The following is a 57,671-nucleotide window of genomic DNA, read 5'->3' on the forward strand; positions in this document are numbered from 1 at the left end:
GGCCGGTGTGGCTGGGCCTCGTCAACGATCCCGACGCGATCGAGGACGTCATCGGCTGGGTGCACGCGGGCGGCCCGGGCGCCGCCCCCATGCCGGACATCCTCGACCTCTACACCTTCACCCCACCCCGCCTGGCCGGCACGGCATCCCGAGACGGTCGCCGCGTCGGTCCGTGACCTCGCGCGGGGCTGCGCGGCACGGGGGGGTCGGGCCCGCGCCGGTCCCTGGGCCGCGCCGGTTCTGAGCAGCGGAAACACGCGAGCCGCGCCAGTCGCTGAGCCGGACGGGCACCGGAACGTGCGCAGGCCGCGAGCCGCGGAGGCACGCGAGCCATATCGTCCCCGCCCGCACCGGTCCCTGAGCCGCACGGGCACCGGAGCCCGCCTAGCCCCGTTCCGCAGAGGCAGCGAGCCGCGCAGGCCGGGGGCCGCGTGGACAGCCGAGCCGCACGGCCCCCGGCCCGCATCGGCACCGGAGCCCGCGCAGGCCCCGAGTCGCGCAGGCGGCCGAGCCGCACCGGCGTTGTCCGCCCGCACCGGCGCTCTCCGCCCGCACCGGCCCCCGCCGCACCGGCGGCCCTCACCCCGTACCGCCACCCGATCCGGCACCGATCCGGCCCCTGACTCGGCTCCCTGGGGCGACCTCCATGCCCGAAGGTTCCGCACGTGCCGCGTGGGGCACCCGTCGTGGTGGCCATCCGTGGCCGTGGGTGTCGTGGTGCCGCCGACCATGGCCACGACCGTCGAGCGGGCCCCGAGCAGTCGGTCCGTCCACCGTCTCGTCCGCCGACGAGTGCCCCACGCCCGCCCGAGGAGGCACCGGCACACGGAGCGGCGCGGGACGCGACGAGGTCCCCCACGCCCGCCCGGCACGCGCCGGCGAGGCGTCCCGCGGCCCCCACGGAACAGGGCCTCCGGCCACCACCGGCGCGGACGCCCCCCGATGCCCTTCCGGGATGCGATCGTGGGAAGTGGGCAGGTGGTCCGACGGGTGACGAACGCGAGGAGGTACCTCATGCGGAACGACGGAACGGACCAGGTCGACTGGCGCGGGTTCGCCGAGCAGATGGCGACCATGGCGCGTGACCTGCTGGCGCAGGATTCGGTGACCCGGACCCTGGACCGGATCACCGCTTCCGCCGTCGAACTCGTCCCCGGCTGTGACGCGTCCGGCATCCTCATTCTGCACAGCAAGGGCGCGAAGACCCTCGCCCCGACCGAGCAGCTCGTCGTCGACAGCGACCGGATCCAGACGGACCTGCGGGAAGGCCCCTGCTACGACGTGGCGAGCCGGGAGAACCCGGAGCGGGTCTTCCGCATCGAGGACTTCCGCGAGGAGCACCCCCGCTGGCCCGCCTACGTCTCCCAGGCCCGCGAACTGGGCGTGCGCAGCATGATGGGCTTCCTGCTCTTCACCGAGGACGAGGACCTGGGCGCCCTGAACCTGTACTCCCGCAGCCCGGGGGTGTTCGACGAGGCCGGAGAGACGGCCGGCTGGCTGCTCGCCTCGCACGCCGCCGTGGCCTTCTCCAGTGCCCGCACGCACGCCCAGCTGGAGCAGGCCGTCGAGACCCGGCACCTCATCGGTGAGGCCATGGGCATCCTCATGGGCTCCCACGACCTCACCGAGGACCAGGCCTTCGACGTGCTGCGCCGCTACTCCCAGGAGAACAACGTCAAGCTCCGGGAGGTGGCCCGCCGGGTCTGCGAGCACGGCGCCCCGGGCTGAGCGGCCCCCTCGGACCGGCCCCCTCGGACCGGGCGCTCCGGGATCAGGCGTCCGCCGGGGGAGCCGTACGCCCCTCGAACGCCTCCAGAATGCGTTCCGCCGCCAGGGTGGCGGTCAACCGGCCCTCCCTGACCTGCCGTTCCAGCTCCGGCGCCGCCTCGCGCACCGCCGGGTCGGCGTGCAGCCGGCCCAGCACCTCGTCGCGGACCATCGACCAGGTCCAGCCGACCTGCTGCTCCCGCCGTTTGGCGGCGAGCCGCCCGGTGGAGTCCAGCAGGGTGCGGTGCTGTTCGAGGCGCTCCCAGACGGTGTCGAGGCCGGCCGACTCCCGCGCGCTGCAGTGCAGCACCGGCGGAGCCCAGAAGGCGTCCTTGCCGTGCATCAGGCGCAGCGCGCCCGCCAGCTCCCGTGCGGCCGCGCGGGCGTCGCGCTCGTGCGGGCCGTCGGCCTTGTTGACGGTGATCACGTCGGCCAGTTCCAGGACGCCCTTCTTGATGCCCTGGAGCTGGTCGCCGGTGCGCGCGAGCGTCAGCAGCAGGAAGGAGTCGACCATGTCGGCGACCGCGGTCTCGGACTGCCCGACGCCGACGGTCTCCACGAGGATCACGTCGTAGCCGGCCGCCTCCATGACCACCATCGACTCCCGGGTGGCCTTCGCGACCCCGCCCAGCGTGCCCGCGCTGGGGGAGGGCCGCACGAAGGCGTCCGGGTCCACCGCGAGCCGTTCCATCCGGGTCTTGTCGCCCAGGATGGAACCGCCGGTGCGGGTGGACGACGGATCCACGGCGAGCACCGCGACCCGGTGGCCCAGCGAGGTCAGCATGGTGCCGAACGCGTCGATGAAAGTCGATTTGCCGACACCCGGGACGCCGCTCACGCCGATCCGCCGCGCCCGGCCGCTGTGCGGCAGCAGCTCGGTGAGGAGCCGCTGCGCCAGCGCCCGGTGCGCGGGCCGGGTGGACTCGACGAGGGTGATGGCGCGGGCCACCAGGGCCCGCTTCCCGTCGAGCACACCCTTCACGTACGTGTCGAGCTCGATCGCTGCCATCGGGCTCTACAGATCGTGGCCGAGGTCGGCCGACAGCCGCTTCACCAGGTCGTACGCCGCGTCCGGGATCACCGTCCCGGGCGGGAACACGGCCGTGGCACCCATCTCCAGCAGGGTCGGCACGTCCTGCGGCGGGATCACCCCACCGACCACGATCATGATGTCCTCCCGGCCCTCCTCGGCGAGCGCCTCGCGCAGCGCCGGGACCAGGGTGAGGTGACCGGCGGCCAGCGAGGACACGCCCACCACGTGGACGTCCGCCTCGACGGCCTGCCGGGCGACCTCCTCCGGGGTCTGGAACAGCGGGCCGACGTCCACGTCGAAGCCGAGGTCGGCGAAGCCGGTGGCGATCACCTTCTGGCCGCGGTCGTGGCCGTCCTGGCCCATCTTGGCGACCAGGATGCGCGGCCGGCGCCCCTCGGCCTCGTCGAAGGCGTCGACCAGGGCACGGGTGCGGTCCACGGACGGGGACTCCCCTGTTTCGCTGCGGTACACGCCGGAGATCGTACGAATCTGGCTCTGGTGACGGCCGTACACCTTCTCCAGGGCGTCGGAGATCTCGCCCACGGTCGCCTTGGCGCGGGCCGCGTGGACGGCCAGCTCCAGCAGATTGCCCTCGCCGTCGGCGGCCCGGGTCAGCGCGTCCAGCGCGTCCCGGCAGGCCTGCTCGTCCCGCTCCGCACGCAGCCGCCGCAGCTTCTCGATCTGCTGGGCCCGCACCGAGGAGTTGTCGACCTTGAGGACCTCGATCTGCTCGTCGCTGTCCACGCGGTACTTGTTGACGCCGATCACCGGCTGACGCCCGGAGTCGATGCGGGCCTGGGTGCGGGCCGCCGCCTCCTCCACGCGCAGCTTGGGGATGCCGGCGTCGATGGCCTGCGCCATGCCGCCCGCCCCCTCGACCTCCTGGATGTGCGCCCAGGCCTTGCGCGCGAGGTCGTACGTCAGCCGCTCCACGTAGGCGCTGCCGCCCCAGGGGTCGATGACCCGGGTGGTGCCCGACTCCTGCTGGATGAGCAGCTGGGTGTTGCGGGCGATGCGCGCGGAGAAGTCCGTGGGCAGGGCCAGGGCCTCGTCGAGCGCGTTGGTGTGCAGCGACTGGGTGTGGCCCTGGGTCGCGGCCATCGCCTCCACACAGGTGCGCGTGACGTTGTTGAACACGTCCTGGGCGGTCAGCGACCAGCCCGAGGTCTGCGAATGGGTGCGCAGAGAGAGGGACTTGCTGTTCTTCGGCTCGAACTGCGAGACCAGCTTGGCCCACAGCAGCCGCGCCGCGCGCAGCTTGGCGACCTCCATGAAGAAGTTCATGCCGATCGCCCAGAAGAACGACAGCCGGGGCGCGAACGCGTCCACGTCCAGACCGGCCTCGCGTCCGGCGCGGAGGTACTCGACGCCGTCCGCGAGGGTGTACGCCAGCTCCAGGTCGGCCGTGGCCCCGGCCTCCTGGATGTGGTAGCCCGAGATGGAGATGGAGTTGTAGCGGGGCATCCGCTGCGAGGTGTACGCGAAGATGTCGGAGATGATCCGCATCGACGGCTTCGGCGGATAGATGTAGGTGTTGCGGACCATGAACTCCTTCAGAATGTCGTTCTGAATGGTTCCGGCCAGCTTCTCGGGCGGTACGCCCTGCTCCTCCGCCGCCACGATGTACAGCGCCAGCACCGGCAGCACGGCGCCGTTCATCGTCATCGACACGGTCATCCTGTCCAACGGGATGCCGTCGAACAGCTGCCGCATGTCGTAGATCGAGTCGATCGCCACGCCCGCCATGCCGACGTCGCCGGTGACGCGCGGGTGGTCGCTGTCGTAACCCCGGTGCGTGGGCAGGTCGAAGGCGACGGACAGGCCCTTCTGGCCCGCCGCCAGGTTGCGCCGGTAGAAGGCGTTGGACTCCTCGGCGGTGGAGAAGCCCGCGTACTGGCGGATCGTCCAGGGCTGGTTGACGTACATCGTCGGGTACGGTCCGCGCAGGTACGGCGCCATGCCGGGGAACGTGTCGAGGAAGTCCAGGCCCTCCAGGTCGCGCCCGGTGTACAGCGGCTTGACCCCGATGCCCTCCGGGGTCTCCCACAGCGGTTCCTCACCGCCGGTCGCCCGCTTGACGGCGGCACGCCACTCCTCGGCACTGCCGTCGGCGACCGGGGTCCCCAGCTCGATGCCGGAGAAGTCGGGGATTCCCATCAGGACACTCCCATGCGGTCCAGGGTCGCGGACAGGACGTCGATGGCGTCGCAGCCCGCGAAGACGTACGAGTCGACGCCCGTGTACTCGGCCGGGCGGCCCGCGAGGAACACGTGCCGGGCACCCGCCGCGCGCAGGGACCGTGCGGTCTGCTCGGCCTGTTCGGCGTAGAGCGCGTCGCTGGAGCAGAGCACGGCCTCGGTGGCGCCGCTGTCCTCGAAGCGGCCCTCGGTGACCGGCTCGATGCCGCCCGCCTGGAAGAGGTTGGCCGCGAAGGTCGAGCGCGCGGTGTACTCGGCGGCCGAGCCCAGCGCGGCGAGGAAGACGCGCGGGCGGGCGCCGGTCGCCGCGAGGTGCGCGTCCGAGCGGGCGCGCAGCTCCTCGTACGCCTCGTCCCGGCGGACCCGCGGCAGACCGCCGGACGGCTGCTCGGGCGCGGGCGCGCGCTCCACCGGCTTCTCGGCGAGGAACGGGAACTCGCTGACACCGGTGATGGGTTCGCGCCGCTTGGCGAGCTTCTTGGACCGCTCCGCCCATGTCGTCGCCAGGTCCGTACGCAGCCGGCCGGAGCGCAGTACGGCGGCCTGTCCCGCGTCGCGCTCGATCGACCGGAAGAACTCCCAGGCGGCGCCCGCGAGTTCGTCCGTCAGCCGCTCGACGTAATAGGAGCCGCCCGCCGGGTCGACGACCCGGGCCAGGTGGGACTCCTCGATCAGGATGGTGGAGGTGTTGCGGGCGATGCGGCGGGCGAAGGCGTCGGGCAGGCCCAGCGCGTGGTCGAACGGCAGCACGGTCACCGAGTCCGCGCCGCCGACCCCGGCGGCCAGCGTCGCCACCGTCGTGCGCAGCATGTTCACCCACGGGTCGCGGCGGGACATCATCACCGGCGAGGTCACCGCGTGCTGCACCTGCGCGCCGGCGCCCGGTGCCCCGGACACCTCGGCGACACGCGCCCACAGCCGGCGCGCCGCGCGCAGCTTGGCGATGGTCAGGAACTGGTCTGCGGTGGCCGCGTAGCGGAACTCCAGCTGGGCAGCGGCCTGTTCGACGCCGAGTCCGGCCTCCGTCAGCTCCCGCAGGTAGGCGACAGCGGTGGCGAGCGAGGCGCCCAGCTCCTGCGCGGCCGAGCCGCCCGCCTCGTGGTACGGCAGCGCGTCCACGGTCAGCGCGCGCAGCCCCGGGTACGTCTCGGCGCAGCGTGCGGCCAGGGCGGCGAACGGTGCGAACTCCAGGGCCTCGCCGGTCCGTGCCTCGTGGCCGAGCGGGTCGGCGCCCAGGGTGCCGCGGACGGCCTTGGGGTCGACGCCCTGCTCCTCGTACAGCCGCAGCAGCGCCGCGGCGGCGGCCGCGGTGTCACGGCCCGCGTCCAGCGCGACGGGCGCCAGGTCGAGATAGACACCGTCGAGCGCGCGGCCCAGCTCCGGGACCGGGATACCGCCCTCGCCCAGCACCAGCCACAGCGAGGAGACGCCGTTCTCCAGATCGGCCAGCACGGCGCTCGCCGAGCGGTCGGTGAGCACGGCGTGCCGCTGACGCACGTCCCAGCCGCCCGTGACACCGCCCTCGGCGCGGCCGCCCCGTACGAAGGGGGCGAAGCCCGGCAGGCCGGGGTCGGGCGCGGCGTCGCGCGCGGTGTAGAGGGGCCGGGTGCGCAGCCCGTCCTCCAGCGTCGTGGACAGGGCGTCCTCAGCTGCCGCGCCCGAGACTTCCTTGCCCGACTTGCGCAGCACACCCTCGACCAGGCGTTGCCACTGCTCGTGTGTCGCGTCAGGGAACTCGGCGGCCAGTGGGAGCCCGTCGTCAGGCAGGACCGTCATGCTCGGATGCTAGGGCAGGCCGCTCAACCGAGTGCAGCGCGGGGGCTGTGAGCTTTCTCCCCTTGCGGTTGTGACCTGCGCCTCCCCGGGCCGTCACGGCCGGCTCGCGGGCCGGTCCGCCCCCTGCTCCAGGTCGGGTACGAGCGCGCACATGGCCGCGCGCTGGTCGGGGCCGACGGAGTCGGAGAGGGCCTGCCGCACGGTGCCGGCCAGCAGCGACGACGTCTCGCGCAGCCGGTCGCGCGCCTTCTCGGTGAGGGCGACCTGCACGCCGCGCTTGTCGCCGCACACGGACGTGCGGCTGACGAGGCCCGCGTGCTGGAGGCAGGCGATCTGGTAGGTGAGCCGTGTCTTGGGGCGGCCGAGGAGATCGGCCACCTGGGTCATGCGCAGTCCGTCGCGGGGCTGTCCGGCGAGCAGGCACAGGATCAGGAACTCGTCGTGGGAGACGTCGAGGGTCTCCTTCACGACCGTCCGCAGGCGCTGCTCCACGGCGCCGGTCGCGGCGAGCAGGACCATCCAGGCGCGCAACTCGTCCGGGAGCAGCCCGTCGCCACCGCCGGCGGACGGGCATCCGGGCTGGTCGGTGGGGTGGGTGTCGGCGGAGGACATGGCTTGAGTCTACCTGTGGTCCACTTTTGGACGACCAGGTTGTTCAATTTTGGATCAGGGGCTAGCGTGAAGTCATCCAAAATTGGACCACTGCTGAGGAGCACACCATGACCGTCACCGTCGAGACCGGTCCGTGGCGGCTGGACCCCACCGCCTCCACGGTGGCGCTGCGCCACCGGACGATGTGGGGTCTCGTCACCGTGAAGGGCGCGTTCGCGGAGATCGGCGGCAGGGGCGAGGTGCGGCCGGACGGCTCGGCCGACGGCACCGTGACCCTGGGCGCCGCCTCCCTGGACACCGGGAACACCAGGCGGGACACCCACCTGCGCTCGGCGGACTTCTTCGACGCCGGCAACCACCCGGAGATCACCTTCGCCGTGCGGGCCGCCGACCGCCTCGACGCGGACGGCGTCCGTGTCACCGGCAGCCTGACCGTACGCGGCGTCACCGAGCCGCAGACCCTCACCGCGCGCCTGCTCCCGGCCGACGCCGACGCGCTCACCCTGGAGACCGAGTTCGACGTGGACCGCGCCCGGTTCGGCATGGGCTGGAACCTGCTCGGCATGGTGCGCGGCCTGACCACGGTGACGGCGAGCCTCCGCTTCACGCGCGCGGGGGGCTGACGGGACGGGCATCCACGCGCGCGGGCCTGACTCCGCTCGGTCCTTCACGCGGTCGGGGGCCGACCGCTCGGTCGTTCACGCGAGGGGCGACCGCCCGGGCTCAGCCCCCGACGCCCAGCTCGGCCCGCCGTACGTCCCGCGTGGAGAGCGTCTGCGGGGTCCCCGTGAAGGCGCGCAGCCGCAGCCGGGTGCTCGGCTTGGCGGGCACCGCGAACCGGCCCCCGGGCGCCCACAGTTCCACCGTCGCCGTGCCGTGCGCGGGAATCGACGCAGGGCCGCGCACGAGCGACCAGTAACGGCTCATGCCCTGGCCGGTGGTGAGCATGTAGTGCGGGGTCAGCGCGACATCACCGGTGTTGGCGACCCTCAGGGTCAGCGCGGACAGCGACCGCGCCGGGCCGCGCCGCACCGCCGCGACGTCCATCCGCAGCGGCGGCCGCCCCGACGCCGCCAGGGCGGCGCTCACCAGCGCGGGCGCCACCAGCAGCGCGGCGGCCGCGGCCAGGGCGGCCCGGCGGCGCGGGCCGGTCGCCCACCGGGGCCGCGGCTGCCACGCGCGCGAGAACTCCGGCAGCGGCACGGTGACCGCAGCCGCGAGCCACAATGGCGTCATCATCAGGTAGTAGCCGTCCTGCGAGCGGGTCGCCAGGTAGAAGGCGCACCAGGGCAGCACCGTCGCGGCCGGGCCGAGCCGCCGGACGAACAGCACGAACACCGCCAGCAGCGCCGCCACCAGCAGCACGCTGGCCCTGCCGTACCAGTCCAGCCGGTCGCTGCCCTGGGTGAAGTACAGCGAGACGTCCACCAGGCCCTGGCCGTGCAGCACCGCACCCTGCGTCAGCGGCAGGAAGATGCCCCGGAGCCAGGGGCCGGGCTCGCTCACCACGAAGTACGTGTCGAGCAGCAGCCAGGTCAGGGCCGCGATCCCGGTGATCCGCAGCACCACGCGTACGGCGGCCCGCGCGCCCAGCTCGCCGCGGCGCACCGCGTACCACCCGGCCAGCAGGAACGGCGCGACGAACCAAGGGAGTTGCTGTGCGGCGCACGCGGCGCCGAGGCACGCGGCCCGCGCGACCCCCGCGGCGCCCAGCCGGCCCCGGGCGCCGAGCCGCGGCCAGCGCACCACCACCGGCACCAGCAGCATCATGCCGACGATCGCCGGGTACCCCTGCCGGGCGTACATCGGCAGGAAACCGAAGCCCAGGCACACCATCGTGGCCGCGGGGCGCCACGGCACCGGCAGCAGCCGCCACAGCCCGACCGTGCCCACGAGGAGTACGGCCGTGGCCGCCGCCGTCGCCGGGGCGCCGCCGTGGCCCAGCCACAGGAACGGCGTGGTGAGCAGCGGGGCGAGCGGGGGATAGCCGTAGGTGAAGTCGTACCCGCCGTCCATGGTCGCCGTCAGGGCGACGCCCTTCATGTGGAACAGCCACGGCCACGGCTGCCCGTACACGGCGTGTCCGGCGACGAGTTCGCGCGCCGCCTGGGTGGTGAGGACCGCCTCGTCGCCACCGGCGTGGTTCAGTGCCCAGGCGCACAGGGCGAGGGTGACCGCGGTCGCCAGCACCAGCAGGTCCAGACGGGCGAGCGAGCGTGCCCGGCGGACCGTCAGCGCGAGTACGCCGGTCACCAGGATCGCGGCGTAGCAGACGGAGATGACGCCCGCGAGGACCGGCCGGTTCGTGGCCGCCTGGGTCCACACCGAGCGCGTGCCGATGAACAGGCTCATGTCGGCGAGCAGCGTCAGCACGCGATGCCATTGCGCCGGTCCCCGGGTGTCCTCCGTGAGGTCCCCCGGGGCGGCGGACACCGCCGACAGTGTCCGCCGGCCGGGTGTCACCTGCTGTGTTTCTGCCAAGTGCACGGAGCCGGACGCTAGTGGCGGCCGGTGAGCGGAGTGTCGCGGCACGTGAAGAGTCCGGTAGGAGGGCGGTAAGAAGCGGGCGTAAGCGTACAAGTGACCCGCGTCGCTCCCGGGTCGGTGCCTCCATGTCGGTCGCGCACCGTGTCATTGTTGGGCCGAACGGGTGACTTGGAGTAAGAATTGACCGGTGCAGTCAATGAGTGCGAGTCAGGTCGGGGGGAGCCGGTGAGCCGTTACGACGTCACCGATGAACAGTGGGAAGGGCTCGCCCAGGTCGTGCCGCTGCGGGGCCGGGACGCCTGGCCGTCCGCGGTCGACCACCGCTCGCTGCCCGACTCCGAGACCGAGACCCGGCGCCGTTTCGTGGTGCTGCGTGTCAACGTCTTCGGCGACGCGCGGGAGGTCGCCGAGACGCTGATGGCCGGGGTGCCCGTGCTGCTCGACCTGTCCGGCGCGGAGGGCGATGTCGCCAAGCGCGTCCTCGACTTCAGCACGGGCGTGGTGTTCGGCCTCGGCAGCGGGATGCACCGCGTCGACCGCAACGTGTTCCTCCTCACCCCACCCGGCACGGAGGTCAGCGGGCTGATGGAGGGGGCGGGGGTCTCCGGGGGCTGAGCCACCGGCCTTCGGCCGCGGTCGTTCCCGGCGGCGGGCCTCCGGCCGGTGCGGCGGATCCTGCCGGCCGGCCCTCGGTCGCGGATGCGTCGGGTGTCCGGCCTCAGGCCGCGGCTGCACCCGGTATCCGGCCTGCGGACGAGGTCGTTCCCGGGGGCGATCTCGGGCTGCGGCTGCCTCCGCTGACTGGTCCCCAGCCGCGCTGTTCCCGGCGGCCGGCCTCCGGCCGCGTACCCGGCATCCGGCCTCGGGCTGTGGCCGTTCCCGGCGGCCGGCTTCGGGCCGCGTACCCGGCACCTGGCCTTCGGCCGCATTCGTTCCCGGCCGCCGGCCGCGAGGGCTGTCGGGTCCGATCCCCGTCGTGGCCGTTCACCGTGGCTCTCGGCCGGTGTTCGTCATACCGGTGTCCCGTTGCGGCCCCGGCCCGTCCCTCGATCGTAGGAAGGTGCGGAGGGCCAAACGGTTCGCCGCCGGAGCGGAGGCCTACGGTCCGCTCATGGCCGTGCCTTCCGTGTACGCCGGGCCTCCGGCGGCCGACGAATCCGCTGCGCCCGTCCCCGCGCAGTCCCGCAGACCCCCCGACGTGCGTGCCCGCATCACCGAGTTGCGGCTGTCGGCCTTCGCCGGGCACCGGCGGGCCGGGTTCCCGCTGGGCCCCGTCACCCTGTTCGCGGGACCCAGCGGCGCGGGCAAGACGACGGCGTTCGCCGCCCTCGAGGCGCTCGCCCGGCTCGGCGGCGGCGCCACACTCCGGGAGGCGTTCCCCGACCCGGCCGCCTGCGTGCCGGAACGGGCGCGCCCCGACGCCGGCGGACGGCGCGGGTTCCGCATCGGGTGCACCGCCGACGGCGCCGAGGGACCGGTCCGGCTGGACCTCGCCGTACAGGCCGAACCGGAGCCGCGTGTCGTGGGCGAGCGGCTGACCGCGGACGGCATCGTCCTGCTGGAGACCGCCCTGCGCGATCCGGCGCGCCGGACCGTGCAGGCGGCCTGGCACACCGCGGGCTCCGCCCCCGTGACCCGTGCCCCGTTCCCCGACGACCGCCTCGGCACCGCCCTGCTGCCGCTGCGGGTGGCCGGCAAGACCGACGGGCAGCGCCGGGTCCTCGCCGCGGCCGAGCAGATGGTCGTCGCCCTGCGCTCCGTCTTCTCCTGCGACCCGCGTCCGGACCGCATGCGGACCCCCGTCCCCACGGGTTCCGGCAGGCTGCTGGCCGGCTGCGACAACCTGGCCGACGTCCTGTGGCGCACCCGCGCGGAGTGCTCGCGCCGGCACGGTCTGCTGGTCGAGGCGGTGCGGGCGGGCTGCGCCGGTCCGGTGACCGACCTGCTCGCCCAGCCGCTGAGCGACGGCACGGTACGGGCGCTGCTCGACCGCGGCGACGGCTTCCGCACCGAACTCGCCCGGCTCGGCGACGGCGAACTGCGCTACCTCGCGCTGACCCTGGTCCTGCTGACCGGGCCCGGCGTCCTCGACGTGGACGCCCCCGGCGAGGTCCCCGACGCCCTGCGCAGCCTCACCGTCCTCGCCGACGGTTTCGACCGCGCCCTCGACCCGGTCCAGCGCCGCCAACTGCTCGCGACGGCGGCCCGGATGGGCGAGCGCGGGCACATCCGCTGCGTCGCCGCGGTGAACGACACCTCCTGGACCGCGGGCGTCGAGGGCGTCACGGTCGTACACCTGGAGCCCTGACCGAACTCCCCTGAACCTCGCCCCGGCGGCGGGGGCTCGTCCGGGCCCGCCGGTGCCGAGGGCCCGGACGGGCGGGGTGAGTTCAACCGGCACGCGACCGGGAAGCACGAGTGTCGTGCGGTCCCGGCGCGGCGCCCTTCAACGGCGGCCTGGGCCGACCGGGGGGGTCCGGACCGGCGGTGTCGCAGTGGTACACCTGGAGCCGTGACCGAACCCCTCGACCTCGCCCGACTGCAGCGCCGGCTCGCCGAGTTCGCCGCCGCGCGGAAATGGCAGCGCTACCACACGCCGAAGAACCTCGTCTCCGCCCTGTCGGTGGAAGCCTCCGAACTGGTCGAGATCTTCCAGTGGCTGACCCCCGAGGAGTCCGCCCGCGTGATGGACGACCCCGAGCGCGCCCCCCGGGTCACGGACGAGGTCGCCGACGTGCTCGCCTACCTGCTCCAGTTCTGCGAGGTCCTCGGCATCGACCCGCTGACCGCCCTGGACGCCAAGATCGACCGTAACGAACACCGGTTCCCGGTACCGGGCCAGGACGCCCCCCGGCCGGACGCCTCCGGCCAGAACGCCCCCGGCCCGGACGAGCGCACCTGAAGGTGTCCCCGAGACCGCTCGGCCGACGGGCGGACGCTGAAACTCCGTTATCACCCTGCGTAGCCGAAATGCCTGTCGAATCCGAATTGTTGTCCACAGATTTCGGCCTTCCTCTGGCTTTTCGCCTCAGAGGCCCTCACGCTGGGTAGTGAACAGGGGAGTTCACGCACACGTGCGAGCGCGCACGCGGACGGACGGGGGCAACGGATGGAAGCGGTACGGCTCATCCTCACGAGCAGGCGTGCCCTCCTGGGCGGCGCCGACGCGGCCGAGATGCTGGCCGAGGTGTGGCAGGCGCAGGCGCTGGCCCAGGCGATCGGCAGCCGCCTCGCGGTGTCCGGCCCGCCCGAGCTGCGCGGCGAGGCGCTGGGGCTGACGGAGCTGGCGGGCCGGGGCTGCGGAGTCCTGGATCCGCCCGAACTCGACCCGAAGGATCTGCGCGCCGCCCAGCTCACGGCACTGGACGACGCCCGCGAGACCCTTCTCTGCCTCGGCAGCCTGCTCGGCGAGGTCGGTATGGCCCTGGTCGGCATGGCGAGCGCGGCGGCCGACGAGACGACGTACTGGCAGTGCATGGAGGCCATCGACGCGGCCGACGAGTCCCGCGACCGCGTCCTGGAGATGCTGCGCAAGCTGGCGGCCCGGGAGGAGATGCTCCCGGGGAACGGAAGCGAGAGCAGCCCTTCCGGCGCGCTGTGAGACGAGGCGATCGCGGCGGTCGGCGGGCCCGGCCGCTGAAGACGGTGTGAGGCGCCCGGGCGACGGCCCCGGACGCGGCGGTCGGTCCGGCTCGCCCGCCCCGGGAATGCCCTGACCGGCATGCGGCTGCGCCGGTGCCGACAGGTCCGCGTTCAGCGTGGCCGTCAGCTCCTCCGTCCGCTCCAGGAGTCCCCCCGCGAGGTGGCCGGTTTTCACCCGACCGTGAACGGCCGTGCCGGACGGTGCCGGCGATGTCGACGGGGAGCGGCGTGCAGGATGGATGTATGGACCTTCGAATCTTCACCGAGCCCCAGCAGGGCGCCACGTACGACACCTTGCTCACCGTCGCCAAGGCCACCGAGGACCTCGGTTTCGACGCCTTCTTCCGCTCCGACCACTATCTGCGCATGGGCGGCGCGGACGGTCTGCCCGGCCCCACGGACGCCTGGATCACGCTGGCCGGCCTGGCCCGCGAGACCAAGCGGATCCGCCTCGGCACCCTGATGACGGCCGGCACCTTCCGCCTGCCCGGCGTGCTCGCCATCCAGGTCGCCCAGGTCGACCGGATGTCCGGCGGCCGGGTGGAGCTGGGCCTCGGCGCGGGCTGGTTCGAGGAGGAGCACAAGGCGTACGGCATCCCCTTCCCCAAGGAGAAGTTCGCGCGGCTGGAGGAGCAGCTGGCGATCGTCACCGGGCTGTGGGCCACGGAGGTCGGCAAGACCTTCGACTTCCACGGCACGTACTACGACCTCACCGACTCGCCCGCGCTGCCCAAGCCGGCCCAGCGGAAGGTGCCGGTGCTCATCGGCGGTCACGGCGCGACCCGTACCCCGCGGCTCGCCGCCCGGTACGCCGACGAGTTCAACATCCCCTTCGCCTCCGTCGAGGACAGCGAGCGGCAGTTCGGCCGGGTCCGCTCCGCCGCGCAGGAGGCGGGCCGTGCCGCGGACGACCTGACGTACTCCAACGCGCTCGTGGTCTGTGTCGGCAAGGACGACCAGGAGGTCGCCCGGCGCGCCGCCGCGATCGGCCGCGAGGTCGACGAGCTGAAGGCCAACGGGCTGGCCGGTTCCCCGGCCGAGGTCGTCGACCGGATCGGCCGGTACGCCGAGATCGGCTCCCGGCGGATCTACCTCCAGATCCTGGACCTGCACGACCTCGACCACCTGGAACTGATCTCCGCCGAGGTCCAGTCGCAGCTGTCGTAGCCGGCGGGCGGGTTCGCACGGGGCGCCGTGACGAACCCGCTCCCCGCCTTCCCCGCCCGGCTCCGCCCTCTGGTCCAGGGCCGGCGAGCCCCGGTTGTCAGTGCCTCGTGGTGCAGTGGTCCCCATGGGATTCGCGATCCGCGTCTACAAGTTCCGCGAGGGGGAGGTCGTCCCCGTCGACGCCTCGGTGGTGCGGGAGGTGCTGGAGCCGTACGCGCCCTACGACGTGCCGGACGGGGAGTCCGTCGAATGGGTGCGGGCGGCCGACGGCAGTGAGGCCGATGTGCACCTGGACCACGGGGTGACGTTCGACCGGCCGGGCCCCGGCGTGCTGGACCCGATCGCCGAGGTGGCCCGCCGTACCCGTGCCGCCGTGCTGCTGCTCGGGAACCCGGGTGCGGCGATCGTGACCTGCGAGGAGGACCGGGCGCACCTGCCGGAGGATCTCCGTGGGACCGCCGTCGTCGCCCCGTCCTCCGTCCTGACCGGCGCGACGATCCAACAGGTCGTCAGGCCCCTGCCGGAGCCACGCCCGAGGCCCGCACTGCCGCCGTTCCCCTACCACCCGGATCCGGTCGCCACCGGCTCGGTGACCGCCGCGGCCGAGACCTGCGTGTGCTGCGGCTACGACCAGGGCTGGATCTGCACCGGGCCGGTGTACGGCGCGGACGTACCCGACGGCCGCGTCTGCCCGTACTGCGTCGCGTTCGGCACCGCCGCCGAGCGGTACGGCGCGTTCTTCAACGAGGTCGAGGCGCGCCGGATGCCCGACGACGTGGCCCGGCGGATCCGCGAACGCACCCCGAACTTCGCCACCTGGCAGGACGGGGACTGGCCTGCGCACTGCGGCGACGGCGGGGTGTTCCTCGGCGCGGTCGGCGCGGAGGAACTGCGGTCCCACCCGCAGGCACTCGACCACCTGCGCCGCCAGTGCGCCGAGTGGGGCCGGGGGCCGGAAGCCACCGAGGGGTTCGTCGGCGCCCTCGACAAGGACGGCGGGCCGACCGCCTACCTCTTCCGATGCCGTGTCTGCGACACCCACTTCGCGCACGCCGACTTCACCTGACCCGTCGCCCGGTGGGCGGCGCACCCCGACAGCACGGCTCTCCCGCGAACTCCCGTGCCTGAACCGGCCCATGTGTCGCACCTGTGTTCACGTTGTGCCGGAACTGTGGGCTCCATCACAGCGCAGCCGGTCCGGGCCTGGTCGGATGATCAGGTGCGCAAAGTGCTCCCTCTCACCCTCACCGGCCTGCTGGCCCTGTCGGCCTGTCAGTTGGCCGGCCAGGACGACTCTGCGGGCGAGGCCCACCGCCTCAACGCCATGCAGTCGTTCCCGCTGCACGCCTACATCCCGGACCCCGCGTCGGACGGCGGGAAGTCCATCGGCAAGGCGCAGTGGATCCTCGCGAAGCAGTGCATGGTCCGGCTCGACTTCTCCGGCTTCAGGACACTCCAGACCAGGACCGTGGAGTCGACGTACCCGGTCCGCCAGGGAACGCTCGCGGGCGGCGACCGGGCCGGTGACGACAGCCCCTACGGGGTCGACGATCCCGAGCTGGCCGCCGAGCACGGCTACCACAACCGGCAAGCGGACGACTCGTCCCAGCCGATGGAGTGGCCGGCCGACCAGTACGTCGCGCTGACCGGCTCCTTCGGCTCCGGCGACAGCCGCTCCGCCCATGGGCACACCATCCCCGAGGGCGGCTGCCTGGGGCAGGCCACCCGCAAGATCTACGGCGCCCCGCCGAAGGCGACGAAGGTCAACGGTGTGAAGCTCAGCGGCTACTACTCGCTCGCCCTCGAACTCTGGTACGAGTCCCACAAGAAGGCGCGGAAGGACCCTGACTGGAAGAAGGCCGACCGCGACTGGTCGGCGTGCATGAAGAAGGAGGGCTTCCACTACCCCGACCCGGACAAGGCCTCGCTCGACTCGGCCTGGTTCCGCGGCGGAGGGCCGTCGGGCAAGGAGAAGAAGACCGCGGCCGCCGACGCCCGGTGCAAGCTCGACACCGACTACATCGCCACCGTGCACGCCATCGAGTCCGGCGCGCAGAAGACCGTCATCCGTCGGCACAAGAAGGACCTGGACGACATGCGCGCGGCGGACGAGCGGGCCGTCGGCAACGCCCGCACCATCATCGGCAAGCAGGCGTGAGCGGGGCGGTGCCCGCCCGGGGAGCCGCGGCCGCCGTCGCCGTGACGGCGGTTCTCCTCCTCACCGGCTGCGGCTCGAAGCAGGCCGGCCCCGCCGCCGGTGGAACCCGCACCGGCGGCGGCCCGCGGTCCGTCACCGCCGACCCGCTCTGCCCGTCCGGCGCATTCCGGTACGGCGCCACCCCGACGGACGGCCCCTCCGCGAGCACCGCCTCCCGCCCGCCCCGCACCACCCCGGCCTCGCCGGCTTCTGAGACGTCCCGGAGGTCGCTTCCGCTCCCGACCGGCACCGCGGCCGCCAGGGACGGCGTGCGCATCACCGCCCTCACCGCCCTCACCGACGGCTCAGGCCACGACCGCCGGACCGGCGACGACGAACGCTCCCGCGACGGCGACCGCTCCGGCGACCGCCGGGCCTGCACTCCCGCCCGCTTCTCCGCCGACTTCACCGTCACCAACCACGACCCCTCGGCCATGACCTACACGGTCACCCTCGGCTTCCTGTCCGCCTCCGGAGGCGCCGTCGGGACCGCTGAGCAGACCGTCGCCGGCGTCCGGCCGGGGCGGACGGTGCGGAGCACCGCCGAACTCGGGGCCATGCCCGGCAACCCCCCGGCCGTGGCCGGCGTGTCGATCATGAAGGTCAGGGGTGTCCCCGCCGCGGAGGCCCCCGCGAACGGAGACGGACCGTGCCCCGCCTCCGGAGTGCGCCTGTACACCGACCAGGGGGACGCCGCCATGGGGCTGCGCGTGGTGGGCCTCCACCTGGAGAACTGCGGCACCGGTACCCACCGCCTCGACGGCCGCCCCAGGCTCCAGATCCTCGACGCGGACCGAGAACCGGTCACCGGCGTGCGCATCGTCCGCGGCGAGGACATCGCGACCGGCACCGGCGCCGACGGCACCCCCCGGCCACTCGCCCTCCGCCCCGGCGAGCGCGCCCACGCCGTCCTCACCTGGCGCAACACGACCCAGGCCGGCACCGCCGTCAACGCGCCCTACGTTCGTGTGTGGGCCGAGCCGGGCGCCCGGCCGGTGCTGGTGACCCCGGAGCTCGACCTCGGCACCACGGGGAAACTCGGCGTCGGCCCGTGGAAGAAGGAGGAGGACACCGGCCGCTGACCGACACGGCACCCCGGAAAGAAATCGGTGGGTCGCACGCGAAAACCGGTGGTCAACGCGTTCGGGGGCCGGGAGACTCGGTCATGTGTTCCTGACGATCTCCATGCGCGGCGACGCCGCCCAGCCGGCCACCGACCTCGGGTTCCTGCTGCACAAGCACCCGGACAAGGTCCAGCAGTTCTCCACCTCCTACGGCACCGCCCACGTGTTCTACCCCGAGGCGGACGAACGGCACTGCACGGCCGCGCTGCTGCTGGAGACCGACCCCGTGACGCTGGTCCGGCGGGGGAAGGGCAAGGGCCGCGGGGGCGCGCCCGACGCGGCGCTCGCCCAGTACGTCAACGACCGTCCCTACGCGGCCTCCTCGCTGCTCGCGGTCGCGCTGAGCAGCGTGTTCTCCAGCGCCTTGAAGGGCACCTGCCACGCCAGACCCGAACTGCCGGGACGGCCCCGGCCGCTGCGCGTCGAGGTGCCCGCACTGCCCGCCCGCGGCGGCCCGGACCTCGTACGGAACCTCTTCGAGCCGCTGGGCTGGAAGGTGGGCGCCGAACCGGTCCCGCTGGACACGCGGTTCCCCGAGTGGGGCGACTCGCGGTACGTGCGCCTCGTCCTGGAGTCCGGGACGCTGACCGTCGCCGAGGCGCTGCGCCACCTCTACGTGCTGCTCCCCGTCCTCGACGACGCCAAGCACTACTGGGTCGCCTCCGACGAGGTCGACAAGCTGCTGCGCGCCGGTGAGGGCTGGCTGCCCGAGCACCCCGAACAGAAGCTGATCACCAGCCGCTACCTCTCGCGCCGCTGGTCGCTGACCCGGGAGGCGATGGAGCGGCTGGAGCTGGTGCGGCTCGCGGAGGCGGACGACAGCGAGGTCGAGGACATCGACAACGCCGTCGAGGCGGAGACCGTGGCGGAGGAGAAGCCGACCCCGCTCGCCGTGCAGCGCCGGGACGCGATCATCGCGGCACTGCACACGGCCGGCGCGGCCCGGGTCCTGGACCTCGGCTGTGGACAGGGCCAGCTGGTGCAGGCGCTGCTCAGGGACGTCCGGTTCACCGAGATCGTCGGCGTCGACGTGTCGATGCGGGCCCTGACCATCGCCTCCCGGCGGCTGAGGCTGGACCGCATGGGGGAGCGGCAGGCCTCGCGTGTCCAGCTCTTCCAGGGCTCGCTCGCGTACACCGACAACCGGCTCAAGGGCTACGACGCCGCCGTGCTCAGCGAGGTCGTCGAGCACCTCGACCTGCCGAGGCTGCCCGCCCTGGAGTACGCCGTGTTCGGGCACGCCCGCCCGCGCACGGTCCTCGTCACCACCCCGAACGTCGAGTTCAACGTCCGCTGGGAATCCCTCCCGGCCGGCCACGTCCGGCACGGCGACCACCGGTTCGAGTGGACCCGCGAGGAGTTCCGCACCTGGGCGCGGACCGTGGCCGAACGGCACGGGTACACCGTGGAGTTCGTACCGGTGGGGCTCGACGACCCGGAGGTCGGACCGCCCACCCAGATGGCCGTGTTCACCATGAGGACCGAGAAGACCGAGAAGACCGAGAAGGAGGCGACGGCGGCATGACCGGCACACAGCACCAGGGGCGGGTCCTCCCCGTCACCGACCTCTCCCTCGTCGTCCTCGTCGGCGCCTCCGGCTCCGGCAAGTCGACCTTCGCCCGCCGGAACTTCAAGCCGACCGAGGTGATCTCGTCCGACTTCTGCCGCGGCCTGGTCTCGGACGACGAGAACGACCAGAGCGCGACACGCGACGCCTTCGACGTCCTGCACTACATCGCGGGCAAGCGACTGGCCGCCGGCCGGCGCACGGTCGTCGACGCCACCAGCGTGCAGTCGGACGCCCGCAAGCAGCTTGTCGAGCTGGCCAGGCGGTACGACGTGCTGCCCATCGCCATCGTGCTGGACATGCCCGAGGAGGTGTGCGCCGAGCGCAACGCGGCCCGCACCGACCGCGCCGACATGCCCCGCCGGGTCATCCAGCGGCACATCCGCGAACTGCGGCGCTCCCTGCGGCACCTGGAGCGCGAGGGCTTCCGCAAGGTGCACGTGCTGCGCGGTCCGCAGGAGGCCGAGCACGCCACCGTCGTCACCGAGAAGCGCTTCAACGACCTGACCCACCTCACCGGCCCCTTCGACATCGTCGGCGACATCCACGGCTGCGCCTTCGAACTGGAGGCGCTGCTCACCAAGCTGGGGTACGTGAACGGCGTGCACCCCGACGGCCGTACCGCCGTGTTCGTCGGCGACCTCGTCGACCGCGGACCGGACACCCCGGGCGTGCTGCGCCGGGTGATGTCGATGGTGAAGTCGGGCGACGCGCTGTGCGTGCCGGGCAACCACGAGAACAAGTACGGCCGTCACCTCAAGGGCCGCAAGGTCCAGCACACCCACGGGCTCGCCGAGACCGTCGCGCAGATGGAGGGCGAGAGCGAGGAGTTCAAGGCCGAGGTCCGCGCCTTCCTCGACGGGCTGGTCAGCCACTACGTCCTCGACGGCGGACGGCTCGTCGTCTGCCACGCCGGACTGCCCGAGAAGTACCACGGCCGCACCTCCGGCCGGGTCCGCTCGCACGCCCTGTACGGCGAGACGACCGGCGAGACGGACGAGTTCGGGCTGCCGGTGCGCTACCCGTGGGCCGAGGACTACCGCGGCCGGGCCGCCGTGGTCTACGGCCACACACCCGTCCCCGAGGCCACCTGGCTCAACAACACCATCTGCCTGGACACCGGCGCCGTCTTCGGCGGCAAGCTGACCGCACTGCGCTGGCCGGAGCGCGAGCTGGTCGACGTACCGGCCGAGCGGGTCTGGTACGAACCGGCGAGGCCGCTGCGCTCCGAGGCACCCGGCGGGCACGACGGACGCCCGCTGGCCCTGGCCGACGTGCACGGCCGCCGGGCCGTGGAGACCAGGCACGCCGGGATGGTGGCGGTCCGTGAGGAGAACGCGGCGGCGGCCCTGGAGGTCATGAGCCGCTTCGCGATCGACCCGCGCCTGCTGCCGTACCTGCCGCCGACCATGGCGCCCACCGCGACCTCGCAGGCCGACGGCTACCTGGAGCACCCGGAGGAGGCCTTCGCGAGCTACGCCCAGGACGGGGTGGCCCGGGTCGTGTGCGAGGAGAAGCACATGGGCTCCCGGGCCGCGGCCCTGGTGTGCCGGGACGGGGAGGCGGCCCGGCGGCGGTTCGGCGTCGACGGCCCGACGGGCTCCCTGTACACGCGCACCGGGCGTCCCTTCTTCGGTGACGAGGCGGTGACCGAGGAGATCCTCGGCCGCATCCGCACGGCGGTCGGCGAGGCCGGACTGTGGGACGAACTCGCCACCGACTGGCTGCTGCTGGACGCCGAGCTGCTGCCGTGGTCGCTGAAGGCGTCCGGGCTGCTGCGCAGCCAGTACGCGGCCGTCGGCGCCGCCTCGGGGGCCGTGTTCCCTGGCGCGCTCGCCGCACTGGAGGGTGCCGCGGCACGCGGTGTCGAGGTGACCGGCCTGCTGGCCCACCAGCGGGAACGCGCAGCCGACGCGGCCGCGTTCACCGACGCCTACCGCCGTTACTGCTGGACGACCGAGGGCCTGGACGGCGTGCGCCTCGCACCCTTCCAGATCCTGGCGGTCCAGGGCCGCAGCCTCGCCGCTCTGCCGCACGACGAGCAGCTCGCCCTGCTCGACCGGCTCGTCGAGCACGACGGCAGCGGCCTGCTCCAGACCACCCGACGGCTGTACGTCGACACCGGCGACCCGGAGTCGGTGCGCGCGGGCGTGGACTGGTGGCTGGAGATGACCGGCCGCGGCGGCGAGGGCATGGTCGTCAAGCCGGCCGGCGCGCTGGTCCGCAACCCGGAGGGCCGGCTGGTGCAGCCCGGCATCAAGTGCCGGGGCCGTGAGTACCTGCGGATCATCTACGGCCCCGAGTACACCCGGCCGGACAACCTCGCCCGGCTCCGGCACCGCTTCCTGAACCACAAGCGGTCCCTCGCCCTGCGCGAGTACGCCCTCGGCCTGGAGGCCCTGGACCGCCTCGCCGAAGGAGAACCGCTGTGGCGCGTCCACGAGGCGGTGTTCGGGGTCCTGGCCCTGGAGTCGGAACCGGTGGACCCGCGTCTGTGAGCCGGCGCGTTCGCGGTCGTGACGGGCGGGGGCGGCGTCCGACACCCCCGCCCCTGCCCCCGTCGTCAGCCGGGGACACCCGTGGGGCGGGGCGCCCGCGGACCGCGGCCACTGTGCCGACTCTGCCTGGATGGGCGGGAGTTGACGTGCTACGTTCGCTGGCAGTCAGGTGTGCCGGCTCGTGGGGGAAGGTCGGTGGAAACAGCGGCTGGGTTAGGGGAGTTCGGGCGGCTGCCGGGCAGTGAACTGCTGTTCCGCCTGACGGAGGCACTGTGCGAGCTGAGCTGCCTGGAGGACCAGGCGGGTCGCGCCTTCTTCGCGGGGGTCCTCTCGGACCACCTGGACGCGCACATCGACCTGCGGGGCACCAAGCAGCGCGAGGACGTCATCGCCTTGGTGCGGACGGCACTGAACGTGCAGGCCGGCGCTCGGGTGCTGGCCGACGTGGTGCGCGTCTTCGAAGGGGCTGCGGCCGCCGCCCGGATCGAGGACCTGATCCGCCCGGGCGACAGCCCGCCGGCCGACGCCCCGCCGACGGTGCCCGGTCCGCTCACCGATCGTGACGTCGATTCCGCGCTGGCCCTCCTGGACGCCGTCGAGGGCAAGCTGTCCGCGGGCGGCCTCCGCGACGGTCTCGTCGGTGACCTGCATGTGGACCTGCCGCCGAACCTCTCTCCCGGTCGCCTCTTCGCCTACGTCGCGGACCTGAACGTCCAGCCGGACGGCCTGCCCCCCGCCGTCCTGCTGATGGAGCACGCGGCCGAACTCGTCCGTGCCGCGCAGTGGCGGCGGGCCCTCTCCGCCTGGGCGGTGGCCTGGGCCACTCGGGCCGGGCTGCTGACCGCACTCGAACGGCGCCGGAACGAGCGGGCGGAGACCCGACCCGACCCGACGATTCCCCGATGCCTGGTCGTGGCCGTCGAACCGGCCGACGACGGCTCCGGAGACATCGTCGTCCGCCCTTGGCTGAACACCGTCCCCGGCTATTGGCACCCGCGGCCCGGCGATCCGGAGACGACAGGTCTCGACGGACTCGGGGGCGCGGTCGAACGTGCCCTGCGGCAGGTCCTGCGGCTCCCGTCGGCCCCCCGGGAACGCGGTCTCGGCGGGTTCGAACCACCCGCGCCGTACGTCGAGTTCGTCCTCCCGTACGACCTGCTCAACCACAACGTGGCCGGACTGACCGTGCAGTCGGGCGACGGCAAGCCGCTGCCCCTGGGCCTGAAGTACAGCGTGCATCTGCGCAGTCTGGAGCGGATGCGCAGCAACGACGTCCTGGTCAGGGCCCAGTGGCAGGAACGCTGGACCACCCTGCAGGACCGGGGCATCGCGGTCCACGGCTGGCGGATGTCCGATGCCGCGGGGCTGGACGAGTGGCAGGCGGCCCTCGCCGCGGAGCCCGGCCGTACGGCCGCCGTTCTCGACGCCCCGGACGGTGGCGCGGCGACGGACGCGTTCAAGGCGGCCGTCGCCGAAGGCATCGGACTCGCCGTGTGGGACCGCAGAGGCGAGTTCCTGGAGGAGCGCCGCGAGGTGGTGACCGCCGTGTTCGCCGCCGTCCAGCAACCGACGCGGCTCCCGGCCGTCATTCACCAGCTGAGACGGACGGCGGAACTCCACGCGGCAGGTCCCCTGCTGCTCGGCAGACACATCGCCTTCTTCTGGGACGACCCCAACCGGCTGGTCGACATACAGACCGTCACCGGTCACGCCCCTGCCGCGCACGGCGTCGACAGTCCGGCCGGCCTGGGCACCATCGACAGCGAGGAGGCGCCCGTATGAGTGGGCCGGAAGCAGCGGACGGTCGGGACTGGCGGGTCTTCGAGGCCACCGGGGCGGCTCCCGGCGGGCCACCGCCGTCTCTGCTGCCGGCACCACCGTGGCGCCGGTTCCGGGGCGGTCCGCCGCAGCCCGCGCCACCCGGCGACGAGCACGCCGCGCTGCGCCGCCTCGGACAGGTCGACGCGGTACCGCAGCTCGACCCCGACAGCGTCGACGTCGTCAACGCCGCACTCCTGCTGCGCCGCCCCCTCCTCGTCACCGGCGCGCCCGGCGTCGGCAAGTCCACCCTCGCCTACCTCATGTCCCGTGAACTCGGCCTCGGACGCGTCCTGGAGTGGAACATCGTCAGCCGCACCACCCTGCGGGACGGGCTGTACTCCCACGACGCGCTGGGCCGCGCGCAGGCCATCGCCGCCTGGCGGGCGGGCCTGCGTCCGCGGGAGACGGCGGCCGTCGAGTCTTCGGAGACGGAAGAGCAACCGCCTCCCGCCCTCGGTGACTTCATCACCCTGGGCCCACTGGGCACGGCGCTGCTGCCCTACGACCGTCCGCGCGTCCTGCTCGTCGACGAACTCGACAAGAGCGACATCGACCTGCCCAACGACCTGCTGCACGTACTGGAGAACGGCAGCTACGAGATCCCCGAGCTGGTGCGGGACGCCTCGGACCGTGCGCGGGTCCGCACCAGCGACCCGGGTGGCTCGGCGGACCTCCGGCAAGGGCGTGTGGAATGCCGGGAGTTCCCGGTCGTGGTCATCACCAGCAACGGTGAGCGGGAGTTCCCCGCCGCCTTCCGCCGGCGCTGCCTTCCCCTGGAGATGCGCACACCCACTCGGGATCAGCTCCTCGCCATAGTGGACAGCCACCTCAGGGTGCGGCCGCCGGACGCGGAGGTCCTGGTCGACCTGTTCGTCCAGCGGGTCGAGGCAGGCGGAACGCACTCGCTGGACCAGCTGCTCAACGCCGTTCAACTGACCACGGCCGGTACGTTCCCCGCCGACGCGAGCGGACGCAAGCTCGTGGAGATGCTCCTGCGCGACCTTGCGAAAGGCCGCTGAATGAAGGAGACGGGACCGTCCGCCACCGAGCGGCCGCAGTCCGCGCCGCACTGGCAGGAGCTGGCCGACGCCGTCTGGCTGGCTGCGCACTGGGCCCGCGCCGGACGTCCCACCAGCGCGGATGCCATGCCGTCGGCCGCGGGTGACCGGACGGACGGCCCGCCCCCGCGTCCCGTCCCCGACCGGCCGCGCGAGGAGCAGCCCGAAGCACAGACGGGCGACGGCCCCGCCCCGGGCCCGCTGTTCGCACCCGACCCGGACGGCCCGGCCCGCGTACACCTGGGAGCGCCCGTCCTGCCCGGGCCGGGCACAGGCCGACGAGGTCCGGACGGACGCGCCGCGGCACTGGCCCGTGCCCTGCACCGGCTGGCGCGCCGGGTGCCGTCGCGTGACGCCGTACGACTGGACGAGGAACGCACCGCCGAACGGGGTGTCTTCGACGAACTGTGGATGCCGTGGTTCCGTCCGGCCGAAGCCACCGCCTTCGACCTGGTCGTCCTGGTCGACGACGGCCCCACCATGACCGTCTGGGCGCAGGAGACGGCAGGCCTGCGCGCCGCCGCCGAACACAGCGGCGCCTTCCGCGCCGTGCGCACCGCCGGTGTGGCCGTACCGCTCACCGGGGAGCCCAGGCTGCGGTGGGGTGCCGCGCGAGCCACGGTGGCTCCCGCCGAGATCCTCAACGGCATCGGCGACAGGATCTTCCTCGTCGTCACGGACGGCCTCGGTCACGGGTGGGCCGGCCCCGCCGCCGACCGGCTCCTCGGCCGCCTGGGCCGGGCCGGACCCACGGCCCTCGTCCATCTGCTCCCACCCCATCTGCGTCACCGCAGCTCGCTCCACCCGTACCCCGCCGAGCTGGAAGCCGGCGGTTTTGGCGTCGCCAACACGGGCCTCGACCACCGGGCCCCACCGGGTGGCCACGATCCGCTACGGCCCCTGCCCGACGCCGACGACGCCGTGCCCGTGCCCGTGCTGTCCCTCAAACCCGGCTCCCTCGCGGCGTGGGCCGACCTTGTGACCGGCGAACGCGGAGTGCGCCGCACGCTGCCCGTCGTGCCGACGGGCACCCTCACCAGGAGCACACCGGCGCCGGGTCTGCGGGCCCCCGAGTCCCGGCAGGCCGCCGTCACCGCGGTGCACCGCTTCCTGACGCTCGCGACACCGGCCGCCCGACGCCTCGCCACCCAACTGGCCGTGATCCCGCTGGACTTCCCCCTCGTGGAGCAACTCCAGCAGCGCGTCATGCCGGAGACCGGCCCGGAACACCTCGCCGAGATCCTGATGGGCGGCCTCATCGACTGGAACGGGGACGCCGGAGCACCCGACTTCGCCGACGGAGTGCGCGAGGCGCTCCTCGCCACCACCAGCCGCACCCAACTCGCGCGCACCGTCGGCATGGTGGGAGAGCTGCCCGCCGCGGGCGGGCGGGGCGTCGCGCTGCGCGCCGCCCTGCGCAACCCGACGGGGGCCACGCTGCCCGACCCCGCCGCACGCGGCTGGGTGCGCAGCGAACTGGCGGTGCTGCACGCGCTCGCAGGACCGTACTCCGAGCGCGCCCGCCGCATCGAGGCGGAGCCCGGAGCCCCCGACGCCCCTGGCGACCGGCCCAGAGCACTGAACGGCAGGCCGGCCGCGACCAGGGCTTCCGGGGCGGTACCCGACGACGCGACCGCGCGTTCCGACCTGACCGAGCGAGCGATGGAGGCATGGCCGGGCATGAAGAGCAAGTCGGCGGGATCGCCTGCCCTCCTGGTGAACGTCCCCCTGCGGAACACGTCCTTCGTGGGCCGGCAGGAACTCCTCAGGGTCGTGGAGGAACAACTGGCCGCGCAGGACACCGCCGCCGTGCTGCCGCACGCGCTGCACGGCCTGGGCGGTGTCGGCAAGTCCCAGCTCGTCCTGGAGTACGTCTACCGGCACCAGCACGACTACAAGGTGATCTGCTGGATCCCCGCCGAGCGGGAGAGCCTGATCCTGGCGTCACTGGCCGGCCTGGCGTCCCACCTCGGCGTCGTCCCGACGGACCGCGACGACGGAGGCGCACCGGCGGCCAACACCGCGGTGCCGGCCGTCCTGGAGGCGCTGCGCACCGGCACGCCGTACGCGGACTGGCTGCTCGTCTTCGACAACGCCGAGGACGTCGAGGCGGTGCGCGCATACTTCCCGCCCAACGGCCCGGGGAAGATCATCGTCACCTCCCGGAACCGTGCCTGGGAAAGGGTGGCCACCCCGCTGCCGGTGAACGTCTTCGAGCGGGAGGAGTCCATCGAGCTGCTCCAGAAGCGCTCCGCCGACCTGTCGACCGCGGACGCGGACCGGCTTGCCGACGCCCTCGGCGACCTCCCGCTCGGAGTGGAGCAGGCCGGCACCTGGCATGCCGTCACGGGCATGCAGGTCGACGAGTACCTGGACCTGCTCGCCCAGCGCAGCCCGGAGATCCTCGACCTCGATCCGGCTCCCGACTACCCGGTCTCCGTCGCCGCCGCGTGGGACATCTCGCTGGAGCGCCTCCGGGAGAACAATCCGGGCGCGCGCCAACTGCTCGACATCTGTGCGTCCATGGCACCGGAGCCCATTCCGCGGGCGCTGCTGCGCGGCAGCCGTGGTGTGAGCATCACACCCGACATCGACCCCCTGCTGCGCGAACCGATCAGGCTGAACCGTGCCGTCCGTGACCTCAGCCAGTTCTCGCTGGTCAAGGTGGATCCGCGATCCGACACCCTGCAGATGCACCGCCTCCTGCAGACGGTCCTCCTGGCGAAGCTGGTGCCGGAGGAACGGGAGCGGATGCGGGACGCGGCGCATCAGCTGCTGTCGGCGTCCAAGCGAGGCCGCTTCGCCTCCTCGGCCGAGTGGCGCGACTTCCAGACGCTACTGCCTCATGTTCTCGCGTCGCACGCGGTTGCCAGCACGGACACCTGGGTGCGCGACCTGGTCCACGACATGGTGTGGTTCCTCTACTACTGGGGCGACCAGGCGGGTGCCGTGGAACTCGCGCGGCAGGCCCACCGAGCCTGGCTCACGGCCTCGGGCGAGGAGGACATTCACGTCGTGCGGATGTCGAAGTGCCTGGCGTTCGTGCTGCGTCAGGTCGGGCAGGTCGCGGAGTCGATCCCGCTCAGCGAGGCCGCGCTCCAGGTGTCGCGTCGTATCGACGCCGAGCCCGAGGTCATGATCGACTCGCTGTGCGAGCTGGCGGACGCGCGCCGCTACCAGGGGTTGTTCCAGGAGGCGCGGGAGCTGAGCAGAGAAGCCAGTGAGCTGGCACGCTCCCTGTTCGGCCCTGACGATCCCATCACTCTGCGCGCCACCCACAGCTGGGGCGTGGACCTGCGGCAGTGCGGCCAGTTCAAGGAGGCGCTTCCCCTGGACCAGGAGAACGCCCGGGTACGTGACCTCCTGCTGGGACCCGCCAACTTCTTCACCCTCAACAGCCTCAACGCCCTCACCATCGACACACTGGAGGCCGGCGACTACCCGGGCGCCCGGGACCTGCAGGAGGACGTGCACCGCAGGGCGCGTGCCGCGCTCGGCGCCGAAAACCCGCTGAGTCTGCGCATCGCCCGCACCCTCGCCGTCTGCCGGCGCCGCGACGGGGCGACAGCCGAGGCCGCCAGGCTCTCGGAGGCGACACTGCGGCGTACGGTCGCCCGGTTCGGCGTCGAGCACTTCGACTCGCTGTCCACGGCGGTCAACGTGTTCGTCGACCGACGCCTGTGCGGAGATCTCGAAGCCTCCCGTCAGCTGGCCGAGACGACCGTACGGCGATACGAGCAGCGTCTGGGGCGGAGCCACGCCCACACGCTGCTGTCCAAGGCCATGCTGGCCGCCACCCTGCGTGCCCTCGGTGATCTCGACTCCGCCCGGGCGCTGGAGGACGACGCGGCCCGCGCGCTCCGCGAGACAGTGGGATCCGCCCACGTGATCGCCCTGACCCTCGCCATCGGCCAGGGCAACACGGCCTATGCGAGCCTGGACTTCGAGCACGCACACGAGATCGATGAGGCCAATCTGCGGATGCTCGCCGAGGTGGCGGGCGAGCAGCACCCGCTGACGTTGTCCTGCGCGACGAACCTCTCCCTCGACCTGCGCGGTCTGGGCCGCGGGGCGGCGGCCGACGAGCGGCAGCGCGTGGCGGTGGAGGGTCTGGCCGGCGTGGTCCGCCCCGACCACCCGTGGCTCCTGGCAGCGCGCCAACGGCGACGCGTCGAGTGCGACATGGCTCCCGCGCAGCTCTAGACAGCGGGGCCGGTTGCCGGAACAACCCCGCCTCACCCTCGACGGGAGAGGATGTGTGTCCGCCATGACAGGGCCGACGGAGGATCCGCCGACTTCTCGCGTACACCCGCACCGGGTGCATGCCCTGATCGTCGGCATCGAGGCCTACGAGGCCGGCGCCGCCTGGGACCTGCCAGGACCCGCTCGCGACGCCGTGGCCTTCCACCGGCTGCTGCGCACCGCCGGTGTGCCCGAGGCACAACTCCGCCTTCACCTGGCTCCGCTGGCCTCCTGCACTCCGGGCGTCGCGTACCGTCCCGCCGACCAGGCCACGCTGCGCCGGGTGCTGGTACGCGAACTGCCGCGAAGCGAGGGGGACTTCTTGTGCGTCTGGTGGGGCGGTCACGGTGTTCTCGACCGGGCCGGCCGTACACGGCTGTTCTGCGCGGACGCCACTACGAACGACAAGGTCTCCATCGATCTGGAGTCCGCACTCGGCCGCTACACGAGCGACGCCGTCCCCGGGTTCGTCGAGCAGCTGTGGATCGTGGATGCATGCGAGACGTTCGAGGAGGCTCTCGCCTTCCGCGATCCGCTGCCGTCCGAGGCGCTGCCTGTCGGGCAGCGCACCCTCGCCCACCGGCAGGTGCTGATGCGTGCGGCGGGCCGCGGCAGGCAGGCGGCCAACGATCCCGTACGGGCCACCGGTCTCTTCTCGGACGTGCTGCTCGGTCTCCTGGCGGGCCGGCCCCGCATCCTGCCCGCGCTCCTGGACCCCGAGGAACTGTTCGCCGCCGCGGGGGAGCGGATCGCCGCTCTGCGCGGGGCCGGGCGCACTCACCAGCACCCCGAGATCCAACTCCGAGCCCCCGGGCGTACCGAGGTACTGGCGGCCGCCGACGCTCCGGTTGCCGAGGAGCGTCCGGTGTCCGCACTGGGACGCGCCGTGAACGCCCTGATCGCCTACCCGTTGATGACAGATCCGCTCGAACGGCAGGCCGTTGTCTCCGCGTTGGGCCCTGGGCTGGCCGGCACACTGCCGCGCCACAGCAAGGCTCGTACCGACGCCGTAGGCATCCTCACCACGCTCGCTCGTCAGCGCCCCGAGAGTCTGTGGCAGTTGTACGACGCCGTCCTCTCGGTCGACGACCACCCCGGTCGCCGCGCCGAACTCGGGAAGGCGTTGAGCGAACTCGTCCACTCGCGCGAGCGCGGCGAGAACGCAGGGCTCCATGTGCAATGATCGGGGCGTCGCACGGCGACAAATGAGGGGGAGACACCTTGGAGCAGCCGAGCGCTCTGTGCAACTCCGAACCCGCCGTCAATGAGCCCGTCGATGTCGCGATTTCGGACTGGTTGGAGTCGGACCTCGCAGACGTCGCGACGCTGCCGCTGACGTCCTTGGACGAACTTGATCCGCTCCGGCCCGACGCCCGCCTGTTCGAGGAGGTCCTCCGGGCGGGCAACGGCATGAGGGGTGGGGGAGAGGGCCCTCCAGGAGCTGCGTAGCCACCGTCGGACCGGTTCCGGAGCCGCGACGAGGTCGGTGCGACCGCGTGGCTCCGAACGCCACGCCCCGTGACCGGAGGTCTTCCGCCCGTGATCAGCGCGCAGCCCCCCGCCCCCCTCCGCATGCCCGACCGACTCTTCGCGGAGCTGGCGGCCGGTGGTGGCTCCGCCGAGGCCGTCGCGTTTCTGGAACGGGGGGAGCGGGCACGCCGGCTGCTGCTCCTGCGGACCCTGCTGGACCGGCTGGAGGCACTGCCGACCCCCCTGTCGCCGACCGCGGAGGCCTGGCGTGCCCTCCGGGAGGCCGCCGAGCGGGCCCCCGAGCCGGTCGACCGGCTGCTGCTCGCCCCCGCGACCGGCGGCTGGATGGCCCACGCCCTGCGGCGGCTGCACGGCACGGCGTCGGGGCCGCCGCTGTGGGCCGAGGCGGGTCACCTGTGCGCACTGGCCCTCTCGGCGTCGCTGAGCGCGGGCACGGAGACGGAGCTCAGGGTCGCCCTGACCGACGGTCGCCTGTTCCTCCCGGGGCTCGGACTGGCCCGACTCGTGCGCGCCGAACCCGGGTTGACGGTCGGACGTGCCCGCACGCACCGGGGGGAGCTGACCCTCAGCGGTCCGGCGGACGGTGGCGGCGTCACGTCCCTGACGGTCCGGCCGGCGACGTCACCCGTGGGCGTACCGACGGGCAGCCACGCGTCCGGAGCCGAGGCGGACACGTCGAACGGCGGCGCCTCCTGGCTCCCGCTGCGTACCCTGACCCACCACTCTCCCGCCGGCCCCGTGGCCATCCCCCTGGACGACCTCGACCCGTACCGCGACCTCGACGATCCGCTGCCGCCCGCCCGGCTGGACGACGCGGAGGCCGAGGCGTGGCAGAAACTGTTCGAGGAGGCAAGCGCGCTGCTCGCCGCACCGGGCGGTACCGGACCCGGGCGGCTCGATCCGGCCGCCGTCCGCGCCGTCGTCCCCTGCGGCCGTACCGGTGTCCTGCCGCCCGCCCCACCGGACGTCCGGGTGTCGGCGTCGAGCGGCGACGCCTACGGCGCGATGGTGATCGCCCGCCCCGCCGCCGCGCTGCCTCTCGCCGAGACCCTCGTGCACGAGTTCCAGCACAGCAAGCTCGCCGCCCTGCTGCATCTCTTCCCGCTGCTCGACGACGACCGTGAGGAGCGCTACTACGCCCCATGGCGGGCCGACCCGCGGCACCTCACCGGCCTGCTGCACGGCGCCTACGCGTTCACCGGCGTCGCCGGTTTCTGGCGGGACCGACTGGCGCCGGCGCCGGACGACCGGGCGGCGGAGGAGGCCGGTTACCACTTCGCCCTGCGCCGACTGCAGAGCCGGCTCGTCGTGCGCACCCTGCTGGCCACCGGCCGTCTCACCGCCGAGGGACGTGCCCTCGTCGCGGGGCTTGCGGCCACCCTGGACGACTGGTTGCACGAGCCCGTGCCCGCCGCGGCCCTGAGCCGCGCCCGTACGGCCGCCGCGCTGCATCGCACGGAATGGCGGCTACGGAACGTCGAGCCGCCCGACCCCTCCGCACCGGCCGGACCGTCGGGTCTCCGGTTCCGTTCCGACCGTGCCTTCTGGCCGGACCTGCGCACCCATGCCTTCGCCACGCGTCCGAGCGCACCGCGTACCGCCGACGAGCATCTGGCCGCGGGCGACCCGGCGGCCGCCCTCGCCCGTTACACCGACGCACTCGCCGACGACCCGGCCGAACCCCACGCCCTGGCGGGCTGGATCGTCGCCCGAGCCGCCCTCGTCGACGGCCGTGCCACCCGCCGTATGCTGGCCCGCCCCGAGCTGCCCGGGCCCCGGCCCGGCACCTGATCGCCCGGCGCCTCACTCCCGCCCGGCACCCCGCCGTCACAGAACGCCCTTGTGTCCCGCACACCTTCGTCCATATGGTGGACGGCCGTGCGGCGCAAGGGTGTTCGCACGGCTGCGAGGGGGAGTCGAGATGGAGATCAAGAAGGTCGTCGTCCGGGAGGACCAGCCCGGCACCGGCCGCCGGCCGGCGATCCTGGAGAAGCGGCCGACCCGCTGAGCATGCGCGTCCACCTGGTCACGATGCCGTGGCATCCGATCGATCTGCCCTCGCTCCAACTGGGCCTGCTGAACCGGATCGTGCGGCGCGGCCGCCCCGGCGACGAGGTGACCGAGTTCCACGGGTCGCTCCGCTGGGCGGAGTTCCTGCTGGAGCACTCGGGCGGCCGGCTGCGGCCGGGTGACTACACGGCCGTCGGCAGCGACGCGATCTTCCACGGCCTCGGCGACTGGGTCTTCTCCGGTGTCCTGTACGACGACCCCGGCTGGGGTCTGGCCCGGCTGCGGGACTACGCGGCCACCCGGGACGTCTTCGTCGACACCGCCGTGGCCATGCGGCCGTACGCCGCCGAGTTCGTCGCCCGGTGCGCCGACGAGGTGCTGGCCGCCGAGCCGGACGTGGTCGGGTTCACCAGCACCTTCATGCAGAACGTCCCCTCCCTCGCCCTGGCTCGCGAACTCAAGCGCAGAAGACCCGGGTTGACGGTCGTCTTCGGCGGCAGCAACTGCGACGGCCCGATGGGGCACGCCCTGCACCGCAACCACCCCTTCGTCGACCATGTGGTGCGCGGTGAGGCCGAGTACGCCTTCCCCGCCCTGCTCGGCCACCTGGACGCGGGCACCGTGCCCGACGACGTGCCGGGGCTGTGCTGGTGGGACGGCACCCTGTCGCGGGCCAACGCGGAGACCCGGCGCACCGTGGCACCGGCCGACATCCCCGCGCCCGACTACGACCAGTGGCAGACGGCCCTGGACGCCTCCCCGGTCCAGGAGTACGTCCATCCGAAACTGGTGGTGGAGGGGGCCCGGGGCTGCTGGTGGGGCGAGAAGCACCACTGCACCTTCTGCGGGCTCAACGGCTCCGCGATGGCCTTCCGTGCCAAGCCGGGAGAGCGGCTGTGGGCGGAGATCGACCGGCTGGTGCGCCGGCACCGCATCCTCGACGTGGTCACGGTCGACAACATCATCGACATGGCGTACTTCCGGGACTTCCTGCCCCGAGTCGTCGACAGCGGCTGGGACCTGCGGCTGCACTACGAGGTCAAGTCGAACCTCACCCCCGCGCAGCTCGGACTCCTCGGCGCGTCCGGCACGGTGCACATCCAGCCCGGTATAGAGAGCCTGGGCAGCCGCGTCCTGGACCTCATGGACAAGGGTGTCACCGGCGCCCGGAACGTGCGCACCCTGCGCGAGTGCGAGAACCACGCGCTGACCTGCTCCTGGAATTTGCTCTACGGCTTCCCCGGCGAGACCGCCGAGGACTACACGTCCGTCGTCGAGCAGCTGCCCGCCCTGGTCCATCTCCAGCCGCCGAGCGGTGCCCACCGCATCCAGCTGGAGCGCTTCAGCCCGCACTTCACGGACCCGGGCCGGGGCTTCGGCAAGCGCCGCCCGGCCGAGATGTACCAGCACGTCTACGACCTGCCCGAGGGTGAACTCGCCGACCTCGTCTATCTGTTCGACACCGAGGACGCGGGCATCTCGGGACCGGCCGAGCGGCGGCTCGGGAAGGCCGTCGCCGAGTGGCGGTCGGGGTACGCGCACTCCCGGCTGCTGTTCGAGGAGGACGGCGCGGAGCTGCTGGTGCACGACCGACGGCATGGACGGCCGCCGGCCACCCATCGGTTCACCGGCTGGCGCGCCGCGGCGCTGCGGCTGCTGGAGGACGGCCGTACCCTGCCCGCCCTGCACCGGCTGCTGACCGCCGACGGCCACGGGGTGACGGTGGAGGCCCTGGGGGACTGGGTGCGCCAGGCCTTCTCCTCGGCCCTGTTGTTCCGTGACGGAACCACGTACGTGGCCCTGCCGACATGGGGCGAGCCGGTCCGGCTGACCGAGGGGGCCGGATGAGCGGGCTGCCGGCGACCGTGCCGTACCGGATCGCCGGGCGCCGGGTCGAGGTGACGGAGCCCCTGGACCTCGGCGGGGAGGGCCGGGAGACGGCGGAGGCGGTCGGGTTCCTGCGCGAATGCCAGGGCCTCGGACTGAGCGTCGGCTGGCGGGCGACCGGCAGCCCGGCCTGGGACCTCGGCGTACTGCGCCATCTGCCGCCACCGGTAGAACTGGCCTGCTCCCCATCGGAGTTGGCCCAGTGGCGGAGCGGGTACACCTTCGGCAGCCTCTACCACCGGCGCGGCCCCGGCTTCGTGACCGTCCTGGACCGCAGGCAGGAGGGCACGGCGGTCCGGCTCACCCTCGACCACCCCGATCTCCACGCCACCTTCCTGCGGCTCCTCACGCCCACACCCCTCGACGCGCTCGGCACCACCGAGTGCGAGGCCGCGGACCTCCTCGCCGCCGAGCGGCTGGTCCTCGTCACCGGTGGCTGGGCGGTGGCCCTCCCCCCACGCGTCCGGCAGTGGCCGGTCCCCTGCACGGCGATCTGACCCCCGCCTCACCGTCCCGCCAGCCGCAGCCGCTCCCCGCACACCCCCACGCGTACCGTCTGGCCCCAGGTGAGCTGGAGGGCGTCCGTCTCCATGCCGTCGCCGAAGGCGATGAGGCGGTCGGACTCCACGGTGAGCGTCAGGCCGGCCGAGGTGCCCAGTTCACCCGCCACCAGGCTGGTGCCGGTGGCCGGTGACGGCCAGGCCTCGCGGACGAACCACACCAGTCGTTCCTCGGTGGGGGAGGGCAGCGCGAGCCGGCCGCCGCGCTCCTGCCACACCGAGCGGAGCCAGCCGGTCGCGCCGGTGCCGGTTCCCACCAGCACCCCCGAGGAGGCCTGGGCCTCGACGACACCCCCGTCGCCGTCGAGGCCCAGGCGGTAGCGGGCGGTCTGGTGGCCGGGTGTGCCCAGGTAGATCTCGTTGAGCGCGACCAGCCGCTGCGTGTCGTCGGCCACCGCCTCGACCATGGTCAGCTCCTCGCACCCGGTGTCCGCCGCGAGCAGCTTCGCCGTGTCGCGGGGACGGTGGCGTACCAGCACACCGGGGTTGCGGCCGGGGTCGGCGTCGATGCCGATCACCGGTTGTCCCGTCAGGTACTTGGCGACGTTGGCGACCAGTCCGTCCTGGCCCACCACCACGACCACGTCCTCGGGTGCGAACAGGAACCGGTCCAGGTCGCCCCGCTCCACCCGGGCCTGGCGCCAGGTCAGCGGGACCGCCGCCGTCACCTCGGCCAGGGCGCGGTGGGCGCGGTGGTGGCGGTCGGCGACCTCCGCGATGTCCCGGCCGCGGGAGGCGAGGAAGAAGGCGGCCTGGCCGTGCGTGCCGTGCCGGGCCACCAACTCCTCGTACTCGGTGGTCCGGTGGACCAGCACCGCGCGCGGGGCGAGGCTCACGCCTGAGCCTCCGCGGGACCGCCGAGCTTCGCCAGCAGCCCGGTCAGCACGTCGGGCGAGATGGTCACGCTGTCGATGTGCGGCACGTTCTCGGCGAGGCGCATCCCGGCGAGGGCGTGCAGGGTCGCCACGTCGGCCTCGGCGTGCACCCGCAGCCACGCCGCCCGTGCCGCGGCCTCCGCCTCGCCCACCTCGCGGGCCCGCTCGGCCTCCGCGCGGGCGAGCCGCACCGCCTTGGCCGCCTCCGCCTCGGCGAGCCTGAGGGTACGGGCCGCCTCGGCCTCGGTGAGGGCCGCCGTCCGCGTGGCCTCCGCCTCGGCGAGCTTCACCGAGCGGGCGGCTTCGGCCTCCGCGAGCTTCACCGACCGGGCCGCCTCGGCCTGCGCGCGTACCGCGTCCGCGGCCGCCTGCTCCTCCGCCTCCCGGCGCGCGTTGGTGCCGCGCTGGTCGACCAACCGCTCCTCGCGGCGCGCCAGTTCGATCTTGCTGGCCAGTTCGTTCTCGGCGATGGCGCGCTCCCGCTCCACCGCCACGGCCCGCCGCTCGTAGGTGGCGCGGTCGGCGTCCTGCTGGATCTGCTCCCGGGCCGGGGTGCGCAGGGCGCGCTCCACCTCCGGCTCCGGCCGCAGGGCCATCACGCGTACCGCCACCACCTCGATGCCGGTGGCCGGCAGCCGCGGTTCGGCACCGAGGCCCGCCGCGACCCGCTCGCGCACCTCGGCCACCCCGTCGACGAGCGCCGCCGACAGCGGTGTACGGGCGAGGACGTCCAGCGCGTGCTGCTGCGCCGTCTCGGTGAGCAGGGTGCCCAGCTGCTCCAGCGGAGTGCCGCGCCAGACGCCGGTGTCCGGGTCGATGGAGAAGTCCAGCCGGCCGGCGGCGAGCGCGGGGTCGGCGATGCGGTAGGTCACGGTGGCCTGCACCGTCACGTCCTGGAAGTCGGCCGTGCGGGCGTGGAAGGTCATGGCCAGCTCACGGTCGTCCACGGGGACCTCGGAGAGCGCGGCGGTCAGCGAGCGGAACCAGAAGCTGAGCCCGGTGCCGTCGTGCACCAGCCGGCCGGAGCGGTGGTGCCGGACGTGCGCCGTCGGCGCGCCGCGCAGATGGCGCCAGCCGAGGCGCCGGGTGATGTCGGCCATGAGTCCCCCTCGATCGTTTTCGTCAAGGAGACGATAATTGGGCCACCCGCTTGTCGTCAAGGGGACGAAAACTGGGGGACGCGGAAACCGCCGAGACGGGGGTGAAGCCGCGGTGCGATGGTCAGGATGGAGGCATGGGATTCCATGTCGACTCCGAGGCCGGGCGGCTGCGCCGCGTCATCCTTCACCGGCCGGATCTCGAGCTCAAAAGGCTCACCCCCAGCAACAAGGACGCGCTCCTCTTCGACGACGTGCTCTGGGTGCGCCGGGCACGCGCCGAGCACGACGGGTTCGCCGACGTCCTGCGCGACCGCGGCGTCACCGTCCACCTCTTCGGCGAACTGCTCACCGAGACCCTGGCCCTCCCTGAGGCGCGGACCCTCGTCCTGGACCGGGTCTTCGACGAGAAGGAGTACGGGCCCCTCGCCACCGACCACCTGCGGGCCGCCTTCGACCGGATGACCCCGGGCGAGCTGGCCGAGGCCCTGGTCGGCGGGATGACCAAGAGGGAGTTCCTGGACGGCCACGCCGAACCGACCTCCGTCCGCTTCCACGTCATGGACCTGGACGACTTCCTGCTCCGCCCGCTGCCCAACCACCTCTTCACCCGCGACACCTCGGCGTGGATCTACGACGGCGTCTCCATCAACGCCATGCGCTGGCCGGCCCGGCAGCGGGAGACCGTGCACTTCGAGGCGATCTACCGGCACCACCCGCTGTTCCGTGCGGAGATGTTCAACGTCTGGTCCCGGGGGCAGGCCGACTTCCCCTCCACCATCGAGGGCGGCGACGTCCTGGTGATCGGCAACGGCGCCGTGCTGATCGGCATGAGCGAGCGCACCACCCCGCAGGCCGTGGAGATGCTGGCGCACAAGCTGTTCGCCGCGGGCTCCGCGCGCACCATCGTGGCCCTGGACATGCCCAAGCGGCGGGCCTTCATGCACCTCGACACGGTCATGACGATGGTCGACGGCGACACCTTCACCCAGTACGCCGGGCTCGGCATGCTGCGCTCGTACACCATCGAGCCCGGGGTCGGGGAGCGGGAGCTGAAGGTCACCGACCATCCCCCGGAGCACATGCACCGTGCGATCGCCGCCGCCCTCGGCCTCGGCGAGATCCGGGTGCTGACCGCCACCCAGGACGTGCACGCCGCCGAGCGGGAGCAGTGGGACGACGGCTGCAACGTCCTCGCCGTCGAGCCCGGCGTCGTCGTCGCCTACGAGCGGAACTCGACCACCAACACGCATCTGCGCAAGCAGGGCATCGAGGTGATCGAGATCCCGGGCAGCGAGCTGGGGCGGGGGCGGGGCGGGCCGCGCTGCATGAGCTGTCCGGTCGAGCGCGAGGCGGTCTGACGGGTCCGACGCGGGAAGGGGTGTGACGGAGCGGACCCGAGCGGGCCGCATATAAATGCAAAATCTCGTATAGAATTCCATGGTCCCCGCCCGTCGCACCCCTGGAGCGCCCCCATGGCGACAGTCCCGACCGCCCTCGCCGGCCGCCACTTCCTCAAGGAGCTCGACTTCACCGAGGAAGAGTTCCGCGGCCTGGTCGAGCTGGCCGCCGAGCTGAAGGCGGCCAAGCGGGCGGGCGCCGAGACGCCGTACCTGCGGGGGAAGAACATCGCGCTGGTCTTCGAGAAGACCTCGACACGCACCCGCTGCGCGTTCGAGGTCGCCGCCGCCGACCAGGGTGCCCACACCACCTACCTCGACCCCGTGGGCTCGCAGATCGGGCACAAGGAGTCCGTCAAGGACACCGCGCGCGTCCTCGGCCGGATGTTCGACGGTATCGAATACCGCGGGGACAGCCAGGCCAAGCTGGAGGAGCTGGCCGCGTTCGCCGGGGTGCCCGTGTTCAACGGTCTCACCGACGACTGGCACCCCACCCAGATGCTCGCCGACGTGCTCACCATGACCGAGCACAGCGACAAGCCGCTGCCGGACATCGCCTTCGCGTACCTGGGGGACGCCCGCTTCAACATGGGCAACTCCTACCTGATCACCGGCGCGCTGCTCGGCATGGACGTCCGGATCGTCGCCCCCCGGGCCTACTGGCCGGCCGAGGAGGTCGTCGCCCGGGCGCGCAAGCTGGCCGAGGCCGGCGGCGCCCGGATCACCCTCACCGAGGACGTCACCGAGGGTGTCGCGGGCGCCGACTTCGTCGCCACCGACGTCTGGGTCTCGATGGGCGAGCCCAAGGAGGTGTGGGGCGAGCGGATCAGAGCCCTCGCGCCCTACGCCGTGACCATGGACGTCCTGCGCGCCACCGGCAACCCGGACGTGAAGTTCCTGCACTGCCTGCCGGCCTTCCACGACCTGGGCACCAAGGTCGGGCAGGAGATCCACGAAGCCTACGGACTGCGGTCCCTGGAGGTGACGGACGAGGTCTTCGAGTCCGCGCACTCCGTCGTCTTCGACGAGGCCGAGAACCGTCTGCACACCATCAAGGCGGTGCTGGTCGCCACCCTCGCCTGACCCGCCCCCTCGCAGCCTTGCCCTCCGGGGCTCACCAGGCCTTATCCTGACCGGCGGCCCGGAGCCACCCCTCTTCCGGTGCCACCGCCGCGACCGTACGACGGTCGCCCGCACCACCAGAAACGAGCACCACCCGCAATGCCCGCACCCCGCATCAAATCCCCCCACCTGCTGGTCGCCGAGTCCGGCGCCGACCGCGAAGGACACGGCCTCAAGCGCACGATGGGCCTCTTCCAGCTCATCTGCTTCGGCGTCGGCGCCATCGTCGGCACCGGCATCTTCGTCGGCCTCTCCGACTCCGTCGCGCAGGCCGGTCCCGCCGTCGTCGTCTCCTACGTCCTCGCCGCGATCACCTGCGTCTTCACCGCCTTCTCCTTCGCGGAGCTGGGCGGCGCGATCCCGGTCTCCGGCTCCTCGTACTCCTTCGCCTACGCCGGCCTCGGCGAGTCCTCCGCCTTCCTGGTCGGCTGGTGCCTGCTGCTGGAGTACGGCATCTCGATCTCGGCGGTCGCCGTCGGCTGGAGCCAGTACGTCAACGAACTGCTGCACAGCCTCACCGGCCTCCAGCTGCCGACCGCGCTGTCCGCGGGCCCGGGCGACGGCGGGATCGTGAACCTCCCGGCCGTGATCGTCATCGCCATGGCCTCCGTGCTGCTGGTGCGCGGGGTGCGGGAGAGCGCCCGGGCGACCGCCGCCATGGCCGCCGTGAAGCTGGTCATCCTGCTGGCCTTCTGCGCCATCGGCTACAGCGCCTTCAAGGACGGCAACCTCACCCCGTTCTCCCCGGCCGGCCTCGGCGGCATCGGCGCGGGCACCACCGCCGCGTTCTTCTCCTACATCGGCTTCGACGCGATCACCACCGCCGGCGAGGAGGCCAAGAACCCGCGCCGGGACATCCCCGTGGCGATCATGGTCTGCATGGGTCTGGTCACCCTGCTGTACTGCGCGGTCGCGGTCGCCGCGATCGGTGCCGTCGGCAGCGACGAGGTGGCCGGCCGTCCGGCCGCGCTGTCGTACGTCGTCAACGCGGTCACCGGCTCCACCATCGGCGGCGGGGTCATCGCCTTCGGCGCGGTCGTCGCCATCGCCTCCGTGGTGCTCGCCGTGATGTACGGCCAGACCCGCATCCTGATGTCGATGTCCCGGGACGGCCTGATCCCGCGCGTCTTCGAGAAGGTCTCGCCGAAGACCTCCACGCCGGTCGCCGGCACGCTGATCGTCGCGGTCGTCTTCGCGCTCCCGGCGGCCTTCGCCTCCCTCGACGCCGTGATGAACCTGTGCACCATCGGCACGCTGGCCATCATGGCCGTCGTCAACGTCGTGGTCATCGCCCTGCGCCGCCGCGAACCCGGCCTCACCCGCAGCTTCCGGGTGCCGCTCTACCCCGTCGGCCCGCTGCTCGGCGTCGCCTTCTGCCTGTACCTGATGTACGAGACGGGCTGGCGGACCTGGCTCCAGTTCGCCGTGTTCCTCGCGGTGGGCCTGCTGGTCTACGTCGCCTACGGGCGCCGGCACTCCACGCTGGGCCGCACGGCCGCCGGGGTCACGCCGGACGACGCTGAGCGGGAATTGCAGGCAGTCTGAACCACACCGCCTTGCCCGACGGGGTGGGGCGGTGACCGCAGGACTGGCTGAGGGCGCGGATGAGCAGGAGACCGCGCCCGCCCTCCTGCCAGGGGTCGGGCTCCTCGATCACCGGCCGGGTGAGATGACCGGGCGGCGCCGGGTCCGGGTCGTGCACCTCGACCTGGCAGCCGGTCGGGGCCAGCTCCACCACCAGCTCTATCGGCCCGCGCCCGGCGGTGTGCTCCACCGCGTTGGCCACCAGCTCGGCCGTCAGCAGCTCGGCGGTGTCGCAGTCGGCAGGGTGCTCCACCTCGGAGATGGCCGTGCGCACGAGGGCGCGCGCCACCGGCACGGCCGCCGCGGTGTGCGGCAGTGCGATGCGCCAGGAGGCCGATCCGGCGGGGCGTTCGTGCAAGGCGAGTCCGTTCATGGAGCAGGCTGTCCTGCTTTCGACTGTAGGAATGGTACGGGCCCGGCCACGAGGACCGTCGACGGGCTTCGCCCGGGACCGAGGCCCCGGTACCGAGCGGCTTACCCCGCCGAACGGTCCGCCTCGCACCGCGGTGCCCACTGTTACGGCGCTGTCGAGGAGCGGTGACGCCTGTGACCGGATCCGGCCGAGGGACGCGCGGTTGTCGCGTGCCCGTGACGACAGTCACAAACAGGTGATAGCTTCATGAGGTGGAGCACCGTGAGGCACCGCCCGCCGCTGTGTGAGGCACCGCCGCCCTAGGAGGCCGCACGTCATGAGTCCCTTCACCGGATCCGCCGCCCGCACCTCCGACTGGGAGCATCTGCGGGTCGGGATCGCCGACGGAGTCGCCACCGTCACCCTGGCCCGCCCCGACCGGCTCAACGCGCTCACCTTCGGCGCCTACGCCGACCTGCGCGACCTGCTGGCCGAGCTGTCCCGGGAGCGCGCCGTACGCGCCCTCGTCCTGACCGGCGAGGGACGGGGCTTCTGCTCCGGCGGCGACGTCGACGAGATCATCGGCGCCACCCTGTCCATGGACACCGCCCAGCTGCTCGACTTCAACCGGATGACCGGCCAGGTGGTGCGGGCCGTCCGGGAGTGCCCGTTCCCGGTGATCGCCGCCGTGCACGGGGTCGCGGCGGGCGCCGGAGCCGTCCTCGCCCTCGCCGCCGACTTCCGGGTGGCGGACCCCTCCGCCCGCTTCGCCTTCCTCTTCACCCGCGTCGGCCTGTCCGGCGGCGACATGGGCGCCGCCTACCTGCTGCCGCGGGTCGTCGGCCTCGGCCACGCCACCCGCCTGCTCATGCTCGGCGAACCGGTCCGCGCCCCGGAGGCGGAGCGCATCGGGCTGATCAGCGAGCTGGCCGACGAGGGCCGGGCGGACGAGGCGGCCCGCGAGCTCGCCCGCCGGCTGGCCGACGGCCCGGCACTGGCGTACGCCCAGACCAAGGCGCTGCTGACCGCCGAGCTGGACATGCCCCTCGCGGCCTCGATCGAGCTCGACGCCGCCACCCAGGCGCTGCTGATGAACGGCGAGGACTACGCCGAGTTCCACGCGGCCTTCACCGAGAAGCGCCCGCCGAAGTGGCGGGGGCGGTGACCGTGGCGGCCCAGGGGAGGAACGAACGGGCGCGGCGCATCGCCGTCGTCGGCGGCGGCCCGGGCGGCCTGTACGCGGCCGCCCTGCTGAAACGCCTCGACCCCGAACGGGACGTCACCGTCTGGGAGCGCAACGCCCCGGACGAGACCTTCGGCTTCGGCGTGGTCCTGTCCGACGAGACCCTCGGCGGCATCGAACACGCCGACCCCGTGGTCTACGCGGCCCTTCAGGAGGACTTCGTCCGCTGGGACGACATCGACATCGTCCACCGGGGCACCCGGCACACCTCCGGGGGGCACGGATTCGCCGCACTCGGCCGGCGCCGGCTGCTGGAGATCCTGCACGAACGCTGCCGCTCCCTCGGTGTGCGGATCCACTTCCGCACCCGGGCCCCGGCCCTGGAGCGGCTCGCCGCCGACCACGACCTCGTCGTCGCGGCCGACGGCGTGCACAGCGCCATCCGCGAGGCCCGCGCCGAGGCCTTCGGCCCGCGCGTGACCGAACACCGCTGCCGCTACATCTGGCTCGCCGCCGACTTCGCCCTCGACGCCTTCCGCTTCGAGATCGCCGAGACCGAGCACGGCGTCATGCAGCTGCACGGCTACCCCTACGCGGCCGACGCCTCCACCGTCATCGTCGAGATGCGCGAGGAGGTCTGGCGGGCGGCCGGCTTCGACGAACTCGGCGCGCCCGAATCGATCGAGCGCTGCGCCAAGATCTTCGCCGACGCGTTGCGCGGCCGGCCCCTGCGCTCCAACAACTCCGCCTGGACGACCTTCCGCACCGTGGTCAACGGCCACTGGTCGCAGGGCAACGTCGTCCTCCTCGGGGACGCCGCCCACACCGCCCACTTCTCCATCGGCTCCGGCACCAAGCTCGCCGTGGAGGACGCGCTGGCCCTGGCCGCGTGCCTGGAGGAACAGCCGGACGTGCCGAGCGCGCTCGCCGCCTACGAGGAGGAGCGCAGGCCCGTCGTGGCCTCCACCCAGCGGGCCGCCCGGGCCAGCCTGGAGTGGTTCGAGAACCTGGGGCTGTACCTGGACCAGCCGCCCCGCCAGTTCGCCTTCAACCTGCTCACCCGCAGCCGCCGCGTCACCCACGACAACCTCCGGCTGCGCGACGCGCACTTCACCGAGTCCGTCGAGCGCGAGTTCGGCTGCCCGCCCGGCACACCTCCGATGTTCACCCCGTTCCGGCTGCGCGGACTGACCCTGCGCAACCGGGTGGTGGTCTCGCCGATGGACATGTACTCCGCCACCGACGGCGTGCCCGGCGACTTCCACCTCGTCCACCTGGGCGCCCGCGCGCTCGGCGGCGCCGGCCTGGTGATGACCGAGATGGTCTGCGTGAGCGAGGAGGGCCGCATCACCCCGGGCTGCGCCGGCCTCTACACCGGCCGGCAGGCCGAGGCGTGGCGGCGGATCACCGACTTCGTGCACACCGGGGCGCCCGGCACCGCGATCGGTGTGCAGCTCGGGCACTCCGGCCGCAAGGGCTCCACGAAGCTGATGTGGGAGGGCATGGACGAGCCGCTCCCGGACGGCAACTGGCCGCTCGTCGCCGCCTCCCCGCTGCCCTACAAGCCGGGCGGCCAGACCCCGCGCCACCTCTCCCGGGCCCAGCTCACCGACATCCGCGAGCAGTTCGCCTCGGCCGCCTGGCGGGCCGCGCGGGCCGGCTTCGACCTGCTCGAACTGCACTGTGCCCACGGCTACCTGCTCTCCGGATTCCTCTCTCCGCTCACCAACCGGCGCACGGACGCCTACGGCGGCTCGCTGGAGAAGCGGCTGAGATTCCCGCTGGAGGTCTTCGACGCCGTGCGCGCGGTGTGGCCGGCGGAACGGCCGATGACCGTCCGCATCTCGGCCACGGACTGGGCGGAGGGCGGCACCACCGCCGAGGACGCCGTAGGCATCGCCCGGGCCTTCGCCGCGCACGGCGCCGACGCCATCGACGTCTCCACCGGGCAGGTGGTGACCGAGGAGCGGCCGGAGTTCGGGCGGTCGTACCAGACGCCGTTCGCCGACCGCATCCGGCACGAGGTCCGCGTCCCGGTGGTCGCGGTCGGCGCGATCTCCTCGTGGGACGACGTCAACTCCCTGATCCTGGCCGGGCGTACGGACCTGTGCGCGCTGGCACGCCCGCATCTGTACGACCCGCACTGGACCCTGCACGCGGCGGCCGAGCAGGGGTACGAGGGCCCCGGCGCGCCATGGCCCGACCCCTACCGCGCGGGCAGCAGGCGCCCGCAGACCGGCCGTACCGACGCCCCCAAGCCCCGTCTTTCCCTCGGTGACTGAGGTCCGTCGTTAGGTCACACCCCTTCCACGCGATTCGCACCGTTTCTGAACCGTCCGTTTCCGGTCAGCTGGCTAGGTTCTTTCGAGCCCTGCCGAAGACGGAAGAGACCGGGACCGCCATGAGTGACACCACACCCCTGCCCGAGCACCACGGCTACGACTACGGACAGCCGGTGGCGCCCGCCCCGCAGGGGCCGGCGGACCCGTACCGGTCCGCCGGCGCCGGCCGGGAACGCCGTCGTGACGGCTCCGGCACCCGGCGCACCGCACTGGTCATCCACACGGTCGCCGACGTCGCCGCGGCCTTCCTCGGGCTGTGGATCCTGCTCCACCTGCTGGAGGCCAACCACGCGAACGTCTTCGTGCGGTTCGTGCAGGACGTCGCCGACGCGCTCGCCTGGTGGTCGCAGGACATCTTCACCATGGACACCGAGAACCTGCGGGTGCTCCTGAACTACGGGCTGCCCGCGGTGGTCTACCTCCTGGCCGGACACGGCATCGCGGCACGGCTGCGCCGCTTCTGAGGCTCACACCCCCGCGGATCACGCCCCCGCGAACCGCGCGCCCGCGTCCCGCAGCCGCTCGTGCAGGGCCGTGAAGACCTCCGCCGAGTGGACGCCCGGCCAGTCGGCGGGCAGCAGGTGGGTGGGCAGGCCCGGGTCGGTGTAGGGCAGGTGGCGCCAGGAGTCCAGGGCGAGGAGGTAGTCCCGGTAGGCCTCCTCGGGCGGGGTGTCCGGGCGGTGCTCCCAGGCGTGCAGCACCGGGGCGTGCACGTCCAGGAAGCGCTCGTGCTCCTTGGCGATCGCGGCCAGGTCCCACCAGCGGGCGACCGACTCGGCCGTGGGTGCGAAGCCCAGGTGCTCGCCGCGGAAGAAGTCGACGTACGGGTCCAGGTGCAGACGGCGCAGGGCGTGCCGGGTCTCCTCGTACAGGCGGGCCGGCGCGATCCACACGCCCGGGGCCGCCGTGCCGAAGCCGAGCCCCGCCAGCCGGGACCGCAGCACATGCCGCTTCTGGCGTTCCGACTCGGGGACGGAGAAGACCGCGAGCACCCAGCCCTCGTCCCGCGGCGCCGCCGTCGCGTAGATGCGGCGGTCGCCGTCCTCCAGCAACTGGCGTGCCTCCGGCGAGAGTTCGTACCCGGCCGCGCCGGACGCCGTACGCGCGGGCAGCAGCAGGCCGCGGCGCTTGAGCCGGGACACCGAGGAGCGCACGGAGGGGGCGTCCACCCCCACCGCGGCGAGCAGCCGGATCAGCTCGGCGACGGGCACCGGGCCGGGCATGAAGCGGCCGTACGCGCCGTAGAGCGTGACGATGAGGGACCTGGGGGCGTGCTGGTCGGACACGTTGATCATGTTAAGTCGTCGGTGTCATGGCCGGTCACCCCGGCCGCGCAGCCGGAACCGCTGCAGCTTGCCGGTGGCCGTGCGGGGGAGCGAGTCGAGGAAGACGAACTCGCGCGGGCACTTGTAGGGCGCCAGTTCCGCGGTGAGGAAGGCGCGGAGCGCCTCGGGATCGCGTGCGGCCCCGTCACGCAGGACGGCGTACGCCACCGCCACCTGGCCGCGTGCCTCGTCGGGGCGGCCCACCACCGCGGTCTCCACCACGTCCGGGTGGCGCAGCAGCGCGTCCTCCACCTCCGGTCCGGCGATGTTGTACCCGGCCGAGATGATCATGTCGTCGGCGCGTGCCACGTAGCGGAAGTAGCCGTCGGGCTCGCGGACGTAGGTGTCCCCGGTGATGTTCCAGCCGTCGCGCACGTACTCGCGCTGGCGCGGGTCGGCCAGGTAACGGCAGCCGACCGGGCCGCGCACCGCCAGCAGGCCGGGCTCGCCGTCGGCCACCGGCGCCCCGGCCGCGTCCTGCACGCGCGCCTGCCAGCCCGGCACCGGCAGGCCCGTCGTGCCGGGTCTGATGTGCTCGTCCGCGGCGGAGATGAAGATGTGCAGCAGTTCCGTCGCGCCGATGCCGTTGATGACGCGCAGGCCCGTGCGTTCCTGCCAGGCCCGCCAGGTGGCCGCGGGCAGGTTCTCGCCCGCCGACACGCACCGCCGCAGGGAGGAGACGTCGTGGCCGTCCAGCTGGTCCAGCATCGCCCGGTACGCCGTCGGGGCGGTGAACAGGACCGAGACCCGGTGCTCGGCGATCGCCGGGAGCAGCTGCCGGGGTCCGGCCTGTTCCAGCAGCAGGGTGCTCGCGCCCGCCCGCATCGGGAAGACCAGCAGACCGCCGAGGCCGAAGGTGAAGCCGAGCGGGGGACTGCCGGTGAACACGTCGTCCGCGTGGGGGCGCAGCACGTGCCGGGAGAAGGTGTCGGCGATCGCGAGCACGTCCCGGTGGAAGTGCATGCAGCCTTTCGGACGGCCCGTGGTGCCGGAGGTGAAGGCGATCAGGGCGACGTCGTCGGCCGCGGTGTCGACCGCCGGGAAGGGCGCGTCGGGCGCCGGACGGCGCAGCAGGTCGTCGGGTGCGTCGCCGCCGAAGGTCGCGATCCGCAGCCCGGGTATCTCGGCCTTCGCCAGGTCGTCCACCGACCGGATGTCGCACAGCGCGTGCCGGATCCGGGCGATCCCGCAGATCGTCGACAGCTCGTGCGGGCGCTGCTGGGCCAGCACGGTGACCGCGACCGCGCCCGCCCGCAGCACGGCCAGCCAGCAGGCCGCGAGCCAGGGTGTGGTGGGGCCGCGCAGCAGCACCCGGTTGCCCGGGACCACGCCCAGGTCGCCGGTGAGCACATGGGCGATCCGGTCGACGTGCCCGCGCAGCTCGCCGTACGTCCAGACGGTCCCGGCCGGCGTGCGGAGGACCGGGCGGTCCGCGGCGCCGCCTGCCAGTAGTTCGGTGGCGCAGTTCAGCCGGTCGGGGTAGTTCAGCTCCGGCAGGTCGAACCGCAGCTCGGGCCACTCGTCCGGCGGGGGCAGATGGTCGCGCGCGAAGGTGTCGACGTGGGCGGAGAGGTGCATGGCGGTTCGCCCCCTTGCCGTGACAGGCGTCGAGTCGGGCGTCGTGGTGGCACCGGCGTCCTGGTGGGATCGCGGTTCGAGCGTATCGTGTTGGTGACGGCAGTCAACTGTGCGCGATAACGTCGCTTCGGGACGGACGGGAGGAGGCCGCCGCGGCCGCCTCCGCAGGGCCGGGCGCGCCGTGGTGGGCGCGGCCCGGAAGGTGACGGGACCGCCGTGCCGGCCGTCCCCGGAAGGGAGGTCCGGCAGTGCCCGCATTCTCACTCGAACCGGAGCAGATCGCCTGGTGCGCCGAGCTGCGCACCCTGGCCGCCGAACGGCTGCGCCCGCTCGCCGACAAGGGCGAACCGGGCCGCGTCAACCGGCCGCTCCTCGTCGAGCTCGGGCAACTCGGCCTGCTGGGGCGGCTGTTCAGCTCCGGCGCGCTCGATCTGTGCCTGATGCGCGAATCCCTCGCCCAGGCCTGCACCGAGGCCGAGACCGCCCTCGCCCTCCAGGGGCTCGGCGCCCATCCGGTGCACGCCCACGGCACCCCCGCCCAGCGCGAGCGCTGGCTGCCCGGTGTCGCGCGGGGCGGCGCGGTGGCGGCCTTCGCGCTGAGCGAGCCCGGGGCCGGCTCGGACGCGGCCGCGCTGTCCCTGGCGGCCGAGGAGGACGGCACCGGCGGCTGGCGGCTCACCGGCGCCAAGTGCTGGATCTCCAACGCCCCCGAGGCCGACTTCTACACCGTCTTCGCCCGTACTACGGCCGGTGCCGGAGCACGCGGGGTGACCGCCTTCCTGGTCCCGGCGGACCGGCCCGGACTCACCGGCACCGCACTGGAGATGATCTCCCCGCACCCCATCGGCGCCCTCGACTTCGACGGCGTGCCCGTCACCGCCGACGACGTCCTCGGCGAGGTCGACCGCGGCTTCACCGTCGCCATGGGCACGCTCAACCTCTTCCGGCCCAGCGTCGGCGCCTTCGCGGTCGGCATGGCCCAGGCGGCCCTCGACGCCACCCTCGGCCACACCCGCCGGCGCGAGGCGTTCGGCGGCACCCTGGCGGATCTCCAGGCGGTGTCCCACCAGGTCGCCGAGATGGCCCTGCGCACGGAGGCGGCCCGGCTGATGGTCTACGCGGCGGCGACGGCGTACGACGAGGGCGCCGACGACGTCCCGGGGCGCGCCGCGATGGCCAAGCTGCTCGCCACCGAGACCGCGCAGTACGTCGTCGACACCGCCGTCCAGCTGCACGGCGCCCGCGCCCTGCGCCGCGGCCACCTCCTCGAACACCTCTACCGCGAGGTGCGCGCGCCCCGCGTCTACGAGGGCGCCAGCGAGGTCCAGCGGGGCATCATCGCCAAGGAGCTCTACGCCGCGACCCACGACCGGGAGACCCGATGACGACCGAGCGCGTCAACCCGCCCGAACTGTCCCCGCCCACGGGCTTCTCCCACGCGGTCGTCGCGACCGGCTCCCGCGTGGTGTTCCTCGCGGGGCAGACCGCCCTCGACACCGACGGCAAGATCACCGGCGACACGCTGCCCGAGCAGTTCGAGAAGGCGCTCGGCAACCTCCTCGGCGCCCTGCGCGCGGCCGGCGGCACCCCCGCCGACCTGGCCCGCGTCACCGTGTACGCCACGGACGTGGCCGACTACCGCGCCCGGGCCCGCGAACTCGGCCGCCTCTGGCGGGACTCGGCGGGCCGGGACTATCCCGCGATGGCGGTCGTGGAGGTCGTACGGCTGTGGGACGAGCGGGCGCTGGTGGAGCTCGACGGGTTCGCCGTGCTGCCGTAGGGCACGCCGGTCAGGCGGCCGGCGCGAGCCGCTGCGCGGGCACCCGGCACCGCGGGACCACGCTGCCGTCCGGGTGGAGCTCCCCGCTGTCGTCGAAGACGATCGAGCCGTCGCACAGCAGCGTCCAGCCCTGCTCGGGGTGGGCGGCCACGGGGTGCCGGTGGGCGGGGGCGGAGGACGAGGAGAGGGGAGTCGGGTGGGAGCACATGGCGCACCTCCACATCGGATGCGGGGGACCGGCGGATCCGGTCCGCGCCCTGCATGCCTAGACCATGCCCCCGCCGTGAACGCCCCGGAACCGCCCGCGGTGAAGCGTGACAACACGCGGACAACTACCGCACGGTTCCATGACGCGCCACCGATGGGGTGAGGATCACGGGCCTCGGCACGGCCGCCCGGTACCAGTGGGATCCCCACCCCCACGGAACCGGGAGACGACCCCATGCCCGTACGTCCCGTCCTCCTCGCGGCCCTCACCGCCGCCCTGCTCTGCACCGCCGCCGGACCGGCCGGCGCGGATGCCTCCGAGACCGTCACCGTCGACCCCGTCGGCCGGATCGCGCCGGACGGCCGCGTCACCCTGTCCGGCACCTACCGCTGCACACCGGGCACCGGGCCGGTGTTCGTCGGCTCCTCGCTCAGCCAGGAGGACCCGCGCGTCAAGCACGGCATCGGCGGCAGCGGCGCCCGCTGCGACGGCGCCGAGCACCGCTGGCAGAACTCCGGCACCGTCTCCTCGGAGGCGCTCACGGCGGGGCCGGCCCATGTGCAGGCCACCCTCATGGAACTTCGCCCCATGGGCATCGTCCCGCTGCCGGCCTTCCACGCGGTCACCGACCAGGACATCACGCTCGCCCAGGACTGAACGCGCACGCCCGGCCCGGCCGGTGCCCGGCTCCGTTCAGGGCCGGGCCGGGCCGGGCTCCCGGTCCGGCGGGGCGTTCCTGCGGCGGGTGGGGGCGGGGGAGCGGTCGCCGTCCGGCCGCTGGAGGGCGGCCACGAACTTGTAGCGGGAGCCGCGGTACACCGAGCGCACCCACTCCACCGGGGTGCCCTCCGCGTCCCGTGAGTGCCGGGACAGCAGCAGCATCGGCAACCCCACGTCGGTGGCGAGGAGTTGTGCCTCGCGCGGGGTGGAGAGCGAGGTCTCGATGGTCTCGTCGGCCTCGGCGAGGTGGACGCCGTACACGTCGGCGAGCGCCGTGTAGAGGGAGGGGCAGCCGGCCAGGGAGCGGCGCAGCCCGGGGAAGCGCCGAGCCGACAGATGGGTCGTCTCGATCGCCATCGGGGCGCCGCCGGCCAGTCGCAGCCGCTCGATGCGCAGCACCCGCCCGCCGATCGCGATGCCGAGCAGCCCCGCGAGCTTCTCGTCCGCCGGGATCTCCCCGATGTCCAGCGTCCGCGAGGCCGGCGTGAGCCCCTGGGCGCGCATGTCCTCGGTGTGCGAGGTCAGCTGGAGCGTGCGGTACAGCTTGGGCTGCGACACGAAGGTGCCCTTGCCCTGGATCCGGTCCAGGCGGCCCTCGCCCACGAGTTCCTGCAGCGCCTGCCGGACGGTGGTCCGCGAGGTGCCGAACCGGACGGCGAGCAGGCGTTCCGCGGGCATGGCCTCACCGGGGACGAGGGTCTCGGCCATGGCGAGGAGCTGCTGCTTGATCCGGTAGTACTTCGGCACGCGCGCGATGCGGCCGGGCGCTCCGCCGCGTGGCTGGGCGCCGCTGACGTCCGTGGTCATGCCTGCCTTCCCGGCTGTGTCGATGGGCTCCCGTTATAGCGACCAACTGCCCTATGGTCTAGTCCAACTGAACGCTTCGGGCGAAGATCGGGCGAAGGGGACGGACGCGCTCCGATGACGTTCTCGTAACGGCCGTAATCGGCTTCCCTGACCACCCTTGACACCCCGAAAGGTCTAGGCCAAGCTCCGGGGTACTGGTCTACACCATTAGTGACCAGGCCCGAGCCCTACGTGCAACAGCGTCGTACGCAGGTCACCGCCGAGGGCGTGGGGGGTTAGTGGCATCCCTGAGGAGGGTGGCGTGAAGCGCAAGCTTGCTGCCGCGATCGTGATCGCGGGCATGATGGTCTCCGTCTCGGCGTGTGGTGGCGACGACGGCAAGGACAGTGGCAAGGACGCGGGGCCGGCGAGCTGGAAGGGCCAGACGCTCACCGTCTGGACGATGGACGGTTCCGCGCCACCGCAGTGGACCAAGGACGTCCAGGCCGCCTTCGCGAAGAAGACCGGCGCCAAGGTGAAGTTCGAGATCCAGAAGTGGGACGGGATCCAGCAGAAGATCACCACCGCCCTCTCCGAGTCGACCCCGCCGGACGTCATCGAGGTGGGCAACACCCAGACGCCCGCCTACGCGGTCACCGGCGGCCTCGCCGAACTGGGCGACCTCAAGCAGGAGATCGGCGCCGACTGGACCCAGTCGGTCTCCCAGTCCTCCGTCTACGACGGCAAGCAGTACGCCGCCCCGTGGTACTTCGCCAACCGTGTCGTCATCTACAACAAGAAGATCTGGGCGAAGGCCGGCATCAAGGACACCCCCAAGACCCGGGACGAGTTCTTCAAGGACCTTCAGGCCATCGGCAAGAAGACCGACGCCGAGCCGATCTACCTGCCCGGCCAGAACTGGTACTTCTTCGACGGCCTGACCATCGGCCAGGGCGCCGACCTGGTGAAGAAGGACGGCGACAAGTACGTCTCCAACCTCGGCGACCCCAAGGTGAGCGCCGCCATGGAGATCTACAAGAAGTACGCCTCCTACTCCAAGGCCCCCAAGGACAAGGACGAGGCCACCCCGCAGCAGGCCACCGTCTTCGCCAAGGGCAAGACCGGCGCCATCATCGGCATGGGATGGGAGGCCGGTACGGCCATCCAGGCCAACAAGGCCATCGAGAAGGACCTCGGCTACTTCACCATCCCGGGCGAGACGGCCGACAAGCCCGAGGGCGTCTTCCTCGGCGGCTCCAACCTCGCGGTCGCCCAGAACAGCAAGAAGCAGTCCCTGGCCAAGGAGTTCCTGAAGATCGCCCTCTCCGACCAGTTCGAGGGCCAGCTCGCCAAGCTCAACGGCGTCATCCCGAACAAGGAGTCCCTGGAGAGCAACCTCAAGGGCAACGGCGCCGCCGAGGCCGCCGCCCCGGGTGCCGCGGCCGGCGGCACCACCCCGCTGATCCCCGAGTGGGCCGCGGTGGAGAACACCCCGAACCCGATCAAGTCCTACATGACCGCGGTGCTCAACGGTAAGTCCCCGGCGGACGCCGCCAAGCAGGTCGAGGGCGAGATCAACAAGCGCCTGGCCCAGAAGAACTAGACCCCGCGCCGGGGGTGCCGCACGGGCACCCCCGGCACACCTGTGCCGTGCGGACGGCCGCCGGTGCCGTGCGCGCGGCCGGGCAAGTCGTCCGTACGGCCACGGAAGAGATGGCAACTCATGTCAGTGCAGACCGAAGGCACGGACACGGCCGGGGAGCCCGCTGTCCGCAAGGCCCGGGTGCCGGCGCCGCCGCGAGGTGAGGACCGCACCTCCCGGGCGCCCTCCCGCCGGGGCGTCGCCGCCCCCTATCTGCTCCTGCTGCCCGCGCTGCTGGCCACCGCGGTCCTGCTCGGCTGGCCCCTGGTCAAGAACGGCATGCTGTCGTTCCAGAACCTCAACCCGCGGCAGCTCATCCAGCACCTCACCGAGTGGACCGGTTTCGACAACTACCGGGACGTCCTGACCGAGTCGGAGTTCTGGCACGTCGCCGAGCGCTCGGTCTTCTTCACCGCCGCCAACGTCGTCCTGATCATGGGGCTCGGCACCCTGGTGGGACTGCTGCTGGCGCGCCTCGGCAAGAAGATGCGGCTGCTGCTCCTTGTGGGCCTCGTCCTCGCCTGGGCCATGCCCGTCATCGCGGCCACCACCGTCTACCAGTGGCTGTTCGCGCAGCGCTTCGGCGTCGTCAACTGGGTGCTGGACAAGCTCGGCTGGCACTCCATGGCCGACCACAACTGGCTGGCGACCCAGTTCTCCACGTTCGCCGTGGTCACCCTGCTGATCGTCTGGCAGTCGGTCCCCTTCGTGGCGATCAACCTCTACGCCGCCACCACCACCATCCCCCGGGAACTGTACGAGGCCGCCGCGCTGGACGGCGCGGACACCTGGAAGAGCTTCACCTCGGTGACCCTGCCCTTCCTGCGGCCGTTCCTCTACGCGACGACGTTCCTCGAAGTGATCTGGGTCTTCAAGTCGTTCGCCCAGATCTTCGCGCTCAACGAGGGCGGCCCGGACCACCTCACCGAGACGCTGCCGATCTACGCCTACGTCGAGGGCGTCGGCAACCAGCACTTCGGGGTCGGCGCGGCGATCTCCTTCCTGACCATCCTGGTCCTGATCGCGCTCACCTCGTACTACCTGCGCATGGTGCTCAAGCAAGAGGAGGACGAGCTGTGAAGCGTTCCGCCTTCGGCCGTCTGTGGCCCAACGCGACCGCCGTCGTCCTCTTCGTCGGCTTCGTGTTCCCCGTCTACTGGATGTTCGCCACGGCCTTCAAGCCGGCCGGCGACATCATCGCCGACGACCCGGTGTGGTTCCCGACCGACGTCACCCTCGACCACTTCGAGAAGGCCGTCGACGCCGACAACTTCTGGACGCTGGTCGCGAACTCGGTCACCGTCACCGTGCTGTCGGTGGTGTTCTCGCTCGTCATCGCCCTGCTGGCGGCCTTCGCCCTCACGCGGATGCGGTTCAAAGGGCGGCGCGGACTCATCGTGACCTTCATGCTGGCGCAGATGGCCCCCTGGGAGGTCATGATCATCGCCATCTACATGATCGTCCGTGACAACGACATGCTCGACAGCCTCGTCCCGCTCACCGTCTTCTACACGATGATGGTGCTCCCGCTGACCATCCTGACGCTGCGCGGCTACGTCGCGGCCGTGCCGAAGGAGCTGGAGGAGTCGGCGATGGTCGACGGCTGCAACCGCCTCCAGGCCTTCGTCAAGGTGATCTTCCCGCTGCTCGCGCCGGGACTGATGGCGACCTCGCTGTTCGGCTTCATCACCGCCTGGAACGAGTTCCCGCTGGTCCTGATCCTCAACAAGGCGAACGAGAAGCAGACCCTGCCGCTGTGGCTCTCGCAGTTCCGCACCGCCTTCGGTGACGACTGGGGTGCCACCATGGCCGCCTCGTCCTTGTTCTCGCTGCCCATCCTGATCCTCTTCATCTTCCTGCAACGCAAGGCTGTCAGCGGTCTGACCGACGGCGCCGTGAAGGGATGACGCCCCCGATGACCACACTCGCCACCGGCCCGGACACCCTCACCCGGGACGCCCTCGCGGTGCTGCAGCCGGGGTTCGACGGCACCACCGCGCCCGACTGGGTGCGCCGCCGCCTCGGTGAAGGCCTCGCCTCCGTCGCCCTGTTCGGCCGCAACGTTGTCAGCGAGGCTCAAGTCACCTCCCTGACCGCCCAGTTGCGGGGCGAACGGGACGACCTGCTCATCGCCATCGACGAGGAGAGCGGCGACGTCACCCGCCTCGACGTGCGCACCGGCTCCTCCTTCCCCGGCAACCACGCCCTCGGCGCCGTCGACGACTTGGACCTCACCCGCGCCGTCTCCCGCGAGCTGGGCCGCCGCCTGGCCGCCTGCGGCGTCAACTTCGACTGGGCGCCGTCCGCCGACGTCAACGCCAACCCCGACAACCCCGTCATCGGCGTCCGCTCCTTCGGCGCGAGCACCGACCTGGTCGCCCGGCACACCGCGGCCTGGGTGGAGGGCCTGCAGTCCACCGGCGTCGCCGCCTGCACCAAGCACTTCCCCGGGCACGGCGACACCAACGTCGACTCCCACCACGCCGTCCCGCGCATCGACGTCGACGCCGAGACCCTCTACGCCCGCGAACTGCCGCCCTTCCGGGCCGCGATCGCCGCCGGCACCCGGGCCGTCATGAGCGCCCACATCCTGGTGCCCGCCCTCGACCCGGACCGCCCCGGCACCCTCTCCCGGCGCGTCCTCACCGACCTGCTGCGCGGCGAACTCGGCTACCAGGGCCTGATCGTCACCGACGGCATGGAGATGCGGGCGATATCCGGCACCTACGGCCTGGCGCACGGGGTGGTCCTGGCGATCGCGGCCGGCGCCGACGCCATCTGCGTGGGCGGCGGCCTGTGCGACGAGGGCACCGTGCTCACCCTGCGGGACGCGCTCGTGGCCGCCGTACGCTCCGGCGAACTGCCCGAGGAGCGGCTGGCCGACGCCGCCGCCCGGGTGCGCGACCTCGCCGCCTGGACCGCCGCGGCCCGCGGCGACGCGGAGAAGACCGCACCCGACCCGGAGATCGGCCTGGTCGCGGCCCGCCGCGCCCTGACCGTGACCCGCGCCGGCGCCGCCGCACCCGTCGGCGGACCGGTGTACGTCGCCCAGTTCAACCCGGCCCCCAACATCGCCGTAGGCGACCAGACCCCGTGGGGTGTGGCCGCCGAACTGGGCCGGCTGCTGCCCGGCAGCACGTCCGGCTCCTTCTCCGGCCCCGACGCGGGCAAGGCCGTGCTCGCCGAGGCCGACGGCCGCCGGATCGTCGCCGTGGTGCGCGACGAGCACCGGCACGACTGGATGGGCTCCGCCCTCGACACCCTGCTCGACGCCCGGCCCGACACCGTCGTGGTCGAGATGGGCCTGCCGCAGGCCCCGCCGCGCGGTGCCCCGCACATCGCCACGTACGGCGCCGCCCGCGTCTGCGGCGTGGCGGCGGCCGAGGCCGTCGTCGCCGGCTGACCGTCCGGCTCCCGGCCGCCCGCTCCTCCTCCCCGCGGGCGGCCGGTACTCACCCCCGCCGAATCCGGCGGTCCCGCACACCCCCGCCGAATCCGGCGGTTCCTCCTGCCCTGGCGCATGCCACCGGCACATGTCTCACGCACGACCCGAAGGTGCCCGACCAACACCCCGGAGTGATCGCATGCAGACGTCCTTCCCCCGCCTCCACCGGGCGGCCACCGACCGCCCCTACTTCAGCGCCGACGGCGAGACCTACTTCGCCCCGACACCCCTGCGTGACATCGAGAAGACCCGGCCCCTCAAGGTGCTGTCCGCGGCGGACTTCGCCTTCTGGCAGCGCTACGGCTACGTCGTCGTGCGCGAGGCCATCACCCCCGGCGAGGCCAAGGGCCTGCTGGACTTCGCCTGGCAGTTCCAGGGCCTCGACCCCGACCGCCCGGAAACCTGGTACGAGGCACCGGAGTTCCGTTCCGAGCTGGACCGGCACCTCTACATCTACGGCTTCGTCGAGGCCTACCACCACCAGCTGATCTGGGACAGCCGCCAGACGCACCGCGTCCACGACGCCTTCGCGGACATCTGGGACTGCGAGGAACTGTGGGTCACCCTGGACCGGCTCAACCTCAACCCGCCCAACGTACGCACCCGTTCGCGCTCCCACATCGAGCCCACCGACGAGGGCTTCGACATCGAGCTGCACTGGGACGTCGACACCACCCTCACCGTGCTCCCGCAGCGCGTCCAGGGCATCATCGCGCTGAACGACACCCGGCCCGAACTCGGCGGCTTCCAGTGCGCCCCCGAGCTCTTCCGCCGGTTCGAGGAGTGGCGCCTCGGCCGGCCGCCCGGCCGCGACCCGGTCCGTCCCGGCACCGACCGCGACGAGTTCCCGGTCGTCCGCCCCGAACTCCAGGCCGGCGACCTGCTGATCTTCAACGGCCTGCTCGCGCACGGCGTGGCGCCCAACCTCTCCGACAACGGTGTCAGGGCCGTCCAGTACCTGTCGATGATGCCCGCGCTGGAGGAACACACCGCGCTGCGCGACTCCCGCGTGCACTCCTGGCGCACCCTGGCCACCCCCGACTGGAACGGCACCCTCCTCGGCGACGCCCGTGAACCGGAGGCCCTCCGCTACGG

46 protein-coding genes (2 of these 46 only partly in view) are annotated in these 57,671 nt (G+C 72.9%); 34 read left to right on the top strand and 12 right to left on the bottom strand.

Features of this window, described 5'->3' with window-relative positions:
* Both ACF08B_RS13145 and ACF08B_RS13150 read left to right on the top strand, forming a co-directional pair.
* On the top strand, positions 1-176 hold the 3' portion of the coding sequence (locus ACF08B_RS13145; RefSeq protein ID WP_392317402.1) for a (2Fe-2S) ferredoxin domain-containing protein. 253 nt of this gene lie to the left of the window's left edge; the window shows 176 of its 429 coding nt (coding positions 254-429); its start codon lies beyond the left edge, outside the window; it ends in the stop codon at positions 174-176.
* An 838-nt stretch (positions 177-1,014) separates the two neighbouring features.
* The gene (locus ACF08B_RS13150) at positions 1,015-1,728 is read left to right on the top strand and encodes an ANTAR domain-containing protein (protein WP_392317403.1); all 714 of its coding nucleotides are present in this window, start codon (positions 1,015-1,017) and stop codon (positions 1,726-1,728) included.
* A 43-nt stretch (positions 1,729-1,771) separates the two neighbouring features.
* On the opposite strand, the gene meaB is transcribed toward ACF08B_RS13150, so the two are convergent.
* The 4 genes from meaB to ACF08B_RS13170 form a co-directional block, all read right to left on the bottom strand.
* Entirely contained in the window at positions 1,772-2,776 is a 1,005-nt protein-coding gene (gene meaB / locus ACF08B_RS13155; protein WP_392317404.1) for a methylmalonyl Co-A mutase-associated GTPase MeaB, read from the bottom strand.
* Positions 2,777-2,782: 6 nt separating this feature from the next.
* Positions 2,783-4,957 carry a methylmalonyl-CoA mutase gene (scpA, locus tag ACF08B_RS13160; RefSeq protein WP_392317405.1) on the bottom strand — a complete coding sequence of 725 codons (2,175 nt, stop codon included), beginning with the start codon at positions 4,955-4,957 and terminating at the stop codon, positions 2,783-2,785.
* The gene (locus tag ACF08B_RS13165; protein WP_392317406.1) at positions 4,957-6,774 is read right to left on the bottom strand and encodes a methylmalonyl-CoA mutase family protein; all 1,818 of its coding nucleotides are present in this window, start codon (positions 6,772-6,774) and stop codon (positions 4,957-4,959) included. Before ACF08B_RS13165 ends, scpA begins: the two co-directional genes overlap by 1 nt.
* Before the next feature lie 93 nt (positions 6,775-6,867).
* On the bottom strand, positions 6,868-7,386 hold the full coding sequence (locus ACF08B_RS13170; RefSeq protein ID WP_392317407.1) for a MarR family winged helix-turn-helix transcriptional regulator: 519 nt from the start codon (positions 7,384-7,386) through the stop codon (positions 6,868-6,870).
* A gap of 107 nt (positions 7,387-7,493) precedes the next feature.
* On the opposite strand from ACF08B_RS13170, the gene ACF08B_RS13175 reads away from it, so the two are divergent.
* The gene (locus ACF08B_RS13175; RefSeq protein WP_392317408.1) at positions 7,494-8,009 is read left to right on the top strand and encodes a YceI family protein; all 516 of its coding nucleotides are present in this window, start codon (positions 7,494-7,496) and stop codon (positions 8,007-8,009) included.
* 100 nt (positions 8,010-8,109) lie between these two features.
* On the opposite strand, the gene ACF08B_RS13180 is transcribed toward ACF08B_RS13175, so the two are convergent.
* Positions 8,110-9,738: a hypothetical protein gene (locus ACF08B_RS13180; protein WP_392317720.1), complete on the bottom strand. Its 1,629-nt coding sequence runs from the start codon at positions 9,736-9,738 to the stop codon at positions 8,110-8,112.
* 360 nt (positions 9,739-10,098) lie between these two features.
* Between ACF08B_RS13180 and ACF08B_RS13185 the strand changes: the two genes are divergently transcribed.
* The 17 genes from ACF08B_RS13185 (at position 10,099) to ACF08B_RS13265 (ending at position 35,074) form a co-directional block, all read left to right on the top strand.
* Positions 10,099-10,488: a cell division protein SepF gene (locus tag ACF08B_RS13185; RefSeq protein ID WP_093473984.1), complete on the top strand. Its 390-nt coding sequence runs from the start codon at positions 10,099-10,101 to the stop codon at positions 10,486-10,488.
* A gap of 496 nt (positions 10,489-10,984) precedes the next feature.
* The gene (locus tag ACF08B_RS13190) at positions 10,985-12,181 is read left to right on the top strand and encodes an AAA family ATPase (protein ID WP_392317409.1); all 1,197 of its coding nucleotides are present in this window, start codon (positions 10,985-10,987) and stop codon (positions 12,179-12,181) included.
* A gap of 204 nt (positions 12,182-12,385) precedes the next feature.
* Complete coding sequence (locus ACF08B_RS13195) at positions 12,386-12,775, top strand: nucleotide pyrophosphohydrolase (RefSeq protein WP_392317410.1); 390 nt, start codon at positions 12,386-12,388, stop codon at positions 12,773-12,775.
* 207 nt (positions 12,776-12,982) lie between these two features.
* On the top strand, positions 12,983-13,474 hold the full coding sequence (locus ACF08B_RS13200) for a DUF6099 family protein (RefSeq protein ID WP_392317411.1): 492 nt from the start codon (positions 12,983-12,985) through the stop codon (positions 13,472-13,474).
* A 284-nt stretch (positions 13,475-13,758) separates the two neighbouring features.
* Positions 13,759-14,682: an LLM class F420-dependent oxidoreductase gene (locus ACF08B_RS13205; protein WP_392317412.1), complete on the top strand. Its 924-nt coding sequence runs from the start codon at positions 13,759-13,761 to the stop codon at positions 14,680-14,682.
* Positions 14,683-14,806: 124 nt separating this feature from the next.
* On the top strand, positions 14,807-15,748 hold the full coding sequence (locus ACF08B_RS13210) for a CbrC family protein (protein WP_392317413.1): 942 nt from the start codon (positions 14,807-14,809) through the stop codon (positions 15,746-15,748).
* A 162-nt stretch (positions 15,749-15,910) separates the two neighbouring features.
* Entirely contained in the window at positions 15,911-16,840 is a 930-nt protein-coding gene (locus tag ACF08B_RS13215) for a hypothetical protein (protein ID WP_392317414.1), read from the top strand.
* Positions 16,837-17,961, top strand: coding sequence for a DUF4232 domain-containing protein (locus ACF08B_RS13220; protein ID WP_392317415.1), 1,125 nt, complete (start codon positions 16,837-16,839; stop codon positions 17,959-17,961). Before ACF08B_RS13215 ends, ACF08B_RS13220 begins: the two co-directional genes overlap by 4 nt.
* Positions 17,962-18,046: 85 nt before the next feature.
* Positions 18,047-19,528, top strand: a complete 1,482-nt coding sequence (locus tag ACF08B_RS13225; protein ID WP_392317416.1) for a 3' terminal RNA ribose 2'-O-methyltransferase Hen1 — start codon at positions 18,047-18,049, stop codon at positions 19,526-19,528.
* The gene (locus tag ACF08B_RS13230; RefSeq protein WP_392317417.1) at positions 19,525-22,068 is read left to right on the top strand and encodes a polynucleotide kinase-phosphatase; all 2,544 of its coding nucleotides are present in this window, start codon (positions 19,525-19,527) and stop codon (positions 22,066-22,068) included. Before ACF08B_RS13225 ends, ACF08B_RS13230 begins: the two co-directional genes overlap by 4 nt.
* 195 nt (positions 22,069-22,263) lie before the next feature.
* The gene (locus ACF08B_RS13235; RefSeq protein WP_392317418.1) at positions 22,264-23,850 is read left to right on the top strand and encodes a hypothetical protein; all 1,587 of its coding nucleotides are present in this window, start codon (positions 22,264-22,266) and stop codon (positions 23,848-23,850) included.
* Complete coding sequence (locus ACF08B_RS13240; protein WP_392317419.1) at positions 23,847-24,908, top strand: AAA family ATPase; 1,062 nt, start codon at positions 23,847-23,849, stop codon at positions 24,906-24,908. The genes ACF08B_RS13235 and ACF08B_RS13240 overlap by 4 nt, the downstream gene beginning before the upstream one ends.
* Entirely contained in the window at positions 24,909-29,150 is a 4,242-nt protein-coding gene (gene fxsT, locus ACF08B_RS13245; protein WP_392317420.1) for an FxSxx-COOH system tetratricopeptide repeat protein, read from the top strand.
* Between the two features lie 64 nt (positions 29,151-29,214).
* Positions 29,215-30,372, top strand: coding sequence for a caspase family protein (locus ACF08B_RS13250; protein ID WP_392317421.1), 1,158 nt, complete (start codon positions 29,215-29,217; stop codon positions 30,370-30,372).
* A 389-nt stretch (positions 30,373-30,761) separates the two neighbouring features.
* On the top strand, positions 30,762-32,471 hold the full coding sequence (locus ACF08B_RS13255) for an aKG-HExxH-type peptide beta-hydroxylase (RefSeq protein WP_392317422.1): 1,710 nt from the start codon (positions 30,762-30,764) through the stop codon (positions 32,469-32,471).
* 219 nt (positions 32,472-32,690) lie between these two features.
* Entirely contained in the window at positions 32,691-34,538 is a 1,848-nt protein-coding gene (locus ACF08B_RS13260) for a RiPP maturation radical SAM C-methyltransferase (protein WP_392317423.1), read from the top strand.
* Complete coding sequence (locus tag ACF08B_RS13265) at positions 34,535-35,074, top strand: DUF5825 family protein (RefSeq protein ID WP_392317424.1); 540 nt, start codon at positions 34,535-34,537, stop codon at positions 35,072-35,074. The genes ACF08B_RS13260 and ACF08B_RS13265 overlap by 4 nt, the downstream gene beginning before the upstream one ends.
* A gap of 8 nt (positions 35,075-35,082) precedes the next feature.
* Here ACF08B_RS13265 and ACF08B_RS13270 read toward each other — a convergent pair whose 3' ends face one another.
* The gene (locus ACF08B_RS13270) at positions 35,083-35,973 is read right to left on the bottom strand and encodes a hypothetical protein (RefSeq protein WP_392317425.1); all 891 of its coding nucleotides are present in this window, start codon (positions 35,971-35,973) and stop codon (positions 35,083-35,085) included.
* The gene (locus ACF08B_RS13275; protein ID WP_392317426.1) at positions 35,970-37,112 is read right to left on the bottom strand and encodes an SPFH domain-containing protein; all 1,143 of its coding nucleotides are present in this window, start codon (positions 37,110-37,112) and stop codon (positions 35,970-35,972) included. Before ACF08B_RS13275 ends, ACF08B_RS13270 begins: the two co-directional genes overlap by 4 nt.
* A gap of 134 nt (positions 37,113-37,246) precedes the next feature.
* On the opposite strand from ACF08B_RS13275, the gene ACF08B_RS13280 reads away from it, so the two are divergent.
* From ACF08B_RS13280 to ACF08B_RS13290, 3 genes are all read left to right on the top strand, one after another.
* A complete protein-coding gene (locus ACF08B_RS13280; protein ID WP_392317427.1) occupies positions 37,247-38,470 on the top strand; it encodes an arginine deiminase in 1,224 nt (407 codons plus the stop codon).
* Between the two features lie 114 nt (positions 38,471-38,584).
* A complete protein-coding gene (gene argF, locus ACF08B_RS13285; RefSeq protein WP_093473968.1) occupies positions 38,585-39,592 on the top strand; it encodes an ornithine carbamoyltransferase in 1,008 nt (335 codons plus the stop codon).
* A gap of 138 nt (positions 39,593-39,730) precedes the next feature.
* Entirely contained in the window at positions 39,731-41,176 is a 1,446-nt protein-coding gene (locus ACF08B_RS13290; RefSeq protein ID WP_093473966.1) for an amino acid permease, read from the top strand.
* Here ACF08B_RS13290 and ACF08B_RS13295 read toward each other — a convergent pair.
* On the bottom strand, positions 41,136-41,588 hold the full coding sequence (locus ACF08B_RS13295; protein ID WP_392317428.1) for an ATP-binding protein: 453 nt from the start codon (positions 41,586-41,588) through the stop codon (positions 41,136-41,138). The two genes, ACF08B_RS13290 and ACF08B_RS13295, sit on opposite strands and share 41 nt — an antisense overlap.
* A gap of 316 nt (positions 41,589-41,904) precedes the next feature.
* On the opposite strand from ACF08B_RS13295, the gene ACF08B_RS13300 reads away from it, so the two are divergent.
* The 3 genes from ACF08B_RS13300 (at position 41,905) to ACF08B_RS13310 (ending at position 45,556) form a co-directional block, all read left to right on the top strand.
* Complete coding sequence (locus tag ACF08B_RS13300) at positions 41,905-42,732, top strand: enoyl-CoA hydratase family protein (protein WP_392317429.1); 828 nt, start codon at positions 41,905-41,907, stop codon at positions 42,730-42,732.
* Positions 42,717-45,032 carry a bifunctional salicylyl-CoA 5-hydroxylase/oxidoreductase gene (locus tag ACF08B_RS13305; protein WP_392317430.1) on the top strand — a complete coding sequence of 772 codons (2,316 nt, stop codon included), beginning with the start codon at positions 42,717-42,719 and terminating at the stop codon, positions 45,030-45,032. The genes ACF08B_RS13300 and ACF08B_RS13305 overlap by 16 nt, the downstream gene beginning before the upstream one ends.
* A 119-nt stretch (positions 45,033-45,151) precedes the next feature.
* The gene (locus ACF08B_RS13310) at positions 45,152-45,556 is read left to right on the top strand and encodes a hypothetical protein (RefSeq protein WP_392317431.1); all 405 of its coding nucleotides are present in this window, start codon (positions 45,152-45,154) and stop codon (positions 45,554-45,556) included.
* Positions 45,557-45,574: 18 nt separating this feature from the next.
* Here the strand turns inward: ACF08B_RS13310 and ACF08B_RS13315 are convergent, their stop codons facing one another.
* Both ACF08B_RS13315 and ACF08B_RS13320 read right to left on the bottom strand, forming a co-directional pair.
* Positions 45,575-46,387, bottom strand: coding sequence for a PaaX family transcriptional regulator C-terminal domain-containing protein (locus ACF08B_RS13315; protein ID WP_392317432.1), 813 nt, complete (start codon positions 46,385-46,387; stop codon positions 45,575-45,577).
* A gap of 15 nt (positions 46,388-46,402) precedes the next feature.
* Complete coding sequence (locus tag ACF08B_RS13320) at positions 46,403-48,163, bottom strand: AMP-binding protein (protein ID WP_392317721.1); 1,761 nt, start codon at positions 48,161-48,163, stop codon at positions 46,403-46,405.
* Between the two features lie 80 nt (positions 48,164-48,243).
* Between ACF08B_RS13320 and ACF08B_RS13325 the strand changes: the two genes are divergently transcribed.
* The gene (locus ACF08B_RS13325) at positions 48,244-49,380 is read left to right on the top strand and encodes an acyl-CoA dehydrogenase family protein (protein ID WP_392317433.1); all 1,137 of its coding nucleotides are present in this window, start codon (positions 48,244-48,246) and stop codon (positions 49,378-49,380) included.
* Positions 49,377-49,775: a RidA family protein gene (locus tag ACF08B_RS13330; RefSeq protein WP_093473954.1), complete on the top strand. Its 399-nt coding sequence runs from the start codon at positions 49,377-49,379 to the stop codon at positions 49,773-49,775. The genes ACF08B_RS13325 and ACF08B_RS13330 overlap by 4 nt, the downstream gene beginning before the upstream one ends.
* Before the next feature lie 10 nt (positions 49,776-49,785).
* Here ACF08B_RS13330 and ACF08B_RS13335 read toward each other — a convergent pair whose 3' ends face one another.
* Entirely contained in the window at positions 49,786-49,983 is a 198-nt protein-coding gene (locus tag ACF08B_RS13335; RefSeq protein WP_392317434.1) for a DUF5999 family protein, read from the bottom strand.
* A gap of 234 nt (positions 49,984-50,217) precedes the next feature.
* On the opposite strand from ACF08B_RS13335, the gene ACF08B_RS13340 reads away from it, so the two are divergent.
* Positions 50,218-50,640, top strand: coding sequence for a DUF6299 family protein (locus ACF08B_RS13340; RefSeq protein WP_392317435.1), 423 nt, complete (start codon positions 50,218-50,220; stop codon positions 50,638-50,640).
* Positions 50,641-50,676: 36 nt separating this feature from the next.
* Here the strand turns inward: ACF08B_RS13340 and ACF08B_RS13345 are convergent, their stop codons facing one another.
* On the bottom strand, positions 50,677-51,510 hold the full coding sequence (locus ACF08B_RS13345) for a GntR family transcriptional regulator (RefSeq protein WP_392317436.1): 834 nt from the start codon (positions 51,508-51,510) through the stop codon (positions 50,677-50,679).
* A gap of 301 nt (positions 51,511-51,811) precedes the next feature.
* Here ACF08B_RS13345 and ACF08B_RS13350 point away from each other — a divergent pair, with 301 nt between their 5' ends.
* The 5 genes from ACF08B_RS13350 to ACF08B_RS13370 form a co-directional block, all read left to right on the top strand.
* Entirely contained in the window at positions 51,812-53,092 is a 1,281-nt protein-coding gene (locus ACF08B_RS13350) for an extracellular solute-binding protein (protein WP_392317437.1), read from the top strand.
* Between the two features lie 120 nt (positions 53,093-53,212).
* Positions 53,213-54,211: a carbohydrate ABC transporter permease gene (locus ACF08B_RS13355; protein WP_392317438.1), complete on the top strand. Its 999-nt coding sequence runs from the start codon at positions 53,213-53,215 to the stop codon at positions 54,209-54,211.
* Complete coding sequence (locus ACF08B_RS13360; RefSeq protein WP_392317439.1) at positions 54,208-55,038, top strand: carbohydrate ABC transporter permease; 831 nt, start codon at positions 54,208-54,210, stop codon at positions 55,036-55,038. The genes ACF08B_RS13355 and ACF08B_RS13360 overlap by 4 nt, the downstream gene beginning before the upstream one ends.
* A gap of 8 nt (positions 55,039-55,046) precedes the next feature.
* Positions 55,047-56,534: a glycoside hydrolase family 3 protein gene (locus tag ACF08B_RS13365; RefSeq protein ID WP_392317440.1), complete on the top strand. Its 1,488-nt coding sequence runs from the start codon at positions 55,047-55,049 to the stop codon at positions 56,532-56,534.
* A gap of 181 nt (positions 56,535-56,715) precedes the next feature.
* Positions 56,716-57,671 carry the 5' portion of a phytanoyl-CoA dioxygenase family protein gene (locus ACF08B_RS13370; RefSeq protein ID WP_392317441.1) on the top strand. It continues 76 nt past the right edge of the window, so only the first 956 of its 1,032 coding nucleotides appear in the window; its start codon is at positions 56,716-56,718; its stop codon lies beyond the right edge, outside the window.

Origin of the sequence: Streptomyces sp. NPDC015139 (genome assembly GCF_043079785.1) — a bacterium.
Classification (GTDB): Bacteria; Actinomycetota; Actinomycetes; order Streptomycetales; family Streptomycetaceae; genus Streptomyces; species Streptomyces albidocamelliae.

Bases quoted from the DNA above. Each gene is read 5' to 3' on its own strand.
- ACF08B_RS13150 (WP_392317403.1), top strand. From the start codon at position 1,015: ATGCGGAACGACGGAACGGACCAGGTCGACTGGCGCGGGTTCGCCGAG.
- meaB (WP_392317404.1), bottom strand. From the start codon at position 2,776: ATGGCAGCGATCGAGCTCGACACGTACGTGAAGGGTGTGCTCGACGGG.
- scpA (WP_392317405.1), bottom strand. From the start codon at position 4,957: ATGGGAATCCCCGACTTCTCCGGCATCGAGCTGGGGACCCCGGTCGCC.
- ACF08B_RS13165 (WP_392317406.1), bottom strand. From the start codon at position 6,774: ATGACGGTCCTGCCTGACGACGGGCTCCCACTGGCCGCCGAGTTCCCT.
- ACF08B_RS13170 (WP_392317407.1), bottom strand. From the start codon at position 7,386: ATGTCCTCCGCCGACACCCACCCCACCGACCAGCCCGGATGCCCGTCC.
- ACF08B_RS13175 (WP_392317408.1), top strand. From the start codon at position 7,494: ATGACCGTCACCGTCGAGACCGGTCCGTGGCGGCTGGACCCCACCGCC.
- ACF08B_RS13180 (WP_392317720.1), bottom strand. From the start codon at position 9,738: ATGAGCCTGTTCATCGGCACGCGCTCGGTGTGGACCCAGGCGGCCACG.
- ACF08B_RS13190 (WP_392317409.1), top strand. From the start codon at position 10,985: ATGGCCGTGCCTTCCGTGTACGCCGGGCCTCCGGCGGCCGACGAATCC.
- ACF08B_RS13200 (WP_392317411.1), top strand. From the start codon at position 12,983: ATGGAAGCGGTACGGCTCATCCTCACGAGCAGGCGTGCCCTCCTGGGC.
- ACF08B_RS13205 (WP_392317412.1), top strand. From the start codon at position 13,759: ATGGACCTTCGAATCTTCACCGAGCCCCAGCAGGGCGCCACGTACGAC.
- ACF08B_RS13210 (WP_392317413.1), top strand. From the start codon at position 14,807: ATGGGATTCGCGATCCGCGTCTACAAGTTCCGCGAGGGGGAGGTCGTC.
- ACF08B_RS13230 (WP_392317417.1), top strand. From the start codon at position 19,525: ATGACCGGCACACAGCACCAGGGGCGGGTCCTCCCCGTCACCGACCTC.
- ACF08B_RS13240 (WP_392317419.1), top strand. From the start codon at position 23,847: ATGAGTGGGCCGGAAGCAGCGGACGGTCGGGACTGGCGGGTCTTCGAG.
- fxsT (WP_392317420.1), top strand. From the start codon at position 24,909: ATGAAGGAGACGGGACCGTCCGCCACCGAGCGGCCGCAGTCCGCGCCG.
- ACF08B_RS13250 (WP_392317421.1), top strand. From the start codon at position 29,215: ATGACAGGGCCGACGGAGGATCCGCCGACTTCTCGCGTACACCCGCAC.
- ACF08B_RS13255 (WP_392317422.1), top strand. From the start codon at position 30,762: ATGCCCGACCGACTCTTCGCGGAGCTGGCGGCCGGTGGTGGCTCCGCC.
- ACF08B_RS13260 (WP_392317423.1), top strand. From the start codon at position 32,691: ATGCGCGTCCACCTGGTCACGATGCCGTGGCATCCGATCGATCTGCCC.
- ACF08B_RS13265 (WP_392317424.1), top strand. From the start codon at position 34,535: ATGAGCGGGCTGCCGGCGACCGTGCCGTACCGGATCGCCGGGCGCCGG.
- ACF08B_RS13275 (WP_392317426.1), bottom strand. From the start codon at position 37,112: ATGGCCGACATCACCCGGCGCCTCGGCTGGCGCCATCTGCGCGGCGCG.
- ACF08B_RS13280 (WP_392317427.1), top strand. From the start codon at position 37,247: ATGGGATTCCATGTCGACTCCGAGGCCGGGCGGCTGCGCCGCGTCATC.
- argF (WP_093473968.1), top strand. From the start codon at position 38,585: ATGGCGACAGTCCCGACCGCCCTCGCCGGCCGCCACTTCCTCAAGGAG.
- ACF08B_RS13290 (WP_093473966.1), top strand. From the start codon at position 39,731: ATGCCCGCACCCCGCATCAAATCCCCCCACCTGCTGGTCGCCGAGTCC.
- ACF08B_RS13295 (WP_392317428.1), bottom strand. From the start codon at position 41,588: ATGAACGGACTCGCCTTGCACGAACGCCCCGCCGGATCGGCCTCCTGG.
- ACF08B_RS13300 (WP_392317429.1), top strand. From the start codon at position 41,905: ATGAGTCCCTTCACCGGATCCGCCGCCCGCACCTCCGACTGGGAGCAT.
- ACF08B_RS13310 (WP_392317431.1), top strand. From the start codon at position 45,152: ATGAGTGACACCACACCCCTGCCCGAGCACCACGGCTACGACTACGGA.
- ACF08B_RS13315 (WP_392317432.1), bottom strand. From the start codon at position 46,387: ATGATCAACGTGTCCGACCAGCACGCCCCCAGGTCCCTCATCGTCACG.
- ACF08B_RS13330 (WP_093473954.1), top strand. From the start codon at position 49,377: ATGACGACCGAGCGCGTCAACCCGCCCGAACTGTCCCCGCCCACGGGC.
- ACF08B_RS13335 (WP_392317434.1), bottom strand. From the start codon at position 49,983: ATGTGCTCCCACCCGACTCCCCTCTCCTCGTCCTCCGCCCCCGCCCAC.
- ACF08B_RS13340 (WP_392317435.1), top strand. From the start codon at position 50,218: ATGCCCGTACGTCCCGTCCTCCTCGCGGCCCTCACCGCCGCCCTGCTC.
- ACF08B_RS13345 (WP_392317436.1), bottom strand. From the start codon at position 51,510: ATGACCACGGACGTCAGCGGCGCCCAGCCACGCGGCGGAGCGCCCGGC.
- ACF08B_RS13355 (WP_392317438.1), top strand. From the start codon at position 53,213: ATGTCAGTGCAGACCGAAGGCACGGACACGGCCGGGGAGCCCGCTGTC.
- ACF08B_RS13365 (WP_392317440.1), top strand. From the start codon at position 55,047: ATGACCACACTCGCCACCGGCCCGGACACCCTCACCCGGGACGCCCTC.